We start from the raw sequence: 56,296 nt of genomic DNA on the forward strand, positions 1-56,296 counted from the left end.
AGGCCGCGCTGTTCATCTCGCAGTCCGGCGAAACGGCCGATACGCTTGCATCCCTGCGCTACTGCAAGGAACAGGGCCTGAAGATCGGCGCCATCGTCAACGTCCGCGAATCCACGATCGCGCGCGAATCGGATGCGGTCTTTCCAATTCTGGCGGGACCTGAAATTGGTGTCGCCTCGACCAAGGCGTTTACCTGCCAGCTCGCAGTTCTGGCCGCCCTTTCGATCGGTGCCGGTCGAGTCCGCGGCACGGTGACGGAGAGCGACGAGAAGGCGATGGTCAAGCATCTCGCCGAGATGCCGCGGATCATGAGCCGGGTATTGAACGACATCCAGCCGCAGATCGAAGCGCTGTCGCGCGAGCTTTCGCGCTTCAAGGATGTGCTCTATCTCGGGCGTGGCACGAGCTATCCGCTTGCATTGGAAGGTGCCCTGAAACTGAAGGAAATCTCCTACATCCATGCGGAAGGCTACGCAGCCGGCGAACTGAAGCACGGACCGATTGCTCTGATCGACGAGCACATGCCTGTCATCGTCATCGCGCCGCATGACCGGTTCTTCGAAAAGACCGTATCGAACATGCAGGAAGTGGCGGCCCGCGGCGGCAAGATCATCTTCATCACCGACGAGAAGGGGGCTGCTGCCTCGAAGCTTCCGACGATGGCGACGATCGTGCTGCCGAACGTGGACGAAATCATTTCACCGATGATCTTTTCGCTGCCGATCCAGCTGCTTGCCTACCATGCGGCTGCAATCCTTGGTGCAGATGTCGATCAGCCACGCAACCTTGCGAAATCCGTCACCGTGGAGTGATCGCGGGAGTGGAGAGACTAAATTTCCGAACGAGCTTCAGGAAGTCGGTCACGAACTGGCCTGGGAAGCGTGATGGCTGCTGACTGCTATCCAGTAAGGCTACAAGTTATTCGAGGGCAGCTCCATCGCCTATATGGAGATGCCTTCATTCGAAGCTAACCAGTTGTCTCCTCAATCCTGGTCGCGGCATGACGGACTTGTCAACAGCCTATCTGAAGCAGGTTCTTCCAACGTGAACGGCATCGCGCTGATCGACAAAATTGGACGTGTGCAACGGAGAAACCAGCGATTCATTCACGGGCGTGTCGGCAAAGTCGAAGTCTTCAGTGTCCCTATACGGCGACAGCTTGGCCATGCTTAGGCGCCAGAACATTGACCGGGCCTGTTCCTCGGTGATGTCCGAATGCTTTCGATGCCCGGAGGATCGCGGCATCCATCGCATGGGACCGGCGATCCGCTGAACTTTCCAACCGGAGAGACTTAACGTCACAGCACCTCAGGGTGGAGCCGCCAACAAGCTGCATGGATAAACAGTGTCGTGCGGCCCATGACCGAGCGCGTCAGCTTGTCAGCCGAACACGTGACACAATCTTGCGAAACAACACATCCATTGCCTCGCTGATGCCGTCCGTCGGGCTGACTTCGAAATAGTATCCTTCACTGGCGCAGGATTTCATCTGCGTCGGGATTTCATTCTGAAACGGGGCAATCCAACTCTTGTAGAAACCGTCTTTGGGCAGGGGCAGGTAGGTCGTGTACAGGACTGCGATCTTGATGCCGCGCGCCTTCAGCGTATTGCAATAGCTGGGATTCAACGGTTCCATGCAGCGGTCCTCGCTGGATGTCGAGAGCTTCTTTGTGCAGTCCGAACGGTATGCATCGCCAACGCCGTCTGCGACAAGAAAAACGATCGGTTGCCTATCTGCAGAACTGCTCCCGTCACCAACGGTTTTGATCTTCTTGCCGATCTTGGTCAGGATGTCATTATAATCGGTCTGCCCATTGGGGGACGAATGGCTTGGAACGCTCATCAGCTCAATCATCTTCGTTGCCTTTGCCACTGACGAGAAATTGCTCGTCGGCTCGGAAACCGTGTACAATTGAGCATCGGCGGAGGTTTTTCCGAACGTGTAGGCACCAATTCTGAACTGGCCCGTTACGGTCTGGGTCTCATTTGCGGTCGTCATGAGAGCAGAGATCGCGTCCGCGACAACGTCGATGCGGATGGTCGCGCCGATTTCCTTTGCAATATAATAGTAGCTGCTTTTGTCGACGACACCGCTCGTCGAAACGATGTGGCAGGCAAACGCGCAATTGGCATCCTTGCCTTTTCCATCCGTGCCGTTTTTCGTGGCAGCTTCAAGTTTCGCCACGTCATCTGCGGTCGCGCCCACGCCCATTGATGGCGTATTGTGGAGCAGCATGTAGAAATCCAGAAAACTCGGGATCCGGTAAGCTGCGGTCGATTGGCCCGACACCGACATCGCGTCACGCCCGAGGATTCGCGTGAATGTCGTCGGAAAAGTGGCGGAGTATTTCAGTCTCGATGTGACGACGCCGTCGGACTTCACCAATTCCAGCTTGACGTCGATCGACAGGCTCAGCAAATCCTCCATGTTGTCGCCATATCTGGCCGACAACTGAGATTTGAATATTTTTTGGGCTTCGACGTCCGCAATAGGAACGATACCGTCCTCGGCCAATTTCATGGCTTTCGAGACCGCTGCAGAGGTTTCCGAGACTGCAGCAAGGACCGCAGAATCAGCGGCTGCATCGAGATAGGATTTCGCCTCCAGAGCGCGGCCGAAATCGATTGCCAATCCGACACTTCCGATCAGCGGAACCAAGATCAGCCCGGTCATCATCCCGAAATTGCCACGGGTGCAGGAAAACAGTGCCCTCAAATTCGCAAGCATAAACCGCCATCTACCATTTAGATGTTATAGCGGCATCATGCAGCACTCCGATCACAGCATTCGATCAGCGCCTACCCTTTCAAATGTTTGTTACTAAAGTAGCTAGTAGGAATTGTTAATAAAGCATTTTTTGTGGGCGGAGGTCGCTGATACTGTCTGTCGCTCTTATGCTCGCCTCGCCGCCTACGGACGGTGCTCAGTATGACTTTCACGGCCTTTGTTTGCCGTGTGACGATCTCAGGAGAACTGAAGATCGTGCGGCGGCAGGCGGACGGCACCACGAACGTCAATATGCTGCGTTTCTCATCTAAGGGCAGGTCAGGCAAACGCTCTGGCTAAAAATACGCATCCGATGAGGAAAAAGAGGATCGAACCACCAACCGTCACTAGGCCGGCGACATTGTACTGTTTGCTTTGTATGCCCATTCCCGGGCCGACTAACAAAACTCGTACTTTTCGCGGGCATAATATTGATAGCGCTCACGCCGAGCGCGGCCGCTGCGATCAACTAGGCCGTGAACTCATCAGCCCGCTTTGCTATCGGTTTCTAGGAGCCGTTTTACCGTTGAATTGAAGTGTTGTGCGGTTGTGCCGTCGGTCACGTCGTAGATGTAGAGGGTTACGGGGCACCGGGCTTCCTTCACCCAGTGGATGGCCTCTTGAACAGACACATTGTCTCGCCGGTCAGAATCGATCACGGCAAGCGGGGATATCTCCTCCGCCTGATTGCAGGCTTCTCAGCACTCGCGGAGTTGCAACTCGTTTCTTCACAAATGTCGTCAAAAGCGCTGTTGGGAAAGTTGAGAAAAATCAACTCGAAAAACTCGCGCATACGCCCACGGAAATTGACATATCAATTCTTAAGTGAAGCAATCAGGCAAGGGTAATAGTGACATGTATAGTAATTAGTCACGAATCAAATTAGCAACGAAATGCCAATTAGGCCGGGATTATATTAGATGAATTCTCGTATATTTCAAATCGACATAAAGGGGATTAGTGCGACTAACTTCATCTCAATGGCGTTGCCTACCCTATCTCTTATTTTCGGAATAGAGGATAGCAGTAAGATATATGTTATCCCGTTCGGTATCTGCGTTGCCGCACTGTTCGTAGCACTAGCGTTTATCCCGCGTTTATCGGAGGGATATATGCAGGCATTATCAGCGTTAATATCCAGTATCGTCTGCGAAGCATTGATAATTTCCGTCGTAGTTTATTATAGCGGACTAAGGGTAGGGATGCTCAACAGCGAGGAAGGCTCTGCGCTGAAGACCGTTACGGTATCGACTATAATCTACGCTGGGTTACTTGTCTTCGTTTACGCAGTTGATCAACTTGGACCAAGAAAAAAACCGTGAAGTGCGCGTCCGCTCATACTTCGCCGCAGCCGATGCATCTCCGTGGTAGCCGGCAAGAGTTTCGGCCATCCGGGCAGCTTGAACCTAGCTGTTCGCAAGTCGCATTTCATCAGTTAAAGCGATTGTCCTCTGCCCCTGCGAAAAGGCTCGACGATGTATTTTTCGCGGATCGGCACCTGAGAACTCCCCTAACCCGGTTTTAGATGTTCTTATTTGTTCACTCCGCTTTATCGAGTTGACTGGGCAGGGATAGGATTCCTAGAATCGATCAGATCGGCCTCCACGTCCAGATGACACGGCCAAAGACCCGAATCGTGCGAAGCTCTTCGGCAACAACCGGAATGGCGGCATAGATTGGATCTGGATTGTCCGAGTTCCAGTGAAGTCGTCCTGCATCTACCCACTCAGCGCGCTTCACCTAAGTGTCGCCATCCGTCGAGAAAGCATAGATGCCGTTATCGTCAGGGAAGGTGTAGCGGCTGTCGATCACGACCAGCGCGATCTGATCTTCGAGTGATGGCTCTTCTTCAGCGCGGTTGATCACGCTGCCGATCTTGTCGAACGCGTTACTCGCAAAGTTACCGACGTTCTGCCAAGCCCGGCCGAGCTTCGTGGTGGCTTCCTCGGCGTTGGCAAGCTGATCCGGCAGCGCTTTGAGGAGGAGCGCCTGGGCTTCTGACTCACGGTTCTGCTTCGCCAGGATCGTGGCCTGGCGTGCGGTCGCCGCATCGATCAGTCCATACTGCTGAAAAAGGGTCTGCGCCGCCTTTGCGGGATCGGCGAACATCTCGGCCAGAGCCGCACCAGCGGCGTCCGCGTCGAGGCCGACCGTAGCGCCGAAGTCTTTCGAGATTGAAATCAACTGCTCGAAGTTCTCCGAGCCTATCAGACCGGTGCGTAGGAACTGTGCTTCCATCGAGCGGGCAGAAGTGACCGACATCCCAGCCGCTGCAGCGCCGGCCTGGGCAGCAGCTTCCATCTCGGCCGTGGAGCCGGCAACCGCTCGGCCGAGGCCAGACGCTGCCGTCTCAACTTCCTTCGTCGAAATCAGATAACCGCTGTAGGCGATCGCACCGAGTGCGACGCCGGCGGTTAGACCCGCGATGCCAGCGGTGTGCGGCGTGATGGCCTGGAGTGCTCCGGCCGCCGTAGTCTGCAGATCCTTCATGAACCCGGCTGTACCGCCGCCCTGGCCGACATAGTTCTGCGGCAGCTGCTGGGCTGCGATCATCCCGATCGGCCCCGTCCGGGGGGAGCGACGTTGAGAGCGCTATTGCACTTTCCTACGTCGCCCATCGATGCAGCATTCCATTGAACAGGGACACTGAGTCGTGGACAAAAGGCCTCGTCCAGGCGGCCGATAGGAAAGTGAACGCGGCTGCGGTCGTTAAAAGGCGAACGAACCTATCAAGAGCAACTTCGTATCTTGGGTAGGCAGAAGGCTTGTCAGAAGGCGCGTGGTGTTGTGCGTGACGCCGGCTGGCTATGATTTGGTGCCTGACGCGGGTTTCGGACATCCGCGATAATTATATCGAGCCGTCCCTTTGCTGCCGACGTAGAAATCGAGTCCACATAACTATCAATTTCTTTAGACAGCTCGCTGAACCCGTTATCAGCGGTCTCCATTAGTCCTGCTAATAGAAAAAGCTTACGTTCGATAGGTTTGGGGAGCTGGCCAGTAAACTTATAATTGCGGTCATGAGCCAGCTCCGCCCAGGCGTGCTGCAGGACCGTTCTGACCTGGAATTCAAACTTCAAACCTCTAAGAAGCTCGTTTTCCTTTAGCCTTACACGATCTTCTCCAAGATCGCACACGAAGTGCATCGACCGGTATCCCACCTCGTTTACGAGGAGGAGATCGTCTCGATTGGAGCTATTGTTTTCATCAACGGCAAAGTTCTGCTCAATTATGTCGCTCACGCGATCAACATCGTAGTCGAAGTAAACGACTATCCTCACACCTGATATGTCCGTCATCTGCTGTGTAGGGTTTTTGTAGCTTTTCCGACGTGATTTGTTGAGGCAGTCCGCGACGCTCTTGGTGCGCCCCGCGATAGTAAGAAAAGGAATTCCCTCATCCTTCAAAAGCCGCGTGATGATCAAGATCACCGCCTCTGTCAGGCTAGAAAATTGGGGGTGCTTCTCTTCTATCCAATCCTGGAAATTCAACTTACTCATAACGCCCCATTTGCCTGGCTACCTCACCGTAAGCCAACCATTAAAGGCAGCTCTGAAACCCGCCTCATGTTGCATCCATGTCGCGCGGACTAGCCGAGTGTGCCGGGAAACGTCGAGAAATCAAGGGAAATGACACGCAACAGATCGCAACATGCAATCATCTAAATGCGAGAGCCCATTTCTTCTAAGGACTTGTAATAACTAGGAAAAAAATGGTGCCCGGAGGCGGATTTGAACCACCGACACGCGGATTTTCAATCCGCTGCTCTACCAACTGAGCTATCCGGGCATCCGGGCTTTATGCAAGCCGTTCCGGTCCTTGGTTGACCGGCCGGGGTTTGTATCCCCGGGAAGCGAGCGGGGTTATAACATCTTGTTCGGCCATGTCCAGCACCCCGGACGACTTTTTTGAAAGGTTTGTGAAAAACCTGATTTCATGAGCGAAATCAAAGGCCGAACCGGACGAGGATCTAGTCCTCGTAGTTGTCGGCTTTGCTTTCATCGTCGGCCACGGGGATGGCGTAGCTGCCCTGCAGCCAGCGGGAGAGATCCAGATTGCGGCAGCGGTCCGAGCAGAAGGGATAGTGTTCGCGCGCGGAAGGGCGGCTGCATTCGGGACAGGGCCTTGCCTTGCGCAAAGGCTCCACCTTGCCGCCTGTCGTGATGTCCTTGTTTGAAGTTTCAGCCATATCAGGCCTCCTTCTTAAGTCTTCAGCCTTGCGGCCATGCGCCGGCGACGTCAAAACCTTCGCCAGCCAGCAGACCCGTCACTTCATGAAGCGGCAGGCCGACGACGTTGGAATAGGAACCGACGAGTTTCTGCACGAAGGCGCCGGCGATGCCCTGGATCGCGTAAGCCCCGGCTTTTCCCCGCCACTGGCCCGATGCGATATAGTTCTCGATCTCGCGGGTCGACAGTCGCTTGAAGCGCACCTTGGTCTCAACCACCTTCTGGCGGAACTGGCCGCCCGGCGTGACAAGACAGATGCCGGTATAGACCCAGTGGCCGCGGCCCGACAGAAGATGCAGGGCGGCACTGGCGTCCTGCGTATACTCCGTCTTTTCCAGGATGCGGCGTCCAACCGCCACGACCGTATCGGCAGACAAGATATAGCTGTGGCGCCAGGCGGGATCGTTGTTGACGGCGGCGAAGGCGGCTTCCGCCTTTTCCGTCGAAAGACGACGCGCAAGCGAACGCGGATGTTCCACCCGCTTGGGTGTCTCGTCAATATCCATCGGCATCAGCCGGGCCGGTTCGATGCCGACCTGATTGAGAAGATCGAGACGACGCGGCGAGCCTGAGGCCAGGATGAGCTTTTGTTCGATCGCCATGGGGACCCGTCTTTGCCGCGAGAAATTCTTACTTGAAGCGGTAGGTGATGCGACCCTTGGTCAGGTCGTAAGGGGTCATTTCGACAAGAACCTTGTCGCCTGCCAGAACGCGGATACGGTTCTTGCGCATGCGGCCCGCGGTGTGGGCGATGATTTCGTGTTCGTTCTCGAGCTTCACGCGAAAGGTCGCGTTCGGCAACAGTTCGACGACAATGCCCGGGAATTCAAGAACTTCTTCTTTAGCCATGTATTGGTTTTCTTTCTGTGTTGAAGGTCGGGCAGGCCGAAATCTGATCAGCCGCCTCGAAATTTGCGCGGAAACTACACAATCGCGTCCGGTTTGTGAACCTCGCTTGACAGCGATTCTTGAAGACCGTCAATCGCCTGCCGGAGGTGGCCTGCGAATGGGCCTCATCCGTCGGTCAATCAGCTTCCACAGATGCTCTCGCACCTCGCGATAAGCGTCGAGAACCTGCTCGCGCGTGCCGGTCGCAGCCGTCGGATCCATGGTCGGCCAATAGACCACATCGACGGCGTTCGAACGGGTGAGTTCCAGCGCCGCGTGATGGGCCTCCGGCGTCAGCGTCACGATCAAATCGAAGAAATCATCCTCAAGGTCATCCATCGTCCGCGGCTTGTGCTGCCGGTTGCGGTTGAGCGAAAGGCCCACCTCTTCCAGAACGACATCGACGAAGGGATCGTGCTCGCCGGAACGGACACCCGCCGACTGGATGTAGATATCGGGCTGCAGCAGGCTTTTTGCAATGGCCTCCGCCATCGGCGAACGGATGGAGTTGAAACCGCACATGAAGAGGATCGCGGTCGGAATACCGATCGTCTGCTTTCTGGTCGGTTCGTCTTCCGCCGCCATGGTCGTCAGCCGCGCCAGTAGAGGACGCAGACCAGCGTGAACAGCCGTCTCGCGGTATCGAAGTCGAGGCGGATCTTGCCGTCCAGCCGGTCCATCAGGGTTTGCGAGCCCTCGTTGTGAATGCCGCGGCGGCCCATGTCGATCGCCTCGATGCGCGATGGCGTGGAGGTCTTGATCGCCTCGTAATAGCTTTCGCAGATCATGAAGTAATCCTTGATGATCCGCCGGAACGGCGTCAGCGACAGGATGTGGACCGCAACCCCCTCGCCCGCTTCGCCCGTGATGGTGAGCATCAGCTTTGCCTCAACCAGCGAAAGCTTCAACGTGTAGGGGCCGCCTGCATGGCCGACCGGCTCGAAGGCGTTTTCCTCGACAAGGTCGAAGATGGCAACTGCCCGCTCATGTTCGACATCGGGCGTCGAGCGCCCGATCGAGTCGTCGAGGACGACATCCGAGAGCCGGAAGTGCCCTTGTTCCATCCCTAGCCCTCGTCTTGCGGAGGATGGGCGTTCATGCGGATGGCGACCGAACGGGCGTGTGCATCGAGCCCTTCCGAATGGGCGAGCGTGATGGCGGCCGGCGCCAGTTGCCGCAGTTGATCGGGTCCGAGCCTGAGGATCGACGTGCGCTTGACGAAATCGAGCACACCGAGGCCGGACGAAAAGCGTGCCGAGCGTGCCGTCGGCAGAACGTGGTTGGAGCCGCCGACATAATCGCCGATGACTTCAGGCGTGTGGCGACCGATGAAGATGGCGCCGGCATTGCGGATGCCGGCCATGAGCGCATCCGGATCGGCGACTGCGAGTTCCAGGTGCTCGGCGGCAATGCGGTTGGCAAGCGGGAGCGCGGCTTCGAAATTCTCGACCAGGATCACAGCGCCGAAATCGCGCCAGCTCGCGGCGGCCGTTTCTGCGCGCGACAGTGTCTTCAATTGTCGCTCGACGGCTGCCTCGACCGATTTTCCGAATTCGGCATCGTCGGTGATCAGGATCGACTGGGCACCGGCATCGTGTTCGGCCTGCGCCAGAAGGTCGGCGGCGATCCAGTCGGGGTCGTTGTCCTTGTCGGCCAGGATCAGCACTTCGGATGGGCCGGCGATCATGTCGATGCCGACGATGCCGAAGACCTGGCGCTTGGCGGCCGCCACATAGGCGTTGCCGGGACCGACGATCTTGGCGACCGGCGCAATCGTATCGGTACCATAGGCAAGCGCTGCCACGGCCTGCGCACCGCCGACGCGGTAGATTTCCGTAACGCCCGAGATGCGCGCCGCGGCAAGGACGGCCGGGTTGATGCTGCCGCCACCGGCCGGCACGACCATGACGACGCGCGGCACGCCGGCAACCTTTGCCGGCACCGCATTCATCAGCACGGAGCTTGGATAGGATGCCGTGCCGCCCGGTACGTAGAGACCGACGGCTTCGATCGCTGTCCAGCGGGAGCCGAGGCCGACGCCGATCGCGTCTTCGTAGATATCGTCCTTCGGCATCTGGCGGGCATGATGCTTTTCGATCCGCTCGGCTGCGAACTTCAGCGCGTCGATCACCTTGCGGTCCGTTTCGGCGAAGGCCTTGTCGACCTCCTCATCGGTCACGCGGATGCCGGTCGCTGCAAGATCGATGCCGTCGAAGCGTTTTGAATAGTCGACAAGTGCCGCGTCGCCGCGGGCGCGCACGTCATCGATGATGGCGTGCACGACGGCGTTCACATCCTCGGAGACTTCCCGCTTGGTCGAAAGAAAAGCGGAAAAGCGTGTCTCGAAGTCCGGTGCTGTCTGCTCAAGCCAGAGTGCCAAGCGGATATTCCTTCCCGTTCCATGCCATGATCACAAGGCCGGTCAAGGATGGCGCGGCCTCGTTGCGGTTTCCCATGCGCCGCCGATATCTGCAAGAGCAACTTCGATGCATTCGACATCGAGAGCAATGGTGCCGCCGCCGGAAAGCAGCAGTTCCACGGTGCCATCAGGCCCCTCGCCCTTGGGCATGAAGCGCACGGCGAGAAGCGACAGGACATCGTCCTTGCGGTTGCGGTCGATACCGGTCGAACGGACTGCTTCCACGCGCTTGAGGACGAGCGCTGCACGGTGCCGCTCGAACCCCTTTTTCTTCTCGCCGGCCTTTTCCCAATCAAACCTGTTGGCAGCCAGCGAGAATATCTTTTCCGACGCCGACCACTGCACGTCGGACAGCTTGAACACCGCATCCTGCATATGGGCAGACACGATCCCCAGATCGTCGGTATCGAGAGCCAGAAGCTTGAGCTCGGTCATGCGCGTCCATTCCGTTCCTGGGCCGCGATGTGGGCCCCGTTGTTTGATGGTCTGGAGATAGGATGGCGCATGGCAAGAAGCAACTATTTCGGGAAGTCGGCAGAGAGCGTCGTGTCCTTCCAGGCAACGATCTCGTCGCGGCGTTCCGAAAGCTTGGCGGTGATGCCGGTATAGGCAATTTCGCCGAGCACGAGATGCCGCGGAGGGTTGGACGCCTCGACGACCTTGATCATGGCTTCGCCGGCACGGACAGGATCGCCCGGCTGCTGGCCGCTATAGCCTGCCGTCTGCGACAGACGGGCGCCTGCGGTATCCTGATACTCGTCGATCTTGACAGGCGTCTGTTTCAGCGAACGGCCGGCCCAATCCGTCCGGAACGGACCCGGTGCGACGCAAGTGACCTTGATGCCAAGCGCTGCAACTTCGGCGGACAGCGCATCGGAAAAGCCTTCAACGGCGTGCTTGCTTGCCGCATAATAACCGGAGCCCGGGAAGCCGATAAAGCCGGCCTGGGAGGTGACGTTGAGGATGTGGCCCTTGCGGCGGGCGCGCATGCCGGGCAGCACCGCCCGCGTCATGGCGAAAAGGCCGAAGACATTGGCATCGAACATGCCCCGGATCTCGTCTTCCTCGCCTTCCTCGATCGAGGCCTGGTAGCCGTAACCGGCATTGTTGACGAGGACGTCGATGCGCCCGAACTTTTCCTCGGCAGCGCTGACAGCAGCTGCGATCTGGCCTTCGTCGGTCACGTCGAGATCAACGGCGAGCGCATTGTCGTGGCCTGCAACGAGATCAGCAAGCCTCGCCTTGTCGCGGGCCGTGACGACGGTCGGAAAGCCCTTTGCAATTGTCAGCTTGGCGAGTTCCAAGCCGAAGCCGGAGGAGCAGCCGGTGATGAACCAGACATTGGAAGATGCATCAGTCATAAAAATATCTCCGATGGAAAAGCCGGATCATGAAAATGAGGCAGGGCGTGTTGGATGACAATACCTGACATAGGCATGAAAAAAGGGACGGCAAGGTATCCCCTTAGCCGCCCCTCATCCCTCGAAACATGCGGCCTCTTCAGGCCATACTGCTCAGTCGCTGACGCGTTCGACGATGGCGCCGCAGCGTGTCAGCTTTTCTTCAAGACGCTCGAAACCACGATCGAGATGGTAGACGCGGCTGACGATCGTTTCGCCTTCGGCCGCAAGGCCGGCAATGACGAGCGACACCGATGCGCGAAGGTCTGTTGCCATCACTGGCGCACCCTTCAGCTGCGAAACGCCTTCGATACGCGCCATCTGCCCCGACAGCGAAATGCGCGCACCGAGACGGGCGAGTTCCTGCACGTGCATGAAGCGGTTTTCGAAGATGGTTTCGGTGACGTGTGAAACGCCCGACGACATGGTCATCAGCGCCATGAACTGTGCCTGCAGGTCCGTCGGGAAGCCCGGGAAGGGTTCGGTGACGATATCGACCGGCTGGATCCTGTTGCCGTTCCTGACGACACGCAGACCGCTTTCGGTTTCGGTGATTTCGGCACCGGCCAGCCGCAGCGTATCGAGCGCATTTTCAAGCAGCGAGGCCTGCGTGCCTTCGAGCAGCACATCGCCGCCGGTCATGGCAACCGCCATGGCATAGGTGCCGGTCTCGATCCGGTCCGGCAGGACGCGGTGACGGGCGCCCGACAGCGAGGCAACGCCTTCGATGGTGATGGTGCGCGTGCCGGCGCCGCTGATCTTCGCGCCCATGGCCGTCAGGCATTTTGCCAGATCGACGACTTCGGGTTCGCGGGCGGCGTTGTCAATCACGGTGGTGCCGCGAGCAAGGGTTGCCGCCATCAGCATGACATGCGTGGCGCCGACCGAAACCTTGGGGAATGTGTAATGCGCGCCGACAAGGCCACCCTTGGGCGCCGACGCGTTGATATAGCCGGCATCGACCTCGAGGATGGCGCCAAGCGCCTGCAAGCCTTCCAGGAACAGATCGACCGGACGCGTGCCGATGGCGCAACCGCCCGGCAGCGAGACGCGGGCCTTGCCTTCACGCGCAAGCAGCGGGCCGATGACCCAGAAGGAGGCGCGCATCTTGGAGACCAGCTCGTAAGGGGCGGTCGTATCGACGATGGTGCGGCAGGTGAAATTGATCGTGCGGGAATAGCTTTCGGCCTGGCTTTCGCGACGGCCGTTGACGGAGACATCGACGCCATGATTGCCGAGGATGCGCAACAGCTGCTCGACATCGGCCAGATGCGGCACGTTTTCGAGCGTCAGCGTATCGCTGGTCAGAAGCGACGCAATCATCAGCGGCAGCGCGGCGTTCTTGGCGCCCGAGATCGGGATCGTGCCGTGAAGCTCGTTGCCGCCGGAAATTCTGATGCGATCCATGGTGTGGTTACTCTTTCTCTCAAGCGGCCGGGTTTGCGTCTCTAGACCAAACCTTGCCCCGCTTCAATCCGTGATGAAAACTGCGGATGAGAGCAAATCGTGCCACAACCCGTTTATGCACTGCAAACGCTATGATGATTCGTCCGTTTTTGCGGCAGAGGGCGAAGACGCCGGCAAACCTTGCGTCTCGTCCGCCTCGCCGGCGCGCCGCGCGCGCGACTGACCTTTCCGCCGCATCAGGTTTTCCCGCAATTTCGCAGCCGCCCGCTGCTTGCGATCCAGCTCACGCCGCTCGGCTTCGCTTGAACGTGCGGCCGGCGCCTGGCTATCCAAGGTTTCTGGTTTTTTCGACATGGCTTCTCCTTAAAGAAAAAGCCCGACACACGAAAGCACCCCGGGCGTTTTCCCGGATGGTTCTCCAAGAAGTTAGATTTTGCTGCTTGCACTTGCCCCGAACCTATGGCAATAGCCCCCTCGCTGACGACACGAACCCGAACGTCCGCAGATGCTGCTATAGCTCAGGGGTAGAGCACTCCCTTGGTAAGGGAGAGGCCGAGAGTTCAAATCTCTCTAGCAGCACCATTCCATCCCGCGGAAATCACTCAATCTTTGAGCTTTAGGGCTTTTGTAACTGCTCCTTTGGTACACCAGAGTGGTACACTTGCTATGGTTCTAAGAATGGCCAGCCCCTTTCTCAACGGCTCAATTTACTGGCTCCGGAAAAAAATTCCGGAGGATCTTCGCCCTGTCTTGAAAAAGAGGGAGGAGAAATTCAGCCTGAAGACCAGGGATCCGGCGGAAGCGAAAATTCGCTTTGCAAGAGCACTGGCGGAAATCGAGGAACGGTGGGGCCGGCTACGCCAGGGCGTGAAGTCTCTGTCCCACAAAGAGTCCTTGGCGATGGCAGGGGAAATCTACCGACGGATGATAGCGGAAGAAGAAGAGAACCCTTGCGGGCTTCTTTTACCGATGCTTTTCGAAGGATATTTTCATGGTCGATCGAAGGTCTTCATTGCGGGAACTGACCCGGAAGCGTCCCAAAGGATGTTCCAGGAAATGGTCGACCGCCGGAATACTGAAATCACGAAAAGGATTGAGAGCTTCCTCGTTGATGGAGGCTATCAAATCGACGATGTCAGTAGGTCGACTCTCCAAAAACACACTGAAGATGCCGTCCTCAAGGCACGTAGAAAGATCTACCAAATGGCTAAGGGGGACTACAGCCCTGATCCGGCTGCTGCTTCCTTCCCACCATACGTGCCGCCACAAAAAATACTGACTGCTTCTTCGACATCTCGTGCGCCGACCCTATCCACCGCGATCGCCGGCTGGGTGAAAGAGAAAACCCGGAACGAAGGCGACTGGCGCAAAACAACCGCCGCCGCCAATGAGCTTTGGGCTCAGCGCTTCATGGAACTGGTGGGCGACAAGCCGCTCAGGGCCTACACCAAAACCGATGCCCGCACGTTCAAGCAGGCCGTCATGTCGCTCCCGCCCATGTATGGTAACAAGAAGGGCTTCGAAGGACTGAGCTTCTCGAAAGCAGTCGAACGGGCGAAGACCGCCGAAGTCGAACCCATGTCCGACAGGAATGTGAACAAGATTCTCGGCTTCGTCCGTGCGTTCTGGAATTGGGCCGAAGCCCAGTATGACGAGGTACCCGGCAACCCTTTCAACGGAATGAACCTTCGTGTGAAGTCCAAAGCCCGAGACGAGCGTCTACCGTTCTCGATGCCGCAGTTGCAGAAAATTCTCAATGCGCCATTGTTCACTGGATGCAAATCGGAAAAGTCATGGCTGACGCCCGGTGGGCATGTTCCTGTTGACCAGGGAATCTATTGGGTGCCGCTGATCGGCTTGTTCACGGGAGCGCGCGCCGGCGAGATCATTCAACTACGTGTCGACGACATCAAGGATGAGGGTGGTATTCTTCACCTCAACATTACCGATGACGGCGAGGAGCAGGAGGTCAAGACGGATACCTCTATCCGTACGATCCCGGTTCATCCGATTCTCAAGAAGCTGGGCTTCGAAAAGTTCGTTGCCGCACAAAGGAAGAGGGGCACCCGCCTGTTTCCGGATTTCCCCAAAGCGGCGGACGGGTATTATTCGACGGCCTATTCCCCACGATACAAGCGCTTCCTGGAGAGCATCGACGTGAAGATGCCCAAGATCACGTTTCACAGTTTCCGGCATTCCTTTGAAGATGCCTGCTTGAACAGCAGGATCCCGGTAGAGTTCACCAATGCGCTTCAAGGACACGCTGGCAGTGGTATGGCTGCGCGCTATGGTACGGGTATCGTCAGGCTTCGTCTCCTCAACGAGGAGATGGAGAAGCTTCATTACGAAGGGCTGGACTTCGATAGACTCATGCAAGCGAATATTAGCATTTACTCGGACTCACATCAGGTGTGGTAATGACCAAATCGGCAGGTAAATCCAAAAAAAGCACAATCTGGATCTCTTACGATCTTGGCATTCGTGGAGACTACGAAGGTCTTTACCGATGGCTAGACAACCATTCTGCGAAGGAATGCGGAGATGCCTTAGCAGTCCTGCAATTTCAGTGGACAAATGATCTTTTGGAAGATCTCAAGAAAGATCTGGTCGTCGATGTGAAGTTAGATAAACGCGCGAGGATTTACGTCATCTACCGTGATAGGGACGCGGTCAAAAACCGAGGGAAGTTCATCTTTGGAGGACGTAGGGCGGCGGCTTGGAAAGGATACTCAGAAGCATCGGGTGGCGAGTTCGATGAAGAGATTGGCTGATGGCAAATTTTTTAGTTGATACCGGAGTATGGATCTGCTTGTGCGACGAGAGGGACAGAGCCGCTACACGGGAAGAGATCAGCCTGATTTTCGAGCTTATCCGACCGCATACAATTGTCATGCCTTGGCCCGTAGCCTTCGAAACGCTACGTACACGAATGGTTTCCAACAAAATCGCATCTGGAATCTTGGAGCGCGAACTCAAATCTGCACCCATTGAGTTCTTGGACGACAGCCGTTATCGCGAAGATGCTTTTCAACTGGCTCTTGAATCTTCAAGGCGCGGACGCCCTCTCTCCATGGTCGACTGCCTTCTACGCCTGCTAATGGAGGATCGGAACGTAAAAGTCGACTTCTTTGCCACGTTCAATGATGGTGACTTCCACGACGTATGTGCGGCCAAGGGCATAGAGATGTTCCCTGGATCCCTCGATTTTTGATTATCTCACTCTTCAGTTCTTAAAACCCGTATTGCAGTATGGGTGACAGACTTGGCCGTTCTCATCGTCTCCAGTCCCGCCGTCCTGCTTGCGTTCGATATGGTCGTAAGACGCGGACAGGGTAGGTTCCATGCGTCCTTCACAAATGGGGCATTTCAGCGCAGCAGCCAGTGACTGTCGAATGTAAATCGACGACTTCCCTTCCTCCGAAAAGTTTTTGCCAGCTACCTTTTCTCTCAGATCGATGATGCTGCCTTTCATTCGTGCAGCGGTAACCAGCCCCTCTATGGTGATCCCTTCAGTCGCACCTGCCGCGGTCACCATGTATTCTAACATGTCCGAAACTCGATCAATTCTCGCTCTACTAGATATCTGGACAAGTATCTGCGAGATTACAGGCTTATTTCTTATAAGAAATTCTTCAACGGCCTTCCTTTTGTGCGTAAATCTTTTGAAGAAAACATCATCGTTGTTTATCATCTTGATTTTTATCAGATAAACGATACCAAGAAAGAGATCAGGCAGATACTTACCTCTGTCCGAATAAAAATAAACGGCGGGATGTAAACCTAAGCTACCAGCGCTGTTTCCCGATACTCGATCAAGGACCTTCTTACAGTTCTGCAAAGTAGCTACGGTACCTGAACCATTCACGTCGGGTTCGTATTCGGCTAACGTAGGCCGCTTCTTCTGTTGTGACGAATCGGTGATGGAGAGCAATCTGAGAAGCATCGACAGCGCGTCTAGCGTGGAGGCGGAGCCTCCCAAGGGGAGCAACAACGTCTTAATTGGCGTAGATATCTCTGGCTGGAATAGAAGTAGGTTAATGTCCTCAGACAATTTCTCGATCTGCTTCCGATGAACTTCGTCAAATTTTGACCAATATTTATGCCCGGTTGCCGCCCGAACGATCGACCGAGCGGCAATTGCAGGTGATCTATATCTGTTCCGAAGGAGTTCCTCCTCCGTTTTGTCCAACGGCGTGCCTTGGGTGTTGATTTTAAAGAAAGAGCTCTCTGCAACATCTGCATCACCTGTAACCCACTGAAGTTCAAGCTGGCGGGAACCTATGTGCTTAAGTCGCTTGTTGATGAGCAGGTCATATTCGATGTCCGGATTTGCATGGCGTGCCGCCAGTTTGTCGCGGAGCGTCTGGTAACTTCCGACCACCTTCTCGATCTTCGCACGCATCATCTTGGCAACGCGCTTCTGTTCTTCTGGAATTTCGCCTCCGAAGAATGCTAACGACAGATTGCGATCTCCGTAATCGTCCTCCATCCATGCCCGGATAGCGCTCAGGCGATGAGCTCCGTCGATGGCAAAAATAAACCCGTCACTGGATTGCCAGAGGATGACTGAAGGCACCAGTTCACCGTCGACGAAACTTTGGATAAAGTTCACCGCCTGGTTGACTGTCCATTGATTTGTTTCGCGTTGAAAGTCTGGCTTGCGAAGAGCTAGAACGAAATTCGAGTCGTTCCGTAGGTTCTCAAGAGTGATCGAAGCAGCAGGTTTCGCGCTCGCCGACAGATCATCCATCTGTCGATTGTTCTTATGCCAGAAGTCGGCGCGTTTTATCATTGCATCAAGAATAAGCCTGTTAGCCACTTTCACCCCCGAATCACGTATTGACTGCACGAACATCAGACACAATCAGAAGTCTTTGCAAGCAGTGGTTTAAACCGACGTTGCGAGCTGCTCGGATCTTTTTGGCTGGCCAAGAAAATGGGTTATTTTTTGCGTTATCATTGGGAGGTCTTTGATCTCACACTCCCATATAACCTCAACCCTATACCCCAGTTCTTCCAACTCGGCGATATTTGTCACGTCCCGCTCCACATTGCGACGAAGTTTAGCTTCCCAGAACTCTGTTCGGGATTTGGGAAGGACCGCATTCCTGCATTGCGGGTCGCCATGCTGATGCCAGAAACACCCGTGTACGAATATCACTGCTTTTCGGGACTCGAATACGAGGTCCGGTTTTCCAGGAAGATCTCTGCGATGGAGCCTGTATCGATAACCTAGGGCGTGCACCAGGCGACGAACTACCATTTCAGGCTTGGTATTCTTACCCTTGATTCGGGCCATGTTAGCGCTTCGGCGCTCAGGTGTTATCCTATCCATCTGGCGATCCAATCCTTAGAGAATAAGCCGGGTCTCCTCTATCTGGTGATAGAGCCTGTTCAGGTCGCTGTGCCTTATACGAAACTGACTTCTCCGCTTTGCACGCGGCCGAGTAGAATTAATGTTCTCCAGCTTGAGCCCCGGATCATAATAGATCGCGCCGGCTGCCAGCGCCTTGAGGAACATGTCAAAGTCGGTCCCGACACAAAGCTGCACCAGATCGCTGTAGGCGTACTCCATGGGCGGCCCCCTTTTGATGGAGGGAATGTATACGGTCTTGGCATGCTTTCTGTTCCAGTGCTCCAGGATGCCTGTGAAGTTCCATATCGCGGCTGGTGTGCCGTCGTTGCTGAGGAGCGCAATCCCTTGTGTCATGTCGGTGATGACTTTCTTCTCGTAATCGAAACCGAGTAAATGTAGCCGGACGCCCGTGTTGGCGTTGGCCGGCGCTCCGACCTTATAAATCCCTCCGAAGTTGAGCCTGTCTGCTCTTCCACGCTGATCCGGATAGCCGAAGCGGCGAATGAAGACTTCGACTCCCTCGTCCCTGTAGATCCCTGCGGTCGGCTCTGGCGTCAACAGAGTCACAGGATTCTGTGCGATGTTTGAGATGAAGTCTTTCACCGCGTACTGCTTGACCTCCCATCCGAGGAAGTCAGGTTCCGCATAACCATTGGGTGAGATGCCGAGCTCGGCCTCCAACGTATAGCCGCCGCCATTGGCGGCAACGTATGGCACTGCCAATCCGCCTGGTCCCAAGCGTTGCGAAGCAATCCATGACTTCGCGTGGATAGCCCCGAGTGTTGCAAGAAGCTGCCCTCTGGTATCTCCCACGGCACGGGCATCGACACTCAGCTCAATAAAAACCCCTTCCTGTGGCGGCGAGCCTAAAGCATCTAGTTGGCTGCGTAGCGCGCTTCCTGGCATGACCACATGAGCAAGAACCCGCCCGTTGGGAGTGGTTCCCAGGAATAAGGTACGTCCGTCACAGCGCTGTCTCATAATATCCGAGGGCGCCATCTCTGAGCGCTTTAGAAACCCCGAGAGGCGAACCTCGGGATACTTCGGGTACAAAATCAGCTTCGCTTCAGGAGCTTCGTGTATGCCGTTCTCATCGAGCCAATAGAACGACAGCCATGCTTTCGCGCGATCCCGCTTCGAGCCTGCCTTGCTGTCGCTATCTGTATCCACCTTGCCGAAGGGAAGGATGTTGAGCGCTGAATAGTCTCCGCCCAAGTAAACCTGATTCTTGGAATTATCGTTCGATGCAAGCTTTTTGGCATAGAATTTGGTTGCACCATGAGCTGCCATCGTGCGGAGAAGCTTCTCGAGTGTGTCAATCATAGCTGCCCCGAATCGTTAGTTCGGGACAGTCTAGGTAGTTCAGCCGGCGAGGTCCATTTCAGGCTTCCGGCCGATCAGATCGAGCACGTGCGGCTTCATTATCCGGGCTACCTCGGTAAAGACGGGCACAGCCACAGAGTTGCCAAATTGCTTGTAAGCCTGAGTATCCGAGACCGGAATCCTGAAGTCATTACCGAACCCCATAAGTCTGGCGCATTCACGTGGCGTCAGACGACGAGGGTTTCGACCCGCTCCGCGACGAATAAGGATCTCGGACCCATCTTTATAGTATCTGGCTGACAATGTTCTGCATGTGTCTTCCGGGCCCACGAGGCCGAAGCCGAACCCATTGCCTTGGGCCTGATGCTTCAGGGCGTAGTTCTGGAGATAAGCCCACAGTTTGTCGGTAAGCGTATATTTCTCACTGACCTGAGCGAGTTCACCTGCAGTAAAATGGCCTTCTGCAACCTCTGTACCGTCCTCAGGATGCAGGATGTCTTTCATCACCTTCGCACCTTTCGGCGGTAGCTTCAGATCATTCCACGCGAACGGAACTTCTTCACGGAAGCCGACGATAACAATTCGCTGGCGATGTTGCGGAAGAAAATGGCGTGCGTCGATGACCATTTCATGGACGTGGTAGCCCAATTCATTCCGCAGCACGTCCATGATGATCGTGAATGTTTTTCCTTTATCGTGGCTCTTCAAATTTTTGACGTTCTCAATCAGGAACGCATCCGGGCGATGATGTTTAAGGATGCGGGCAACATCAAAGAAGAGCGTGCCTTGGGTTTCGTCCGCGAAGCCATGGGCTCTCCCTAGCGAGTTCTTCTTGGAGACGCCCGCGATCGAAAAGGGCTGGCAGGGTATACCTGCCACCAGGACGTTATGCTGAGGAATTTCATCGACGGGTACTTTGGTTATGTCGCCCGCGATAGGTCGATTATCGCGGTTGTTGGCCATGTAAGTCTGCTGAGCATATTTGTCCCACTCAGACGTAAACACACAACGTCCGCCGGCGGCATCGAATGCCTTGCGAAGCCCCCCTATCCCGGCGAACAGATCGATGAATGTAAAAGCATTCCCTTCGGATACGGCTTCTACTTCAGGAACAAGGCGTTGCATGGCAAGCATAACTGACAGTCGCGGCTCTTGATTCCCGGAATCCCACCTCCGAATTTGCCGTGAATTGTAGCCTAGGCGTTCTGCCAGCTCCTCTTCCGATAGTCCGGACTGAAGCTTGAGCATGGAAAACTTGTTCTGCATCGGGAAACCTGCACTGGGAATGTTATTGCCATAATGTCCTGATTTGTCCCAGCGGAGCAAGTTCAAATTGCTGATATGGAAGCGAGCCCACAGCTTCTTCGCGTACGAGTGGGATTGACCGACGAAAGCCGGCGGATGACCATGATGGACGGCGCTGTCACTGGGCTGGAACCCTAGGCGCTGTTTAAGGAATGTTCATATGATTGCCTACGGCGACTTTGATCCAAAGACCCCTCGCATGGGTCGTTGACCGCCCGGCTGGGATATATCCCAGCCGGGCTGACGCCACCGCATACCCAAAATCGTTGTCAACAATTAGGTTTTGACTACAGCGAGTTCGGACCCCGTCAACATCTTGAGAATCTCCATCCCTACAACGGTCGCCCTGACGGCATGCGGAACGGGGTCGTCAGCTTTGCGCAGCGTGTGCGTGGCAGTGACGGTAAGCCCTGGCGGGAATGGACTGTCCGCGCGGGCTCGTGCGCTGTCGATGAAGCCGAACGATTACTGCGACAGGACAACAGAGCCGACATTTACCTGTCACAGGCTGTCTTCGGGAAATGGCGGTCGATCTCCGATCTGACTGCGATCGGTGCATGTTATGCCGATCTTGATTATCACAATGTATCGCGGTGGCGCGGGAAGGCTCCTGCTGATGTAGTCGTAGCGCTCCTAGGTCATCTGGAAGAGGCGATGTTACCGCATCCTTCCTACATCCTTTCTACGGGCCGGGGGCTCGTCTGCGTATGGCTGACGGAACTTCTTCCACGTGCGGCCCTGCCGCGCTGGAATGCCGTCCAGAAACACTTGGGGTCGGCCTTGGAGACGTTCGGGGCGGACAAGCGGGCCCAAGATGCGGCGCGTGTCTTCCGCCTCGTCGGCTCCGATAACAGCCGCGCCGATTATGACCGGCGAACCGTTGGCATGGTCTGGTATCATGGATCGCCAGCGGCCCCCACGCGGCACGTCTTCGGCACGCTCGCCGACGAAGTGTTGCCTGTAACCCATGCCGACCTCATTTCCCTCCGTACCGAGCGCGCCAAGCGTAAGGCAGAGGGCAAGGACAAGACGGCTCCGGTGAAGTTCCTGTCGGCGGCGACCTATTGGGAGACGGTCCTGACCGACCTCCAGCGTCTTCGGGCATATCGTTGTCCAGAGGGGGCGTTGCCCGATGGCCATCGTGATGCCTGGCTTTTTGTGGCAGCTACCGCGATCTCGTGGATTTCTCCTTCGGAGGTTCTTGGACGCGAAATACTTGCCCTCGGGCGCGAGGCGGCCGGGTGGCGTGACAGCGAAACGAAATCGCGCATGTCCGCCGTGATCAAACGTGCGCGTCAGGCTGCTGCGGGGCAGACCGTCCTATTTCGAGGGTTTGAAGTGGATTGCCGCTATCGGATGAAGGTCAGCACGATTCTCGAATGGTTGCGGATTGATCCGACGGAACAGCGTGTGGCCGGGCTCCGGGTCCTGGTCGATGAGGATCGGAAGCGGGAACTGAATACCGAACGAACGAAGGCTTCCCGTCATCGTCGCGGTGGAAAGGATCGCACCGTACAACAGGCCGATCGGCGAAAGATGGGAGAGAAAGCCTTGTATCTCCGGGCGTCGCAGGGGATGACGGTTGCGGAACTGGCCACCCACCTCGGGGTGTCGGTCGGGCAGGTTCACAAGGCTATGCGGCAAGCAGAGCAGCAGTGAACTTGGATGCCTACCGTGCTGAGGGGCAAAGCCCCAGACCCCGTGATAGGTAAACACCATACACCGCGACGAATCGTGAATAGCGCCCAGATGAAACGATTCTACTTCGGACGAATGGTGAATGGGGGACCGGTTTCGGCTTCTCGGGACAACGGGGAGGACTGTGACGCTATCGTTCCTGTCGGCATCCCCCGCCGTTCGCCGAACCTGATCTTCCGGCGGACAGTCTGGACGAAACGACGAACCTCCTCGGCCAGTTCTCGAAGCCTACCCCAGCCCGGTCGGGCGAGGTATGGTCGCAGATGTCCGGGCACTGGAGGCCGGGGTCCGTCGAGCTTGCGATTGAAAGTATCGCACATCTCCCTCTGCATCTTCGAAGTGATCGAAAAGCCCTTCAGGCCGGCAGTCAGCCGCGCCGCTTCGACGCGATGGCATCGACTTTCTGATGCAGTTCCAGCATCGACTGGTGTAGTAGGCGCTGCCCCGTCAGAATTGTCTCCAGAACTTCCTGGAGCTGTTCTATCGGAGACGGTCCCTCCTGCGGAACCTCCAGAAGCTGTAGCAAAGGCTCCAGCCTCTCGGCGGCTATCGTCGCGTTGCGGGCCTCCCGGTATACGATCTTCAGGCCTTCGGTCGGGCTGGTGATCTTCTGGATGCTCATATTCGAATCCTTCCATACGGGCCGCGACCTCGCGGCGCTTGAGTTTCACAATGCGATCAAGGGCACCGACTTCGACATCGCCGTGGCGCACGATGAAGACGCCAGTCTTCTCTCCCGAAACAACATCGAGTCCTTCGGCGCGGAGTACTGCGGCGAAAGACCGACCGCCATCGGAGGCGGACCAAGCCGAACGCACCACCTCGGCAACATCGGCCAGCTCCATGCCCTTGCGGGCGAGCGCCTGTCGCTTGGATGGCGAAGCGGCCGATTTCGGCTTGTCTGGATCGGCACCGTGGGCAGATTCGAGCCAGTCTGCGACATCGGCTCGGCCGTTTGCCTGCAGCCATCGGATGCCAGACGCATGATGGCGTCCGAGCGCCGCGGGCTCACCCATCTCGAATTCAACGATGCGCATGGCGGTCTCCATGCGGATGATTTCGAAGCCGGCTGGCAGGACATCGCCATCAAAATGGATGCGACCGACGACCAGGTGCAAATGGCTGCCACCCTCACCGCCCCGGCGAGGCTTGTCGTGATAGACGAACGCAGCCTGGTGCTCCTCTGCGCCGAAATGCCGTAGGACGAGCTCCCCGGCCCTTCGGAGTTCGTCGCGAGACATGTTGCGGGAAGGTGAGATGAAGATGTGCAGGAAGGCCGCATCGGCCGCCGATCCGTCTCGTGCGAGCTCCATGTCGGCCATAACGGCGCGAAGGTCGGGGGCGGCGCTGTTGACGATCTCGACAGCGACGCCCTGCTCCTTCAGGAGGTGGGCCGCGAGGTTTCGAGTGTCCCGCCTTGTGCGTCCGTGCCGAGCGATACCGCCGATCATTTTCCGACAAGCTCCTCTCGGACACGGGTGAGCTCGTCGACGATTGCCCGCGATGCCGTGACGGATGCAGCCGCCTTGGTGGCATTCGCGACCTTGGCGAGCTGATTGGCGGACGAGGCTATGCGACCGAGCTGGCCGAGGACCTTCGCTAGGTCAGCGGCATTCGGGTTGGGCGCACGCTCCGTCCGTGGAGCTGGCAGTCCAGCCGCCGCGAACGTTGCGCGCCTAGCGAAGGTCGTTGACCCGAGCCCACGGGTCGATGCAGCCAGTCTGATCGTCTCATACTCGTCGGGCATGAGACGGAACGACAAAACTGAAGTCGCCTTGCGGGATTTCGATCGCGACATGGTGTCCGTCTCCGATAAGCGAATGGCCCCGCATGAGCCGGGTGGGTTCCACAGGGAAGGGCTCGCCCTCCCTTGGCCAGTTCGGGCGGTGCAACCGCCCGCTGCTGGCTTCTTTCGTCTTCTTTCGGAAATGATGGCATCGAGATGACCGACGGGACAATAGCCGGTGGAATTAAGCCCAGATGCCTCCCTTGTGTCGTGCCACCGACGCGTCCACGCTGAACCATCCAGCACCACGGTCAGCACCCCAACGACGTTCATGCGGCCCTATCGAAGCAGGCCCTCGACGCTACGTCCGACACGAAGTAGCGAAAGGGAGGTGCCGTCAACGATCTACGTTTGCGATTTCGTAAGGTCCAGCCGTCCATGATGGTAACGTGAAATCACGTTACCATCATGGACGGGAATCAGTGCGGGTTGTGGAGCTATTTTGTGGAGCCGGGGGAATGTCCCTAGGCCTCAAGCAAGCGGGATTTGAGATCGTAAATGCGTACGATGCTTGGCCCGTCGCTGTCGAGAACTACAACAGGAATATTAGCAGCCATGCCAAGGTCACGGACCTCGGCGATATCCTGTCTGTCGTTCCCGAGCTCCTACGGCTGGCCCCCGACATGATAGCGGGAGGTCCACCTTGCCAAGACTATTCCAGCGCCGGCCGACGAGAGGAAGCCGACAACGCGAAATTGACGCTTGCCTTCGCGATTTTGGTCGCGACGGTTCGCCCTGCCTGGTTCGTGATGGAGAACGTGACGAACGCGGCGAAGTCCTCGACATGGCAGGAGGCGAGGAAAATTCTGAAAGCGGCAGGGTACGGCATCACGGAATCGAAGCTCGATGCTTCTCGCTATGGTGTGCCTCAGTCGAGGCGACGCCTATTCGTCATCGGAAGGCAAGGCGAGCGCGATGGATTCCTAGCCTCGTCGATCGCGGCAGCGGCAGCACCCCAGCCGATGAGCTTGCGCGACCTCTTCGGCGAGGCCACGCCGGCCGCCATATACTTTCCTGCCACCTCGGAAGCGCGGCGCTCAATCTGGTCCCCCGATGAACCAGCGCCGACGATTCGGGAGCGGTCGATAAGGCCGCTTCCTGTATCGTATCGTCCGCACCCCGACGATGCCGCGCTTGTAGAAAATGGATTCGTGTATGCGCGCCCTGTAAGGGCGGGACGCGGCGTGAGATCGATCGATGAACCGTATCCCACAGTTACCCGGACTGCCTCGGAGAGACCAGGGCCGAAGTATCTCTCTTCACCGCACCCCGCGGACCCGGTTGCCGCGTCTTCGACCGTGGTCTTGAGCATTGACCAGATTTCGAGGGTTCAGGGCTTCCCGGCATCGTGGCAATGGCGGGCATCCGCGAAAAGAGACGTGCTGCAGATGATAGCTAATGCGGTTCCTGCCCCCGTCGCCTTCGCGATCGGCCGCGCTATCCTCGACCGCGAGGAGGGGAAGAGCGCTCCTGCGATCGAGGGGCGCTTTTTGGACTGGCTTGTCCGTCGCGGACGGTCGCGCCAGAGCGCAAGGAATGTGAAATCGCTCGCCGGCCGCGCTCGGCGTCTCCTCGATGGTAAGACGTTCTCGGTCCAGGCTCTTGAACTGGCCGCGCTTGAATCCGTCGAGGAGTTCAAGGCGATAAAGAGGAATCCGCAATCGGACTTGCGGCAAGCGTTACGCCTACTGGCTGAGTACCAGACCGAAGGTCAGCAGCGCCAGAAGCGTTCCCAAATTGCCGCGCAGCCGATCGATGAGGAACTACGCAAGGCCGCATGAAGACCGCTTTGCGCCTTCATGCGGCCTTGCGGCCATCATGGGCCTCTCCCGGAAGCGGACATAGCTCCAGAGTAGAGTTACGTTGCCAATGCGCCAGAACCGGACATGCGAGTTGGTAGGCCATGTAAGTACTTACCTACGGCGCTTCGGCCTGTCTCGGCTGGTGTCTTGCATGGTGGTCGTGCTCTTGACGGTTCGCTCCGCCACGAAACTCTTCGGACCCCAGAAGTTCTCAATGCCGCCCGGAACGTCCTTGTAGAAGTCTTCAACATCGAACGGGATGCGGTCTATGAGCTTGAACAACTCCGGTGCCTTCATCAGCTCGTCGTCAATCTCCTTGGCGCGGTCAACTTCCTTGTCCTTGACGTAGGGAATGGCGGATTTAAGCAGGTCTTCGAGGATGTCGAACACCATGCTATCACTGTTGACCCGATGGTGTACCGCGGTGATGGCATCGCCGTGGTCTTGCTCCAGATACAACACGCGCTCGTCATGCCAGCCACCACCCGGCCCGAAATGAGCGAGCACCTTGTCCCGAAGCGTGACGATGATCTTGTGCGCCTCGCGCTGCTCCGGTGAATATGCACCGATGACGCCGACATCATATCGCTCGATGGCCTTGGTGTGGCTGGCACGGCAGTAGACCACGACGGCATGGGTAAGGAGGGCTCTGGCGATGTGACCAATACCACCCACGTCCTCTCGCATTTTCTGCAACTCCTCGACTGACTTCTTTACCTCAGCAAGGTCGGTGCTGACGGATATGGCGGACTGGAACTTTCGGATGGCCCTGATGAACGGTTCAGCATTAGGATTGGCGGAAAGGACTACGGCGGCGGCAGTAAGGTCGAAGACGCGTTGCATGGTCATGCCTCGGGCAATTGAAATCTGGCATCACTTCATCCGCTCAGGTTCACTTCTTCAAACTCTTGAGTGGCGTCTTGGCCAACGACCTGAACCACCCCGCCGGCTGCCATTCGGAGAGAGTGCCGATCTCGTTCAAAATCGTCCAGCGTTCAATCGCCGTCCGGCCCCTCGTATCGTCGATCTTCGCGGCGAACTCCGTCATCCGCGCAGCCAGCGCAGTTGTTTCCACGAGGAAGATGTCGTCCGAGGGGCTCGCCTCGGTTTTGCATATGCCTGGTGGGCCGACGATCATGACACCCTCCCAAGCCTTGTCGCCTTCATTGTCCTTGAGCCACTGTACGTGGTTCATGGATTGTCCGACTTCGTGCTTGTTGTATTCGGCGGGATTATTCTTCTCGGTCTTCAATTCGAAACCTACGCAGCCGACGGTGTCGGCCTCTGTCCAGATAACGTCGGGACCCTTGCCGTATTCATTGTCCGGCCGGGAGGCATCGAACCCGAGCAACTCACCATATTGTCTGACTGCCTCTTCCTTCGCCGTGGAAGAGGTGGTTTTGTCAAGCAACGTCTTGGCCTTGCTTTTGAGCTTCCACACCAAGTCTCCAATGGCCTGAGGTCCGTGGTGATTAGTGGCAAGCAACACTTTCTGAAGGGCAGTCTTGGCACCGTCTGCTTCGGCTTTCACATCGGCATCATTGCGGAATGGCACGTTCAGCCAAGCCGACAGGCGCGAGCGGGCCTTTTTGTAGTGGGCGTTCGCGGTTTCGTGATCTGCAGCGTTCTCATACGTCGCACCAAGCCATACCGAGTACCACCCCGCCAACTTGGGGTCGGCCGTTGCCGTGTCGTCAAGGACGTCGAGCAGGGCTTTGCGCGCGCCTTCGATATCTCCTTGCCACATCTTCGTCATGAACTGGCATTCGGCGACGGCCGACGCCGCGAGTTGAGCTTCACGCTCCTTGACCTTCCTCAGAGCGTCCTCGGGGACCTCAAGTCCGTCCACCGTATCGCGATAGAACGCGAGCCACCCAGTGTCGCGAGAAATTACTTGGGAGATGAGCGAGGCGATGTCCTGGGGCTTGCTGTTCTCCAAGCCGTCCTGGACGGTCTGCCCCAAGATGACCTGTTTTCGGATCAACGGCGGGAGAAGCGCGACGTTGCGCTCGGTCTTGAGCCACACATTGAGATCGCCGCCATTTATCAGGAACGCTCCGTAGTCGCTTCGGCCTCGGTTGATGCGCCCGAGCAACTGCGTGATCCGCCCCGCCATTTTGGTTGAGAACAGATTGCTAAGCGACAGGTGCTGGAAGAGGTATTGGTCTATAAGGCTGGTGCCGGAGGGAGCGCCGTCAATGAGCATCACCCGGCAGGTGTCCTGCGGAAGGTCGATGCCGTCGATGCGCGACACTAGGATGAAGGCTCCCGACGTTGCCTGCCTGAAGGTCTGCAGTTCCGCGGAGAAATTGGCCTTGGCAGGCGGCGTACCAACATGTTTCCACGCCTGGGCCTTGGGATAGGACGGAACCGATATCAGAAGTTTGTTCTTCTTGAGGACCTCGGCCGCGACTTCCTTCTTGTCGGGCTTGTCCTTGAACAAGCTGCTCAGCAGGATCAACCGTTCGCCGTTGCCAGCATCGTTGTCGGGGGCGATCTTGTTCGTGATCCTGCGGCCGAAGCCCCGCACGAAGTCCGTCTCGAACTCGAGAGTCGCAGAGAGGTAGACGCGACGAATGCCCTGACCGAGGAAGCCGTAAACGCCAGTGGGAATGAACGGCGGCGTGATTTCGATGCCCGTCGACGAAACCAAGATGGCGCAGTTGCCGAAGTTGTCCGACAGCCTCAAGGTCGGGTAAAGGAGGTCGGTCCGATTCCAATCTTTGACCCGTTTGATTGCCTCAACGATCTGATCACGACACCTGAATGCCGTGGCGGGCGGGCACATGGTGACGGCCTGAGAGCCGTGCTGCTCCAGAACGGTCGTGAGGTGGGGGCCTTTGTTGAGCCTGTCAAACTCGGGTCTTACCATCGCGATGATGTCGGCATAGAGTTGCGGGAACGCTTCCTTCGAAATCGACAGAGTAAAGGCGTCCCTGATCATGCGCTCTGCGACATGAGCGTCGTCGAATATTACGCCCGCAGGCGATTTTCCCTTGCTGAATGTCGAGTTCGCGGTGAACAGCGCCTGATAGGTGGTGATGCAAAACGCCCGGCCCGTCTCAAAGCGGTCGTCTGAGAAACTCCCATGAGCCCTCGTAGTGTAGGGGATACCCAGGCGGTCGCACTCACGGGCTGTTTGCTCCACGAGGTCAATGGTGCTGCATGCAAAGACGATCGGGCCGATCTGTTCGTTGACCAGACTTTGGGCGATGAGGACACCGACGATCGACTTCCCCGCTCCGGTGTTGAGGAGGACGGCGTTGTCTTCCTTGGCTCGATCCTGATGCCACCGCTGCAACGCTTGCGCCTGACCCTTCCAGAGGTCGTTAGGGGCATTGCTCAGGTTCGGGGTCTTGGCGAAAATCTCGAGAGGGTCAGTCGGCGCGGCATTGGTATTGGGTCGAGACAACTTGTTGAAGTCAATCATATCGAATCCTCCGTTGTCCGCACTATTTCAATCCGCCGATACGTCTGGAAGAGGCTATGACTGCTCTGCACAACTTTTAAATGTGACGCGCGATGCCGCGCGGTGATTAGCCTCCGCGTCCGTCGGTGTTAGTTGCGACGCTCAATCTAGCCGTTACTCTTGGCAGCCAGAATTCCGCCTCGCTTCACTAAGCGATCAAGATCGGCCTTCGTCTCGCATCGAAGGAAATCCAGAACCCTAACATCTGCCATTATACCCACCCCAGATTCCGATAGGATGCCATCATAGATGCCAGACCCATGGCGGTGTAGGGGGCGCGGATGAATCGCCAAGGTCTACCCAAAACAACTAGAAAAGCGGGATCGTCGGAAAATCGAGCCTCATAGAGAGCCGTACAGTGCGTTCGCGGGATCAGGATGGGTAAAGATACCCCCTGATCCAGCGGCAAGTTGCCCGTTCGCTTTGGGGCCTAAGGCTACCGCCAGCGTGGCGAGGGATAACAGGAAGAGCAAGCGAACGGAACGCGCTCCCCCATAGCGCCGTAGTGACCGAAGCGAGCGGACGGCATTCTCTGGCGGTCATGGCTTCCCTTTGCTGATGCTTGCCCTGTTTGGCCCCTCGCCGTCGTCGAAACCACTGCCGACCTTTGTGAGTCCCTTCGTCGGGATGGCTCCAGGCGTCCCGCGAGATGCGAGGGCGACAGCACCCGCCGCCATCCCGCCGACGTGGCCAGCTTCGCCGTAGTGCGCATTCGACGAAACGTCGAGCCAAGTTCCGACGCGATCGGGGAGGTTGGCAATCAGCCCGAAAAGCTTGATGCACACCGTCCACAAGATGAAGGTTTGCAACGCCAGCGACACGACCAGGCCAGAGAGGCCCGCAATATGTCCTCCTGTCTGCCCATAAAATGCTGTCGGCCATAGGGCGTTCAGCGTCGAGACTGTCACGGCGAAGAGCAAGTAAGCACCGCAGAGAGCCAGGACGGCCAGCACGGGCCGAAGGGCGACATTGAACAAAAGCATGAGCCCCTGCCGTTGGCCTTGCGCGATGAAATCACCGTTGTCCATCCTCAAGAATGCGAGGCCCCAGAGTAGGGAAGCGATCATTGCCTCTAGGATCGCGGCAGCCCAGGTGATGGCAGCGATCATCACGAAGAGGAACGGGATCATTGGCAAAACATACGCCCGCATCGCGCCGATGAGCCACAAGGCACCGATAGCGAGCTTGGACCAGTCCAATAGCCACGATGCCGCGCCCCCCGCCCCCATCGCGTCAGCAAACCAGTTTGAAGATGCGACCATGACAGCTCCCCCGGCAACGATAGCACTTCCAGCGGCCGCGATCATGACATGACCACCGCTGATTATGTCACCCATCGGATCTGTCTTCGATGCGTCGGGCGAGCTCGATAGCCAGTCACCAAGATTGCGGGTCATGGGGCCGAGAATTTTGGTGAGGAAATCGGCTGAGGCATCGCCGGCCGCCGCCAGGTCGTCGGAGGTCAGGGACGCTTGAAGCTGCTCGCCTGAAATCTGATAACGCAAGGTGTCTAGTGCATTCCGAACGGGCGTCGCGAAGCTTGCGAGTTGATCGAGGCGGGGAGCCGTCCGTTCTGGTTTTTCCGTCGCGAGCGCTACGGTTAGTTCTGAAATCTGAGAGAGGCTACGCCAGTAGCTTCCTGCGTTCATCCAGCCCTGTTCACGCGCTGCCTCTACGAGTTTTGAACGACTGTCGGATTCCACTTTGGAAGCCTCGGCGGCGGCGGCTATCGAAATCGCCTTGTCATATGCCGCGCCGGCCGTGCGTATATCAGCGGCGAGACCAGCCGGGAGTATGGATTGCGTGACCGCATTCATGGCGGCTTCGGGCGTCGGTATCGACTTGCCGTCCTGAAAGGTGCTGCCATAGGTCGCCGCCTTCACCCGGAGTGTCATCACCAGTCCGGCGATGGCTGCGCGTCGGGTCTCCGCGAACTTGGGCTGATCCTTCGGAAGGGTGTACGACATGGATCCGCAATCGCGGCCATATGACCAGGTGACAGTAGGATTCGAGAACAAGCCGCCACTGTGAAGCTCCCCGGATGTCGCAGGGGACGGGATGTTATAGCCCCATGGTTCCCCCGCCGCTTTAGCAACGGCCAAGCAGATTTCATGCTCGACGAGATCGAAGACAAGACCAGAGCCCCCGGCGCTGGCGGCGACAATCGGGGTTCCGTCTTTTGCGACGGTCTCGACAAAAGCAAGCCATGTGGCATCCGCGATGTTCACCGCCGGCCGCAACACAATCTGCTTTATGGCTTCATGGATCGGAGAGAAGCCGCCCGCAATCGGCATGATCAGGCCAAGGCCAAAGACAACGCGCAGCGGAGCCCAGATTTGATGAAATCGTTCGCCCAGGACCTTGCCCGTATAGGCCGACTGGACAATGCCTTGAATAGTAGTCCATGCGATGATGTTCACGGCGATCAGGGTCAGAGTTGAAGCGAAGACAGAGAGCGCTCGACCCCATGGGGAAGTCATGTCGCTCGGGAGGATCACGTTGACCCATTGCCAAGCGAGGTTCGTTGCGGACGGTTCCGCGAACAAGTCATAGATCATCATAGCATCGCCCCCATCTTCACGCCCGCGTCGTCATCGTCGGCAGCGGCGTCGAGGATCGCGGCAAGCTCATCTTCAGTCAGATGGATGATGACCCCCGCTTCGCTCGGAGAGGGCGTAGGAACGCCATTCGAGGTTCTGGCCTGACCACCGCCGCCACCGCTACCTCCCTCGCCTCCTGACCCATCCTTGTCGACGTCTGGAGTAGGATCGGGATCGGGAATGAATTCGTTGTTAGGGTTGCCTTGAAGATAGCTACCGATCGCTGAGATTTCGCGTAGTACGGCACCGATGAACACGAGGCGCTCGCGAGCGAGGTTCCGCATCTCGTCAGGAACGGTGTAATGCGATCGCCTAGCGATGGCATGAATCTTATCCTTCAGGTCTTTCCAATCGCCTGTTGTTTCCATGTTTCGCAAATAGAACAGGACTCCGGGTTCGCAGAGGGCGAGCCAGCGCCGAAGGAATGGACGCTCATGGATCATCGTGAGATTGCGGCGTCGAAGACATGTGTCGAGGACGATGATGCAAAGGCACTCATTCGACATGAATACGCCTGCCATGCGACGGGACAGGCCTTCGCCGCGTCCACGCCAAATGCGAGCCTGCCCCATGGTCTGGATTCTCGAAAAGCGAGGGCGCATTTCACACCCCCAACATGTCGAGAACTTCGTGGATGAGGGCTTGCATCTGGCCCTTGTCCAGGTCGGCAGCACCCAGCAGAACGGCAAGCTCGGCATCGATCGCGGCTAGGCGGGCGATTTGGTCATGGTCCAATCCGTCAACAAAATGTGCCGCTGAAAATGCAAAGGGCCCCGAAGGGCCCTTGTCGTCGTCGTATCCAGTGAAGATTTGTAGCTCAATCGGCTCTGGCATCGTGTGCTCCTTCCTGTGTTTCCTCCTATGCTCGCTTGTCGGCGTGCAAGGATCAATCCCGCTTCCGAACTCTGGCGGCTGCGCCGACAGCGATTGTCGCCAACATGGAATCTGCTTCCGCCCGGATCAGGGCCAGTGGGTCCGTGTGCTTCGGCGGTTCGGCATCAGGAAGGCCGGCGATGAAAATTACCGCCTCGTCCCGCGTTCCTCGAAAGACGGTCGTGCGCGGCGTCGTCACGATCCGGGCGAGGACAATGCGGGTGTTATCTTCATAGGCGACCATCAGACCCTTTCGCTCGATCTCGGCCCCCGAAAAGGTAGCAGGAGGTGGGGTGGGCCAGCTCGCCCTGATGATGTCATCAAGGCGGCGGGTGGGTCCGCTGTCTTCGCTGTCGTCTGTAATCATGTCCATTTCTGAATGGACCCCAGCGCGATCATTGCAACATTTATCCCAACGAGGACGACAGCCGCGCGCCATGTCGTCCGCCCCGCGGCGGTTCGTGCATCAAGCGATTTCAGCCAGAGGAAGTAGCAGAGGACTATGAGCAGACCCGTCAGTGTGCCTGTCTTGATCGGATTGCTCCAATCGGCAAACCTAACGACGAGCATGTAGTTGTTGGCGATGTATACAGTCGCCTGAGCGAGCCAAGTGGGTTCGTTCACTTTGGTAATCTCCTGTTCGACATTTTTAGATGTGCGTCATGGCGGTCAGAGCCGCGAAAATAGTAGCAAGACCAGCGTAGCCGATCCCGGCCAGCGGGAGAGCGACCAGACCGCGACCAGAGCGCCAGCGGCTCTGTCCCTTCACCAAATGAGCAATGAGGAGCCCGCCAGCCGCGTAAGGGGCCAGTGCGACGACGGATGCCGCGCTTGGAAGCTTTGTGGCGAGCGTGTGCGCCGCAATGAAATAGAGCAACGGAAGGTGGAGGACGGCCACCAGAACAATCCATTTCAAAAGCCTCTTCATCCGAGAGTCTCCTAAAGCGTTGAAAGTATGAATATTCTACCAAAAATCTGGAAACGGGCCCAGGCTTCCGAGAACCATTTCCGAATGTTTCCAGCGGGATGGCGTCTCGGAAGTTAATGCCCCTTTTAGCGGCTCGGGTGGTGTCCTAACCTGTCCTCGTGCAGCGTTGCTATCACGGCTCCCAACAGTGCAACGTCGTATACTGGCGGTACTCGCGCACTTCCGTGTCTCGCCATATTGATCGCGAGGATCAGCCCCTGCTCGATGCCTGTGAGCCTCGCAAGCTCGGCGTACCGCTTGCTTTCAAGGGCTATTTCCTGATCAGCTTTCAGTCTGCCACTCAGCTCATAGAGCTGATCAATGAACTGCGGATCGTCGAATTTCAGCATTGCCTTCCCTTTCAATCAATGGACCGGATCGCCGCGCGGCGGGCCATAACCTTGGCTCTCGCACATGCTCTCCCAAAATCGTCTTCGATACTGTCGAATTTGACAACCTGCTTCCCGTCACGGATCGCCAGAACTTCGCAGGTGGCGGGGCCGTTGTGGTCGGGCTCGCCGACGACAAGCATCTCGTAGATATCCTCGTCACTCTCGCCCGGCGACAAGCGCGTTCGTTCATGTGCTGTCGTGGTCGATGGCGATGCCGGGGGCTCTCTGCCAATCGTTAAAATGTGCGGCGGCTGCTGCTTGCATGTCGGTGTCTCCTGTTGTGATGACGGGCACACTGAGCTCACACTTTCCGGCACCCGTCAACCGGTACATCTACATGATTTCATTGAAGGATTCGCCTTTGAATCCTTGCCGGAAGGCGCGTGCAAGGCCTAACCGCCGCGTGAAAAAGGACTCAGCATGATCGAGTCCTTGGAAGGGCTGCCAACGCAAGGATTAGGTTGGCAGGAGATGCCGTTAACCACACGCGCAAATCACGGGGCGAGGTGATCCAGTGCGCGGACACCGATGCGCTGAACGGCACGGGCAAGCTCCTGGCCATAACCGGGGATACGTGTCCGTCTCACAAGTTTCTCGGTGCCCGTTCTACGTTCCCGGACAAAGATCGTGGCAACGTAGAAAAGTGTGCTGACGGCATCCGTGTGCATCGTCTCAACCACGATAACATCGATTGCGAGGGCACGAACTACGGTTGTTTTTGTCTTCATCGATGCTCACCTAAACCGTGGACGACCTGATATGTATTGCAGGGTCCAGAGGTAGAGCCCAGGCATCTGGAAATTACCTTCAAGGTTCCCAGAACGAAGGCGTCCAAGTCGTTAACGCGAGTTTCACTGACACGACGGCAGGGCGGGTTGACCGGCGGTGCGGCGGCATAGGCTCTTGTCCCGCCCAAGCCCACAGGGGCGTGGCGGTGCCCGGAGGGCAGAAGAGCCGCCGGGCTGGCCGTCACCGAGTGAGAAGGTTTCATGCTTATGCGGAAGCGTCGGTTCGCGTAGCGGATCGACCAGAGACAAGTGGATCTGGTCGAAGACTTCGGAGCATCGACATGGAAGAGAGTGAGGCTACCCTGCCGGGATATGAATAAAAGCACGGACGATGGACGTGCCAAGAGGAAGAGAGAGCATATCGGAGCTCTGAGCATAGCGACGGCACCGCCGTCAGAGTGGGAATTCGCGCGTGTTGAGACCGGTAGGAAAGGCAGCAGCAGGAAGTTCAGCGAAGTGGCCGCCCCGGCGGGAACTGGGACCTACTGCCTCCGGCGAGACACTCAAATTGTTGACAATGGCCGGAAACCTGGATTTAAAGATGGGACACAACATTGGTACACCCGACACCATCCGGGATGCTCCAAAAGCCTTGTTTTCCGGGCTTTGATGAGTGCTGTCGAGAAGCTTCAAATCTCTCTAGCAGCACCATTTTTTCATAGGATTTTAAGCAAAGCGTCGAACTGGTATCACGGTTAATAGTGAGGCAGTTTACTCCTGCCTCAACCGCATTGAAGTCGCGTAAGACGATTTTATTCCTTTTGCCCGCTTTGACCTTACTGCCCTTCCGCCACCGGTCATCAGCCGCGGGCGTGGTGGTTAACCCGGATAGTCAGCACATAGTGCGAAGCGTGGGCATAGTGTTCTACGGTGGTGGCTAGAGTCATGGCGGACGACGACGCGTCGCTGATGATCATGGTCGAAATTGCCGCTATTTGGCCTTGATGCTAGATCAGAGGGCGAGCTATGCAGGTACCGTTCGCCGGAGGATAACCGTGTATTACTTCAAATCGCACATCAGGATTGTGTCCGCTTTCGTAATTCGCGAGATAGCTTCGCGATACGGGCGGAGCCCCGGCGGCTACCTTTGGGCGTTCCTTGAGCCTATCGCACTGATCACGGTGATGTCCCAGCTGATGGGGGTAGCGTTCGGCAGAATGCCACCTGTAGGTGAAAGCTTTGCGCTTTTTTATGCGACTGGTTTTCTCGCTTTCAGCTCTTACAAAGCGATGGAGGGTTACCTCACGTCGTCGTTGAGCGCGAACCAAGGGCTACTCAAATATCCGAACGTGGCGGCCATCGACACCGTTGTGGCTCGGTTCGTCCTCCAAGGCGGAACATCCATCGTTGTAGCCCTCGTGATCCTCGGATGCATAGTTGCGAATCTGGCACGCCCCGTTCAGGTGGATTGGCTTAAAGTCATCGAGGCGGTAACGATAGCATGGACCATCGCGATGGGAATCGCTCTTGCGAACATCACGCTCTTCTTCAAATTTCCGCTCTACCAAAAGGCATATGCGATGGTAACTCGCCCACTGTTCCTACTTTCAGGCGTGTTCCTCGTCCCGTCGTCACTACCGCATCCCCTGCGCGAATGGATGCTACTCAATCCGATCACACACATCGTCATTCTTTATCGCGAAGGCTTCTACGGCGGAGCCGGTAATGATGGACTTGACATGTCATTTCTGCTCATGACCGCAGGCAGCCTAATTTTCGTCGGTTTGTTTATTTTCACTTTCTGGCCTGTCTCCAGGCTCAGAGATTAACCAGATGCCCGACCCGGAGAGCAGAATGCCAACAGTAAAAGAAGTCTACGTCGCCCTACGCACAGCTAGCGAGGGGACACGTGATCTCGACATCATGATTGCAGAGCTGATTGGCTGGCAGAGAAGAACCCTTAAGATCACCGATACTGCTACCGGTAGGGTGAAAGAGAGACCTCAGTGGATGCCCCCAGAGAGCGATTCCCCCTCGAAGGTGCCGCAGTATACAACTGATATGGACGATTCGTATTTCTTAGCTCGGGAGAGCGCAAACGGCTCCCGAATTGCCTTTAGTTGGGAAAAAGGTTCAGCGTCTGCGGTGGTCGGGTCGACAAGCCATATATCAGAAGCGCCAACTCTCAGCCTGGCTCTTTGCGTTGCTTCTGTTCTTAAAATTGCGACGGACCAAGCTTCCTCGGAAAAAACCATGGACCTATCTGCTTAGCGCCCTGCTACTACCCGTTCCAGTCCATACTCCTACTTTAAACGATTGGCTTCCGTGCAAAGCTCCGTCGCCAGTCATGAGTTAAACGAACCGAGCGTCCCTTAGCCGAAGGATGCTCTGCTCGATTAGGGTATTGAGGTCAGGGCAGCGGACGCTCTTTAGCTCAGCGACAAACTCATCTCGTGTTTGAGTGATGGTTGCGCTGAGGTCGTTGTCAGCGGCGGCATCCTTGGTCAGTTTATCTGCCAGAGCCACTATCTTGTCGTGGCTCATCAGATCCGTCACGAACGGAATTACTGAACCATGGAATGAAACATCTATAGGTCTAAGAAGCACATTTGGAAGAGAATAAAGCCTGCGAGCTTCCATCGCATCCATCGTAGACCTAGATCCAAACACTACGATCGCTTGGCAAGGCGACGCGCCAATCATTCCCACCAAGTCGCCGTAGGTCTGGAAGTTTACTCTGTGTGCTTCATTCCTATCAACCAACTTCATGTTGTTGACGTAGCTCGGGAGGGGGGTCAGGTTCTCGTTAAATGGGTAAAGCTGGACCTGCGGGCTGAAAGCGATCGCAACAATCTTGCTAGTCGGGTTCAAGCGAGACGTGAGCGATGCCCATAGCAGAGCCCCGGTCCCCCCCTTACTTGAGCCAACGAATACTACCTCCGCGTACCCTGATTGCTGGATGAAGGACCACAGAAATTTGCACTGTCGGCCGGGGTTGTGCGTGTAGTAGTGGAGCTTCCTGTCTGCGACGTAGAGGACATCGTTCGCAAAGCCATATTTTCGCAACATGAACTTGGCATTGGGAGAAAAGACGATCGTAAGCGACTTACTGCCCTCGTGGACGAAATCGGTGTCATAGATGGCGTGCATCGACGACCTGAGGAGTTCGTACGCTTCTCGGCGAACGTTTTTCAGATCATCGGTCGCGGTAGACAATTGCTGCTCGGCGGCCATCGAATTTCTCTTTCATAAGGGTAGCACCCATGACGGACGTAGAGCTACAGGATCGCGAAACGTGACAATTCTCAATTTCTGAACGACACGGCGACAGATTTCAATAGCGCATCATGTTGAACCCAATCCAGAAGTCATCTAGTACACACTCTCCCCAGAAAGGATGATGAATGATCGATGAATTGATCAACACCTTGCTCAATGCAACTGAGGGGTCGAGGACGCTTGATGGCCAAGTAGCCGCTGCTCTGGGGTGGCGCCGCAAACTGGAGCCATCAGTCGATCCGAAGACCGGCGAAACAAAGAATAGAAACTACTGGGTCGTACCTGACGAGGAGACGCCAATCATCTGCCCCGCGCTGACTTCCAGCATGAGCGCCGCGCATGGATTGGCCACCAAGGTATTGCCGACCGATGCGTTCGCCTGCATAATTGAGGACGGAGTAGCGAGGGTAGCGATCAACAACGACAACCATGCCGTCTACGCATCTACTCCCGCACTAGCCATATGTGCGGCTATACTTCGAGCCAACAAGTGAGGCGTGTTCGCCCACATTATTTACTACTTTGGAGACTTCATGGATTCCCTAAGCTCACCGCTCGCGAGAGCCGAAACCCCTGCGCCAGTGGGATCCTCGCCCCGTGTTGAGCAAAAAGCTGTCTTCGTTGTAACTCAGATTAACCACATCGACCGGGTCCACCAGCTTGCCGATCAGCTTGGGCTGACGGATGTCGAAGTTGTGATCGTCTTCACAAAGAAGAACATGTCGATGCCCCTGCGCACGCAGGCCGCCGTAGATCCGCGGCGAGGTTGGCGGGTGCGCCTACACGAGATCCACGTTGATGCTAACAAGCTTTCTCTCGCGGCAGCTGAGCGATCTTATACCAATTACCAACGCCTTCTTGATGAAGTAAAGCCAGATAAACTCCTCGTATGCTCCTACGAGCGGCACTATGCCCTTCTTCTTCAGGCGGCGACTGAGCGTGGGATTGAGACGGTCTACTTCGAAGAAGGTACGAGCGTCTATAAAAGCCGGATCAAAGGATATGAAACGTTCCGTGATCCGGACTGGAAGCACTCGATATTCGACATCTACAACTCAGTTTGGGCTGACCAGCCCATTTTTAGATTTGTGTTCTATCCGATCTACGTTGCACTCAAGCAGCTCTACGACACCCCTCGGCTGGTTTATCGCTCGGTAGAAAAACTATATCGATCCTCTGCGTGGCAGCGAAGGCTGCTGAAACGTCGGTTCCCGGCTTTCCTAAACAGCTGGACTTCCTTTGACGAGTTCTACGGCGCAGAGCCGAGCTTGGTCGAAGACCACTTTTCGTGGAAACACTCTGGCAAATTCCTTCCGCAATACGTTAATGAGGAAGAAATAGACCGAGCTAAGGCTGCTATTGAGGCTTATGACATAGACTCTAACACTGCAATTTTTTGCTCACAGCCAATGAGCATCCTACCCGCCACGATCGCTCCGATTATGCTGCAGCTGCTGAATGGACTAACTATCCGTTTCGGCTACAGAATCGCGATCAAGCTCCATCCGCGCGAGGGATCGGGTGCGGCTGCCGTATATTCTAAGCTTCTTGTGAGCTACGGGCTTGATAACATTTTCATTCTACCGCCAAACTTACCTGCTGCAGAGTATCTCGCCATCTACAGTGAGAGCCCCGCGGTAGTATCGATGTCGTCTAGCGTGCTGGTGTACGCCCCGATACACAAGCCCAGCCTCAAGGCGATCTCTGTAGGAGATGCCCTTCTCCATGAATTAGCTAAATCAAAAATCAAAAACCAACAGACCGCACAGCTGAAGAATTACATTCGTATTTTGGATGTAATCCCGCACATCGAGCAATATGACCCGGGCGAAGCCCACCCATCTCGGTGAGCTTCTAGTGGCTTCAAACGCTGCATGGAACGAGATAACCCCGTCAATACGACACTATGTCCGGTTGACGGGAACATCCCGCAACAGTCGGCCTTTACTCTCCAGATGATCTCTCGTCAGTTGTTCCACGAATTCAATTATCAGCCGATCCAATCTTCCTACCACCGCCACTTGTCCCCGTTTGAGAAGTGCGACTTGTCGGTGCCTGTCGGATTACATATGACGTAGGCCGTTGTGACAGGATCCAAAGTGCCTATGACGGCGAACTCTATGGGACCGGATTCGCACCGAACACTTCTTCGAGCTCAAGCAGTTTCGACACGGTGCAACTCGATACGACAAGCTCCTCCCAGACGTGATGGGTTTCATCAAACTCGCCTAAATTGTTATCCGCCTGCCGCACAGTCCAAAGCTATCAGACTTTCGACCTCCGTACGCGTTGGCGTCGGAAAATACCGCGATGGCATCGACAACACGGTTCGCAAGTCGGTTTCGATGATCCAGGAACTGCGAGAGCATGGGGTGATCGAACCGGCGAAGCAGCCGGATTCCTTCGCTGATCGCCACGATTCTGTCGCAGCGCTGGTGCAGCCGGCGTGGCTGAGTGCTTGTACACAATCCCCTCGCCCCGCCTATATCCGACACCCAACATACGGCAGCAACAGCTTCAACTGCTCGCTCATGATATCCGGACTGTCGCGTGGGGGATCAACGGTTTGCTGGTTGGTGTTGCCCCAGACGCCGCCGCCGGCCCAGTAGGTGGCGCCGAGGAAGATGTCGGGGTGGGCCATCATGACGTCGAGCAGGTCGCGCAGTTCCCGCAGTGAAGCTTCGGTTCGGCCGGTGGCGAACTCGCCGATGAAGATGCGTTTTCGATGTTGGGTCGCCCAGTCTGTGGCGCTCTTCAGGATCCGTTTTCCGATGCCTTCGGTGGCGATCGGGTTGGAGCCGCCAAATCCCTTGTCGAGATATTGGTGCATGTCGAATCCATAATTGTCGGCGGGATCGAATGCCTGCAACATCACGGTGCCGTTCGAGGTCTTCGTCCAGGAATGGGCGCCCGTCCAGGCGATGCCGGAAAAGAGCACGGTTCCCGTTGCGCCACGCCGCCTGATTTCGGCGCATGCGGCGTTCTGGGTGTTGAGGTTGAGAATGGGATCCTGGTCATGCGGTTCGTTCATCAACCCATACCAGACAAGGCTGTTTCTGCCGTAACGCTGTGCGAGCTCGCCCCAGAACGCCGCATAGCTTTCGAGCGTTGCAGCTGACGTGCCGTCGCCGATGACGATCTTATCGCGGCGGCCATAGTCATGCATATCCAGCAGAACCACGGCACCCTCGCCGGTCGCCCTCTCGACGATACGGTCGAGGCCCTCAAGTGCTGCCGGCTCAGGTGGTTTGGCGATGTCGGGCTGCAGGCGGTTCCACTTAAAGGGGACCCGAAACACTTTCACGCCCAGCGAGAGGTAATATTCCATATTCTTTTGGTGGGGCCATTTCCAGCGGCCGCCGATCATCCCGAATTCGGCACCGGCGAGGTTAACCCCGATCAACGGGCACGCCGCCGTTGCGGCACGCACCGATGAACGTGCCAGCATAACCGATGCTACCAAGCCACCGGCGCCCAGCAACAAGGACCTTCTTGAGCACTCATTCATGTAAGACACCCATAATAAAGCTCACAATACAATATTCACGGACTAAAATAGACTGCACTCATAGATTATTCGTGCAACACAAATGCAAATTCAGGCGGAAATATTGAGTGTGACCTCCATTCTGCAATTAACCTAGCGATTAGTTTTAATTATTGAGCCATAAACAAAAGCATATCCGTGCTGTAAACACGAATCGACATGACACAGCGCGACACTGCTTTGGCTAAATCAGTGCTGGCGGAAGGCATGCGCGGATGTCCGGCGACCGCGGGCGGCAGGAGTGGGAATGCGAGTTATATTCGATCTGACGCTTGCCACACGCAAGCCGGAGATTACCGGCATAGAGCGGTACGGAATCAATCTGTTCGAGGCATTCCGGAAAATCTGCCCGGCCAGCACGGCCTATGTGATATCGACATCGTTTTTCTCGAGCGACGACAACCTGGTCCTGTGCCGCAATCCTCTGATGTCCTGGCTCACGCTTCCGTTGAAGATTGCCACCGGCGGATACGATGCGGCCGTCTTTCCGAGCATGCCGGCAAGTCCGCTGTTCACGCTTTCCAGACTGCCGCTCTACCGCATCATTCATGACGACTTCCCCTGGACGCGGGGACAGGAGATGCCGATCATGGGGCGGCTTCTGTTCAAGGATGTGGAGCGCGCGATTTCATCGCGCTACCGCGCCATCCTTGCGCCAACCGGCTACTCGGCGGGCAAGCTTCGTCCGATCTTTCCGAGCCATGATGTCAGCGAGATCGGAAACGCGCCGGCGCTGCCGTTCGACGGCGAGATGACCGAGATTGCCGAACTGCGCGATAGAGCCTTCGTCCTCAGCGTCGGGACGGTGGAGCCGCGTAAGAACTACGAAAAGATCATTACCGTCGCTGCAGCACTTCGACCGCACAATGTCGTTTCTGTCGTCGTCGGGCGCAGCGGCTGGGGCGATATCGCCAACGATCTCGACCGCGCCAGCAACGACCCATCGAGCAATATCCGATGGATGAAGGACATATCCGACAGCCAGCTGCGGTGGCTTTACACACATTGCAGGTCGTTCCTGTCTTTGTCGCATGACGAGGGGTTCAATATGCCGCTGGTCGAGGCAGGGTCGCTCGGGTGCAGCATCGTCGCGTCTGACATTGCCATCCACCGCACCGTGTCTCCGCCCTGGGGCCAGCTGGTATCGCCGGGCGCAAGTGCTGATGAGATCGCGGCCGAGATCATGACGGCGTCGAGAGCGACCGAGAGCGCGTATCTGCCCTACAGGGCGCGGTATTCCTGGGATTTTATCGCGGCCAACCTGCTTTCGAAAATTCAGGCCCACAGAAAACCCGGAGCACGGTCAAATGTCTAAGCGCCAGTTGACCATGCTCTGGCATGAGGCCGGAAACGCGCACTACCATGACCGGTTTGTGGAGCTATCAAAGATCTGCAAGCTCTCGGTGATCGGGCCGGAGGTCTTTCAGGGCAAAACCTTCAAACCGGAGACATTCCGGTTTCCGGTAAAGCTGTTCGGTTCTGTCCTGTCATCCCACTGGCTGACCTACATTCCGAGCACCCTCGCCTTTTACGGGCAAGCGCGGCGGGCAGACATTCTCTACGTCCATGAAGAGCCGCATTCGCTTGTGGCGCTCCTGAGCGCCGTCCTGCGTTTCGGGCGGCCGATGTATATCGAAAGCTCGGCCATCAACCTCAAGGGAAACCTGTCCGGTTGGAATGTCTTCGAGCGGTTCGTCTACAGAGCAGCGACGAAGATTATTCCCAAGAACCATGAGGTCGCTGGCGTACTTCACAGGCGGGGGGCTCCCCTCGACAAGATCGCAAGCCCGATCGGCAACGGCGTTTCGAAGTCGTCGTTTTCGATCATCGAGAAATCGGCGGCACGGGCAGCACTTACTCAGAAGTATCCGCAGGTCGCCGGTGCCTTCCAGAAGGATGGCATCGTTCTCGGTTATGCCGGGCGGATCTGGCAGCCTAAGGGGATTGAGATCCTGGCGCAGCTCGCAAAGGAGCTGCCCGTCACGATCCTCGCCTGCGGGCCGGTGGAAGACGATTATCTGGTCGATGCGCTTAATTCTGCAGGGGTAACGGTTCTGCCCAGCCTGCAGAAGGATGATCTCAGAACATTCTACAGCGCGCTGGATCTCTTCATTCTTCCGAGCCTCTCCACCAAGAACTGGCGCGAACAGTTCGGCCGCGTCTGCATCGAGGCGATCTATTGCGGAACACCGGCCGTGGGCTCGCATGTGGGCGGCATTCCGATGGTGATCGGCGCCAGCCAGACATTCGAAGCCGGCAATATCGAGCAGGCGAAAGCACTGCTGGCCAAACTTTCAGACGAGACGGAGCGTGCGAAGATCCTGCAGTGGCAGACTGCGCATGTCGATCAGAATTTTTCCTGGAAAGCGATTGCAGAGCAAGTTTTAGCCGTCACACACTTAAAGAGATAAAAGCGATGACCGAAGATCGACTTGGGTCCAGAGACAAGATTTTCGGTTTATCCTTTTACAGATATTCCGACGACGCTCTCGTAGAACAGGCTGTTTCTCCCCTTTCCGAGACGGACGGGGTGAAACTGGTCGTGACTGCGAATACGGACCACGTTTCCAACCTCTACAAGAACCCGGAATTCAGGCGTGCCTATGACAGCGCATGGTCTGTGACGATCGATGGAATGCCGGTCTATCTCTATGCGAAAATGTGCGGCGCGGCCGTCAAGCAGCGCATACCCGGCGCCGATCTGTTTCCCAAGCTGCTCGATGCCCTGACAGACACGAAGCACCGGCCGTTCTTCGTCTGCTCCAGCCAGGCGACGGCGGATGGGCTGGTGGTGCAGATGGCGGCGCGGGGCTTTACGGAGGCCGGTTTCGGCTATGCGATACCGCCGTTCGGTTTTGAAAAACAACCCGCCCATACGCGCGACCTGCTCAACGCGATCCGCGACAACCGGACAACGCACCTGTTCATGGGGATCGGCGCACCGAAATCCGAGATCTGGGTCAACCAGAACAGACCGTCGCTCGGGCATCTCTACGCCTTCTGCTTCGGCGCGGCGCTGGAATTTACCGCCGGCACCAAGACAAGAGCGCCCAAGGTTTTCCGCCTGGTGGGAATGGAGTGGTTCTGGCGGGTGGCCACCGAGCCCCGCCGCCTGTTCAAACGCTATTTCATCAGCTCCTGGGGCTTTTTCTCGGCCGTTGTGGCCGACCTGAACAATTCAAGAGCAAGCTCGTAGGTGGCCCGATGTACGATGTATCCGTGATCATACCCGTCGTCTCGAAGAGCAGTCGTCTCGCGCGCACCCGCGAAGTCGTGCGGCGGCTGCAGGAGCAGAGCGCGATTTCACTCGAAATCATTGTCGTGATGCAGGGGTTCGATGAGCGCGAAACGATCGGCGTCGACGGTGTGAAAACCGTATTTTCGCGCGTGTTCAGCTCGTCGCATTCCAGGAATATCGGCGCATATCACGCGACGGCCGACCTCATATCGTTTCTGGATGACGACACATTCCCGGCCGCGAACGATTTCTACCGCCAGGTGAAAACTCTCCTGGATGGCGGCGCGATCGATTTCGTGACCTGCAACATCGTTGCGAACGGCACGCGGCTGGCGGCAAGCCGGATTGAAAGCGATGTTTCGATCAGCAGGCAAACCATCATCGGCAACATGTGGGAGCCGGGGCTGACCCTTCGCCGCAAGACGTTTCTGGAGTTCCAGTTCGATGCCACACTGGGTATCGGCGCCATTCATGGATCCGGAGAGGGCTTTGATCTCGGCGCACGCCTGGTCGATGCGGGATTGAAAGGCAAGCGGTTGGCGGGGCTGGAAGTGGACCATCCGCCTTTGCCGTTGAACTACGAGTTCGATGTTCAGCGCACGTTCTACTACTCGCTTGGAAACGGCAGTTCGCTGATCGCCAGAGGCTTCCGCAAGGCCTATGCGAAGCAACTCTTAAAGCAGGTCGCAAAGACGGTGCTTTATCCATGCCTCAACAGATGGGGCGAAGCGAAGCTTGCCCTGCTGCGGCTCGCCTGCCTCCTGATCGGCCCGGCGATCCCGCGCGGCGTTCCGAAGATCATTCCAAACCAATTGGCGAAGGACCTGATCGACGGCGAAATCCACCCGTTCCCTGTGGTGGAGCCCCGGATCGACCGAGCCACAGCCTAGACCATTCGCATGACGCGACCGAAATCTCACCGATCGGGTTCACATGTCTTACTTGAAACTGGCAATCAAAGGTACGAGCTGGTCGCTTGCGCAGGTGCTCGTCGAGCGGCTGACGCAGACCGTCGTGTTTCTGATCGCAGCAGCCCTGCTCGGTCCGCACGAGTTCGGTGTTGCGGCCCTCTCGACTGCGCCCGCCGTGATCATGGCGTCGACCCTGCAGTCCGGAAGCCAGATCATCATCCAGCGGCGACTGCTCGAGGATGAATTCATCAATTCGGTCTTCGGTCTCTTCCTGCTGCTCGGCCTTTGCGGCTCGGCTTTGCTGCTGATAGCGAGCGCGCTTCTTGGCCACTGGGAAACCTTCTCCGGCCTCAGCGCCATGGTTGCCGTGACCTCGATCGCTCCCCTCGTCGCAGCGTTCGCGGTCGTGCCGGAAGGCCTGCTGGCGCGCGATTTCGCCTACAAGGTGCTGGCGGTCCGAAAGTCGGCTGGATTGCTCGTTGGCGGGATTGTCTGCTGTTCGCTTGCCTTTTCGGGGTTTGGCGCCTGGAGCATCGTTGCACAAGTGGTGATCGCGCCTGTGATTGCAGCGATCATCAGCATTGCGGTGGCGGGCTGGAAGCCAACGGCTCTGCCGGCCTTGAATGCCATGCGGTCGGCGATGCGGTTTTCATTCTCCATCATCGGAATGTCCGCGGTTACGCAGATCAACATACGGTCTGCGGATCTGGTGGTCGGCCTTGTCGCGACGCCGACGGCAACAGGTGTTTTCAGGCTATCGCGCACGGTCCTGGATCTTGCGACAAGTCTTTTCCTCAATCCCATCAACAACGTCCTGCTTCCGATCTTTTCCAGAATGGCTGGAGACCGGAAGCGGATGACATCGACCATGTGGCGGTCTTGCGGCGTGACGAGCCTGATCGCTTCGATCCCGTTCGTCGCGTCCGCGTTCTCGGCGCCCATCATTGCCTTGACGATCTTTGGCGAGAAGTGGCCGCAACTGCCGGAAACCATCACCTTGATGCTGTTGTCGCTGCCGTTCATCGCAGTGATCGTGCCGTTGCAAACCTTTCTTGTCGCGACAGGTCATCCCGGGTTTGCCTTCCGCAACAATCTCTACCAGGCGATTGCCAACATTTCGATGATCGCGGTCGGGGCTTACTTCGGAATATTCTGGGCCGCCGCCATGTTCAGTCTCAGATGTTGCCTGGGAACGGTCGCGCTTCTCTTCACCGTGGAGAAGACCTTCGGGGACATCGCGGCCTCCGACGGCATGAAAACCATGCTGCCTGCGGTCCTTGCTGTCGGTGTCATCGGGATGCTGGCGGTCGTGCTCTCGACGTTTCAGCTCGATCTGCAAGATAGACGCGTTGCCGTCGCGTTTACGCTCACCGCTTGCGGGATGTACGCGGTCTTGTCGGCATTCGCATTTCACGACCGTATCAAAGCAATCATCGAGATCTGGAAATCACGCCGCGGCTGACGGGGCGAACACATCCGATACTTCGACCGGTTCTCTGCCGGGCAACAGTTTGTTAATTTATAAGGGGGTCTCACTTGTCGAACATAGCGGTTGTCTGCGCTTTTCTCCCAAGCAGAAACACGGGAATGTATACCGTCGATCTGTCTGCAAAATCATTTTTCACCAAGCATTTCCCCGGGCACAACATCCAGTATTACTGCCTGGGCGATATCGACAAGATTGGATACCGTGAAGACGAGCGGCACGTGTCCTATCTGCCGCTGCATCTCCACCTGAACGAGGTGCGTGAGGCGGATCTCATCGTTTACTGGGGCGATTTTCTCCATTCGAAACCCTATTGGGAAACGGATCTCGCCGGCTGGCTTGTCCGGGACGGTATCAGCGGCAGTCGCGCTGAGGCTATGGAGCTGATCTATCGTGCCTTGATGCTGGAAGACGCAGGTCCGGAGATCTTGCGCAAGGTCGTCGTCTACGGCGGTACCATCATCACGGTCGGGGCGTCCGAACTGATCGATCAACGGTACGCGGCAGCGCTCCGGCGGCTGGTGCGTGAAGCGTCCGGCATATTCTTCCGGGATGCTCTTTCGGCCGCAAAGGTTGCGCCGTTTCGTAGCGGTGGATATCCGCTCGGCACCGATTGCGCGCTGTTGCTGACTGCTGAGGATTTCGAGACTTATGGGCTGCTGACGGCGCCAGAGCAATCCGGAACTCACCTTGGTGTCTTCTTCGGACGGTCGAAATGGATCCTTCAGCCGCTGATCCTGGCGCGCGCGCTCGGCCAGCAGATGGAGACAAAAACCGTATGGTTGCCCTGGCTCCGTTCGGCTCCGCGTCAGTTGCCGCTTGCCCGGCTTGCGGGATTCCCGGCAACGCGCGAACCGCCGCTGCCGCAAGAAATCCTGAGACAGCTGATGGAGTGCAAGGCTGTCATCACCGATACCTACCATCTCTGCGTCAATGCCTGGAACCTCGGAATACCCGCGATCTGCATCGGTTACGGCGGCCAGAATATCGGCCATACGCTGGGAGACAAGAAAAAGGAAATTCTCTACAGCCAGTACGGCGCCAGCGATTTCTACGTTTACCGAGAGACGATATCGGGTTTTGCCTCGATCCCCGCAGTCGCCAGGCGATCCGCTGAAATTCTTGCCTCGGTCGAGATGACCGCGTGTGTTTCTACCGAGATCAGCAGGCACGCAACGGTCTCTCGAGACAGACTTATCGCGTCCTGCAGCTCGGTTCTCGCTTCCGCATAGCGGCGAGAACCAACTCTACCATTGATTGGAAACGAGGGTCGGGCGGTCGTTGGATGGCCCGATCTTGACCCAGATCCTGGGGCTCCTCTGCGACTGCATCATGATCCAGGTGAGGTCGGTCTTCTTCCACGGCTTGATTTCGGAAAACCGGTTGTCGAGCACCAGATCGCCGGCGGAAGTCTTTGCGACAAGCACGGCGTGTCCCTCTCCGGACCGCGTTCTTGCGACGGCCACCCGCAGCGAACCGGATGGCCAGCCGAGGGAGATCAGGTGTTTGCGCTTGGTCAGCGCGTAATCTTCGCAATCGCCTGAAGCGACATCGATGCTCCACTCGTCGGAGCCGCCTGCGTCGTTGACTGGACGCACGGTGCGATTGATGCCCGCGTTTACCGACAGCAGCTGCGCCCTGCGATCCTCGGTCAGCTCGACGATGCCGTCGCCGCCCGTATCGGCGCACTGTTCCTGGTTGCTGCGGCAGAATTTGGCAAAGGCGTAAGGCGCCAGCGCAAAACCGCTTTCCTGGATGCGCTGAACCGCGCCTCTGACATCGCGCATAATGCCGACCGGGCCAGCTGCCATCGTTACCGACGGCACCGCGATTAGCGTCAGGGTCATGAGTATCGAATGCAGCTTCATGGCTCGTCTCCAAGTGGAATGGAGAGAGATTTACCTGTATTCGCTGCATATCCCGTTTTGAGAATAGGTAAGATTTTAAACGTCGTGCATTTTTTCAGGCTGGCCGCGTCTTACAGTGTCGATGTGGCGTGGCTTACTGCACGGACAACGAAAAATCGCAGGGAGTCTTGCTCATCCATGCGCCGCGGGTCTGGAAGACCGAGAGCACGAAGGTCTCGTTGTTTTTCGCCGGTTCGGATCTCGTCGTCGGAAAGCGGCCGAAGTCCGCCATGAAACCGCGCTGCGCGCTGGTTTGCAGCTCCGCATTGCAATTGTTGTTATCGGCTTCGAGCTTGAACGTGACGATCCGGTCGCCGACAGACTTCAATGTGAAGGATGACCTCGATCCGCCAGTGGCAGTGCCGGACAGTACCTGCGCGTTTCCATCTTCGGACAGGATGACTTCGCGTGGCGGCTCTTTCGCGGACAAGGGCGCTGCCGACAACAGGAGAACGAGAAGCAACGGTGAGCGCATTGATGGTCTCCTGAAAAACCATCCTGCTCACAGGCAGGCTCAAATAGCTATGGAATTCGCAGCCTGTGTTCAACCTGTGGGCGCAATATCACGAATTCTGGCCATCGGACCTGATCATCTAGCCCACGGCTGCGATCCGGCCTTGATCCGCGCATTAAAAAAGGCCGGAGCGTATAGACGCACCGACCTCCCTGCATTGCTCTCAGCCCTTGCGCCAGTACATCCGTGGTCGCCGACGAAAGCAATGTTGTAGCCATGATATGGTGGCCCTGTCGGGATATTCAACAGATGACCTGCACCAAAATACGAGGGCAGCGGCAAAAGGCGCTGCCCTCGTTTAGTTCTAAAAGCTATGAGCCCTTAGTTGTAAGGCGAATTGCACTGAGCGCGCATACCTGCACTCGGCACGTAGCTATTGTCCGACGCGCGGTAGCTGCGGTAGCGATCAGCACACCACTGGACGTGCGCGCGTGTACCTGCCCTGGCCGGGCGACTTGTCACGGCACCGCCGATGATTGCACCTGCGCCGAATGCTGCGAGCGGATACCAGAAACCATCCGAGTGACGGCGATAGCCGGGGCGGCGGTCGCGGAAGCCACGATGACCCTGATGCCATCCGCGACGATCACGCATTTCGCGGCGTTCACGCATGTCGCGACGGTACTGGACGTGTTCGACATCAGATACCTGTGGCGACTTCACCATCGGCAGAGGTGCTGCAGTGGCCGGCACAAGAGATGTGAGGCCGAGGGCAACGGCAAGCGAAGACGCGGTCAGAAATTTCGTAACAAGATGCATAGTATTTCTCCGTGTTATGAAGAGACAACTCATTGATGCATCAGCCAGTTCCCCGATCACGCGAGCGTGACGCGGCAGTTGGTGTGTCGTATGGTCCTGGCGAACCGTGAGATCGAGCAAGCAAACGAGGCGACCCAGCCACCGTTTAAATCTAAAATAATCATTCTCGCATAGTTCTGATAGCTGCAAGCGTGCGGAGAATACCATGGGCTTTTACGGCAACCCATTCAACTATCAGTACCAGTTTCCGAACCGGAATACGCCGTCCCAGGATAGCAGTATCATCAGTGTGGTCGATACCACTGCGGTCGCCGGTATCACCGTCGGTACCAAATCACTGTTTCAGCTGAAGTTGCAGGACAATTCGATCCGCTTCGAGTTTACCTCGTATGCCCTGTGGACCTCTGGCTACAAGGCAAACGCGGGTGACACCGCCAGCGCCGTGCAGTTCAACGGGCCGGTGTTTACCGATAGCAACAACAGCCTTTCCCCGATCGTCGGTGTCTCGATCAAGAGCAATATCGCTGGCCTCGACAGCAGGGATGTCTCTTTCGACGCCAACAAGATCGCGCTCGATTTTACCGGCATCCGGGCGGGACCGACATCCTACATCACGGTGACCGTGACCTTCAACGACCCCAAGCTCGGGGGCGACGGCAATGACCTGCTGAACGGCTCGCGTTACGCAGACATCATGTCCGGCGGCAAGGGCAACGACACGCTGATGGGCAGTGCCGGCATCGACAAGATGGACGGTGGCGCGGGGACCGATACCGTCTCCTACGCCAATTCCACAACTTCAGTGGTTGCCAGCCTCGCCTCGCCGCAGGGCAATACGAACAATGCCAAGGGCGATACCTATACGTCGATCGAAAACCTCATCGGTTCGCAATATGCCGACGTACTGTCGGGCGACAAGGGCGCAAACGTCCTGTACGGCGGTCTTTCGAACGATCGCCTGACAGGCGGCGAAGGTGCGGACAGTTTCGTGTTCGACACGCGGCTGAACAAGAAGGGCAATGTCGATACGATCACCGATTTCTCCGTCGCGGACGATACGATCTGGCTCGACTCCGGGATATTCACCAAGGCAGGCGACGTCGGAGATCTTGCATCGGATGCGTTCCACGCAGGCACCGCGGCCAGCGACGCATCCGACCGGATCATCTACGACAAGGCGACCGGTCGTCTCTACTACGACGCCGATGGAACCGGCAAATACGGGCAGATGCTGTTTGCCACCGTCGACAAGGGCCTCAACATCACCGCAGCAGACTTCGACATCATTGCCTGAACGTGTCCGGCACGCGGGTGCTTACGCCGCCTGCTGGACGAAATGACCCGGCGAGACCTCGAGATAGGTGCGCTTCGGCGCCACGTAATCGAGCGGCCTAACGGGGCTTTTTATCTCTTCGGACAATGGTGGCGGCGTCTCACCGCGGCGTGACGGGTCGGGAACCGGCACGGCGGAAATCAGCCGGCGGGTATAGGCATGCTGCGGATTGTCGAAAATCGCCGACCGCGGCCCGATCTCCACGATTTCTCCAAGGAACATGACAGCGACCCGATGGCTCATGCGCTCCACGACGGCCATGTCGTGGGAGATGAACAGGTAGGCCAGACCGTGTTTTTCCTGAAGCTCGAGCAGCAGGTTGGAGACCTGCGCCTTGACTGTGACGTCGAGAGCCGAGACCGCTTCGTCGGCAACGATGAATTTCGGCTCCAGCGCGAGCGCGCGCGCGATCGAGATGCGCTGGCGCTGCCCGCCCGAGAATTCATGGGGATGGCGATCGGCCATCGCGGCTGAAAGCCCCACCTGTTCCAGCAGTTCTGAAACCCGCGCCTTGGCCTCGCGCTTGCCCATCATTTTATGCGCAAGGATCGGCTCGGCAATGGCCGAACCGACGGTGATGCGCGGATTGAGCGAGGCAAACGGATCCTGGAAGATCATCTGCGAATTGCGACGCATGGTTCGCAGATCGCGCGTGCCCGCCTTGGTCACATCCTGGCCGTCGATCACGATCGAGCCGGCGGAGGGATTGAGCAGACGGATGATCGCGCGTCCGGTCGTCGACTTGCCGCAACCGGATTCACCGACCAGCGACAGTGTTTCACCGGGGCGCAGATCGAAGGATACGTCTTCCACCGCATGGACTCGACCATTCGGCAGGTCGAAGCGGACGGCGAGATTTTCCACCCTGAGGATCGGTGCGACGGTCTGGGAAACCGGTTTCATTTCGCGGCCGTCGGTCGCCACGCCCGTCGCAGGATCGACTTCGGGGAAGCGCTTGGGCGCCACGCACGCGCCCATCGCGCCGAGGCGCGGGATCGAGGCGAGCAGCGACTTCGTGTAGATCGCCTTCGGACTTGCGAAGATCTCGGTGGTGGGGCCGGTCTCGATCATGTCGCCGCGGAACATCACGACCGTGCGGTCGGCAATCTCGGCCACCACGCCCATGTCGTGGGTGATGAACAGCACGCCCATGTTTTCCTCGCGCTGCAATTCGCGCAGCAGGTGGAGGATCTCGGCCTGGATCGTTACATCGAGTGCCGTCGTCGGTTCGTCGGCGATCAGCAGTTTCGGACGGCAGGCAAGTGCCATGGCAATCATCACGCGCTGGCGCATGCCGCCGGAGAACTTGTGCGGATATTCGTGCAGCCGCGCCTTGGCGGCCGGGATGCGCACCCGCTCCATCAGCCGCACTGTTTCGGCCTCGGCTTGGCTCCACGACAGGCCGCGATGCAGGACCAGCGCTTCGGCAATCTGGTTGCCGATGGTGAAGACAGGATTGAGCGAGGTCATCGGCTCCTGGAAGATCATGCCGATCGACCCGCCGCGGACCTTCCGCATTTCGGATTCGCTTGCGGCCAGCAGGTCCTTACCGTCGAGCAGGATTCGGCCCTCGGTGCGCGAGCGTCCCGGCGGCAGGAGCCGCATGGTGGAGAGCGCCGTGACGCTTTTGCCGGAGCCGCTTTCACCCACGATCGCCACCGTCTCACCGGCATCGACGGACAGGCTGATGTTGCGGATGACGGCCTTCCATCCTTCCGGCGTCTTGAAGGAGGTCGTCAGGTTTTCGACCGACAGAACAGGCGGGGTCGTTTTTACTGTGTCGGTCATGATCAGCTTTCCTTCGCCAGCCGTGGATCGACGAGATCGCGCAGGCCATCGCCCAGCAACTGCAGGGAGAGAACCGAAAACACGATGGCAAGGCCTGGAAACACCATGAGCCACGGAGCGTTGTTCATGTATTCGCGCCCTGACGCGAGCATCGTGCCCCAGGTCGGCATGTCAGTGGAAACACCGACGCCGAGGAAAGAGAGGCTCGCTTCCGCCAGCATCGCCGAGGCGAACACGAAAGTTGCCTGCACGAGGATGGGCGATGCGAGGTTGAGGAGAACGTGGCGGAGCAGGATCTGCCATGTGGGCAGACCCATGGCCACAGCTGCCTCGATATAGGGCAGTTCGCGCAACACCAGCGTCGAGCCGCGGATGATGCGGGCAAGACGCGGCGCGTAGGTGATGCCGAGCGCCAGGATGACGGTCGTGAGCGACGGACCGAGTGCCGCGACGAGCGCGATCGCGAGCAGGATATCGGGAAACGACATCATCGCATCGAGGAGGCGCGAAATCGGCGCGTCGAGCTTGCGGAAGAAGCCGGCAGCGACACCCAGAATGACCCCGAGAACCGTGGAAATGGCGACCACGCCGAGGCTGACCATCAGCGAGATGCGGCCTGCGAAGATGGCGCGCGAAAAGATGTCGCGGCCGAATTCGTCCGTGCCGAAGAAATTCGCCATCGACGGCGGCTTCAGCTTGTTGACGATCGACAGCTTGTTTGGCGCGTAAGGGGCGACCCAGGGCGCAAGCAGTGCAGCTGCAACGACGACCACGAGAATGATGGCGCCTGCCAGCATCGCGCGGTTTCCGAACAGGCGGCGAAGGCTTGACGCGAAGGGCATGGAGACGGAGGCCATGGTGTTCATAGGCGCACCCGCGGATCAACGATGATGTAGAGCATGTCGACGATGAAGTTGATGAGAACGTAGATGGCGGCAACGACGAGCAACGCGCCCTGGATGACCGGATAATCACGCCGCAACACGGCCGAGACGACGAGGTTGCCGACGCCGGGAAGGCCGAACACGGTTTCCGTCACGACGGCACCGGCGACCAGCATGGCAACCGACAGGCCGATGACGGTGATGATGGGGATCAGCGCGTTCTTCAAGGCGTGCTTGAGGATAACGCGGCCTTCGCCCGCTCCCTTGGCTCGTGCCGTGCGGACGTAATCGTCGCCGAGTACATCGAGCATGGCGGCGCGGGTGAAGCGAGTGATCAGCGCCGAGTTGACGACGCCGAGTGCCACGGCCGGCAGGACGAGGTGATGCAGGCGTTCGAAGAACGGCGTGCCCGGACCGCCGTAGCCGGAGGCCGGGAACCAGCCCTGCCCGACCGCGAAGATCTGGATCAGCATCAGGCCTAGCCAGAAGCTCGGCACGCTTGCCGCAACCATGGTCAGCGTCACCACGATCTGGTCGAAGATCGTGCCGCGCTTGACGGCGGAGAGAATGCCGACGGGAAGCGCGATGGCGACCGCGATCAGGATCGAGAACAGGGTGAGGAAGAAGGTCGGCTCCGCCCGCGCGGCAAGGGCAGTCGTGACCGGCTGGTTCAAGAAGATGGACTGACCGAGATCGCCTTTCAGAATGCCCAGTACGAACTGGCCGTACTGAACGAGCATGGGCGCATCGAGGCCCATGCGGGTGCGCAGCTGCGCGATGTCTTCCGGGGTCGCATCCGACCCCAGCATGACAGCGGCAGGATCGCCAGGCGTCACGCGAACGATGATGAAGACCACCGTCACGACGAGGGCGAGCACGATGGCCATGCCCCCCAGCCGTTTCAAAAGTGCCTGTGCGATCCTTGCCATAGCCAGTCCCTAGTTATCCAGCTTACTTCTTCGGGCTCACGTTCCAGAAATGCGGCCAGTAGGTCGGCTCATAACCGGAAACGCCGTTGGCGAGACCCGAAACACCATTGAAGTTGCCGACCTTGTAGAGCGGCGCATCGTCGTAGATGACCGTCTGGATGGCGTCCCATGCGGTCTTCTTGGCGTCGTCGGTCGTGGCGTCCATGTAGGTCGCAACGGCCTTGGTCTTCTGCTCGGAGACGTACCAGCCCGGATAGGTGTCGGTGATCGTGTTGATCGTGGTCGGATCGCCCGGGAAGTTGGAGTGGGTG

57 protein-coding genes, 2 tRNA genes and 1 pseudogene (1 of these 60 cut by a window edge) are annotated in these 56,296 nt (G+C 57.4%); 20 read left to right on the forward strand and 40 right to left on the reverse strand.

The features are described from left to right. The coding region (locus BLW69_RS16330; RefSeq protein ID WP_139283886.1) for an SIS domain-containing protein at window positions 1-812 on the forward strand (812 nt) is incomplete at its 5' end. Window positions 813-1,372: 560 nt separating this feature from the next. Here BLW69_RS16330 and BLW69_RS16340 read toward each other — a convergent pair. The 14 genes from BLW69_RS16340 to BLW69_RS16410 form a co-directional block, all read right to left on the reverse strand. Beyond that, the gene (locus BLW69_RS16340; protein WP_092663512.1) at window positions 1,373-2,728 is read right to left on the reverse strand and encodes a TadE/TadG family type IV pilus assembly protein; all 1,356 of its coding nucleotides are present in this window, start codon (window positions 2,726-2,728) and stop codon (window positions 1,373-1,375) included. A gap of 1,779 nt (window positions 2,729-4,507) precedes the next feature. After that, on the reverse strand, window positions 4,508-5,320 hold the full coding sequence (locus BLW69_RS16350; protein WP_092663516.1) for a phage tail length tape measure family protein: 813 nt from the start codon (window positions 5,318-5,320) through the stop codon (window positions 4,508-4,510). Window positions 5,321-5,535: 215 nt separating this feature from the next. Then, window positions 5,536-6,267: a GTP pyrophosphokinase gene (locus BLW69_RS16355; protein ID WP_092663518.1), complete on the reverse strand. Its 732-nt coding sequence runs from the start codon at window positions 6,265-6,267 to the stop codon at window positions 5,536-5,538. Window positions 6,268-6,480: 213 nt separating this feature from the next. Continuing rightward, a tRNA-Phe gene (locus BLW69_RS16360) sits at window positions 6,481-6,556 on the reverse strand. Window positions 6,557-6,737: 181 nt separating this feature from the next. Further along, window positions 6,738-6,956, reverse strand: coding sequence for a DNA gyrase inhibitor YacG (gene yacG, locus BLW69_RS16365; protein WP_062579059.1), 219 nt, complete (start codon window positions 6,954-6,956; stop codon window positions 6,738-6,740). Between the two features lie 22 nt (window positions 6,957-6,978). Beyond that, window positions 6,979-7,599: a Maf-like protein gene (locus BLW69_RS16370; RefSeq protein WP_062453855.1), complete on the reverse strand. Its 621-nt coding sequence runs from the start codon at window positions 7,597-7,599 to the stop codon at window positions 6,979-6,981. Between the two features lie 28 nt (window positions 7,600-7,627). Beyond that, the gene (infA, locus tag BLW69_RS16375) at window positions 7,628-7,846 is read right to left on the reverse strand and encodes a translation initiation factor IF-1 (protein WP_062453856.1); all 219 of its coding nucleotides are present in this window, start codon (window positions 7,844-7,846) and stop codon (window positions 7,628-7,630) included. Window positions 7,847-7,975: 129 nt separating this feature from the next. Further along, the gene (locus BLW69_RS16380; protein ID WP_244508870.1) at window positions 7,976-8,470 is read right to left on the reverse strand and encodes an arsenate-mycothiol transferase ArsC; all 495 of its coding nucleotides are present in this window, start codon (window positions 8,468-8,470) and stop codon (window positions 7,976-7,978) included. Window positions 8,471-8,475: 5 nt separating this feature from the next. After that, window positions 8,476-8,949, reverse strand: a complete 474-nt coding sequence (locus tag BLW69_RS16385) for a UPF0262 family protein (RefSeq protein WP_092663520.1) — start codon at window positions 8,947-8,949, stop codon at window positions 8,476-8,478. A 2-nt stretch (window positions 8,950-8,951) separates the two neighbouring features. After that, complete coding sequence (gene hisD / locus BLW69_RS16390) at window positions 8,952-10,265, reverse strand: histidinol dehydrogenase (protein ID WP_062453858.1); 1,314 nt, start codon at window positions 10,263-10,265, stop codon at window positions 8,952-8,954. A 42-nt stretch (window positions 10,266-10,307) separates the two neighbouring features. Then, entirely contained in the window at window positions 10,308-10,739 is a 432-nt protein-coding gene (locus BLW69_RS16395) for a DUF2948 family protein (RefSeq protein WP_092663522.1), read from the reverse strand. 83 nt (window positions 10,740-10,822) lie between these two features. Next, window positions 10,823-11,665 (reverse strand): oxidoreductase, encoded by an 843-nt coding sequence (locus tag BLW69_RS16400; RefSeq protein WP_092663524.1) that lies wholly within the window; start codon window positions 11,663-11,665, stop codon window positions 10,823-10,825. 153 nt (window positions 11,666-11,818) lie between these two features. After that, window positions 11,819-13,111: a UDP-N-acetylglucosamine 1-carboxyvinyltransferase gene (gene murA / locus BLW69_RS16405; protein WP_092663526.1), complete on the reverse strand. Its 1,293-nt coding sequence runs from the start codon at window positions 13,109-13,111 to the stop codon at window positions 11,819-11,821. A gap of 129 nt (window positions 13,112-13,240) precedes the next feature. Continuing rightward, window positions 13,241-13,465 carry a hypothetical protein gene (locus tag BLW69_RS16410; RefSeq protein ID WP_092663528.1) on the reverse strand — a complete coding sequence of 75 codons (225 nt, stop codon included), beginning with the start codon at window positions 13,463-13,465 and terminating at the stop codon, window positions 13,241-13,243. Between the two features lie 153 nt (window positions 13,466-13,618). Between BLW69_RS16410 and BLW69_RS16415 the strand changes: the two genes are divergently transcribed. The 4 genes from BLW69_RS16415 (at window position 13,619) to BLW69_RS16430 (ending at window position 16,322) form a co-directional block, all read left to right on the forward strand. Then, window positions 13,619-13,693 (forward strand) — tRNA-Thr (locus BLW69_RS16415). Window positions 13,694-13,789: 96 nt separating this feature from the next. Continuing rightward, window positions 13,790-15,529, forward strand: a complete 1,740-nt coding sequence (locus BLW69_RS16420) for a site-specific integrase (protein ID WP_175487286.1) — start codon at window positions 13,790-13,792, stop codon at window positions 15,527-15,529. Beyond that, window positions 15,529-15,882 (forward strand): hypothetical protein, encoded by a 354-nt coding sequence (locus tag BLW69_RS16425; protein WP_092663532.1) that lies wholly within the window; start codon window positions 15,529-15,531, stop codon window positions 15,880-15,882. Before BLW69_RS16420 ends, BLW69_RS16425 begins: the two co-directional genes overlap by 1 nt. Next, on the forward strand, window positions 15,882-16,322 hold the full coding sequence (locus tag BLW69_RS16430) for a PIN domain-containing protein (protein ID WP_092663534.1): 441 nt from the start codon (window positions 15,882-15,884) through the stop codon (window positions 16,320-16,322). Before BLW69_RS16425 ends, BLW69_RS16430 begins: the two co-directional genes overlap by 1 nt. A 12-nt stretch (window positions 16,323-16,334) precedes the next feature. Here the strand turns inward: BLW69_RS16430 and BLW69_RS16435 are convergent, their stop codons facing one another. The 4 genes from BLW69_RS16435 to dcm form a co-directional block, all read right to left on the reverse strand. Next, a complete protein-coding gene (locus BLW69_RS16435; protein WP_210184928.1) occupies window positions 16,335-17,930 on the reverse strand; it encodes an HNH endonuclease family protein in 1,596 nt (531 codons plus the stop codon). A 69-nt stretch (window positions 17,931-17,999) separates the two neighbouring features. Next, window positions 18,000-18,446: a very short patch repair endonuclease gene (locus BLW69_RS16440; protein ID WP_092663536.1), complete on the reverse strand. Its 447-nt coding sequence runs from the start codon at window positions 18,444-18,446 to the stop codon at window positions 18,000-18,002. A gap of 15 nt (window positions 18,447-18,461) precedes the next feature. After that, a complete protein-coding gene (locus BLW69_RS16445; protein ID WP_092663538.1) occupies window positions 18,462-19,790 on the reverse strand; it encodes an MvaI/BcnI family restriction endonuclease in 1,329 nt (442 codons plus the stop codon). A gap of 39 nt (window positions 19,791-19,829) precedes the next feature. Further along, window positions 19,830-21,056, reverse strand: coding sequence for a DNA (cytosine-5-)-methyltransferase (gene dcm, locus BLW69_RS16450; protein ID WP_092663540.1), 1,227 nt, complete (start codon window positions 21,054-21,056; stop codon window positions 19,830-19,832). A gap of 246 nt (window positions 21,057-21,302) precedes the next feature. Here dcm and BLW69_RS16455 point away from each other — a divergent pair, with 246 nt between their 5' ends. After that, window positions 21,303-22,754 carry a hypothetical protein gene (locus BLW69_RS16455; protein WP_139283888.1) on the forward strand — a complete coding sequence of 484 codons (1,452 nt, stop codon included), beginning with the start codon at window positions 21,303-21,305 and terminating at the stop codon, window positions 22,752-22,754. Window positions 22,755-23,160: 406 nt separating this feature from the next. On the opposite strand, the gene BLW69_RS16460 is transcribed toward BLW69_RS16455, so the two are convergent. After that, window positions 23,161-23,415, reverse strand: coding sequence for a hypothetical protein (locus BLW69_RS16460; RefSeq protein ID WP_092663544.1), 255 nt, complete (start codon window positions 23,413-23,415; stop codon window positions 23,161-23,163). On the opposite strand from BLW69_RS16460, the gene BLW69_RS16465 reads away from it, so the two are divergent. Beyond that, window positions 23,408-23,995, forward strand: coding sequence for a hypothetical protein (locus tag BLW69_RS16465; RefSeq protein ID WP_092663546.1), 588 nt, complete (start codon window positions 23,408-23,410; stop codon window positions 23,993-23,995). The genes BLW69_RS16460 and BLW69_RS16465 overlap by 8 nt on opposite strands. Window positions 23,996-24,240: 245 nt before the next feature. Here BLW69_RS16465 and BLW69_RS22600 read toward each other — a convergent pair whose 3' ends face one another. Then, entirely contained in the window at window positions 24,241-24,591 is a 351-nt protein-coding gene (locus BLW69_RS22600) for a plasmid mobilization protein (protein ID WP_139283890.1), read from the reverse strand. A 419-nt stretch (window positions 24,592-25,010) separates the two neighbouring features. On the opposite strand from BLW69_RS22600, the gene BLW69_RS16480 reads away from it, so the two are divergent. Next, window positions 25,011-26,360 (forward strand): DNA cytosine methyltransferase, encoded by a 1,350-nt coding sequence (locus BLW69_RS16480; RefSeq protein ID WP_280141294.1) that lies wholly within the window; start codon window positions 25,011-25,013, stop codon window positions 26,358-26,360. A 132-nt stretch (window positions 26,361-26,492) separates the two neighbouring features. On the opposite strand, the gene BLW69_RS23015 is transcribed toward BLW69_RS16480, so the two are convergent. The 11 genes from BLW69_RS23015 to BLW69_RS16535 form a co-directional block, all read right to left on the reverse strand. Further along, window positions 26,493-27,224: a hypothetical protein gene (locus tag BLW69_RS23015; protein WP_244508871.1), complete on the reverse strand. Its 732-nt coding sequence runs from the start codon at window positions 27,222-27,224 to the stop codon at window positions 26,493-26,495. A gap of 49 nt (window positions 27,225-27,273) precedes the next feature. After that, window positions 27,274-29,811, reverse strand: coding sequence for a DEAD/DEAH box helicase family protein (locus BLW69_RS16490; protein WP_092663556.1), 2,538 nt, complete (start codon window positions 29,809-29,811; stop codon window positions 27,274-27,276). A 578-nt stretch (window positions 29,812-30,389) separates the two neighbouring features. After that, window positions 30,390-32,411, reverse strand: coding sequence for a DotA/TraY family protein (locus tag BLW69_RS16495; protein WP_092663558.1), 2,022 nt, complete (start codon window positions 32,409-32,411; stop codon window positions 30,390-30,392). Beyond that, window positions 32,408-32,971 (reverse strand): hypothetical protein, encoded by a 564-nt coding sequence (locus tag BLW69_RS16500; RefSeq protein ID WP_139283893.1) that lies wholly within the window; start codon window positions 32,969-32,971, stop codon window positions 32,408-32,410. Before BLW69_RS16500 ends, BLW69_RS16495 begins: the two co-directional genes overlap by 4 nt. An 82-nt stretch (window positions 32,972-33,053) precedes the next feature. After that, entirely contained in the window at window positions 33,054-33,284 is a 231-nt protein-coding gene (locus BLW69_RS16505) for a hypothetical protein (protein WP_092663562.1), read from the reverse strand. A gap of 52 nt (window positions 33,285-33,336) precedes the next feature. Continuing rightward, window positions 33,337-33,696, reverse strand: coding sequence for a hypothetical protein (locus tag BLW69_RS16510; protein WP_092663564.1), 360 nt, complete (start codon window positions 33,694-33,696; stop codon window positions 33,337-33,339). Further along, window positions 33,687-33,947: a hypothetical protein gene (locus tag BLW69_RS16515; protein WP_092663566.1), complete on the reverse strand. Its 261-nt coding sequence runs from the start codon at window positions 33,945-33,947 to the stop codon at window positions 33,687-33,689. Before BLW69_RS16515 ends, BLW69_RS16510 begins: the two co-directional genes overlap by 10 nt. Before the next feature lie 25 nt (window positions 33,948-33,972). Next, on the reverse strand, window positions 33,973-34,251 hold the full coding sequence (locus BLW69_RS16520) for a hypothetical protein (protein WP_092663568.1): 279 nt from the start codon (window positions 34,249-34,251) through the stop codon (window positions 33,973-33,975). 125 nt (window positions 34,252-34,376) lie between these two features. Continuing rightward, the gene (locus tag BLW69_RS16525; protein ID WP_092663570.1) at window positions 34,377-34,640 is read right to left on the reverse strand and encodes a hypothetical protein; all 264 of its coding nucleotides are present in this window, start codon (window positions 34,638-34,640) and stop codon (window positions 34,377-34,379) included. 11 nt (window positions 34,641-34,651) lie between these two features. Then, window positions 34,652-34,822, reverse strand: coding sequence for a hypothetical protein (locus BLW69_RS22840; protein ID WP_175487288.1), 171 nt, complete (start codon window positions 34,820-34,822; stop codon window positions 34,652-34,654). 354 nt (window positions 34,823-35,176) lie between these two features. Continuing rightward, entirely contained in the window at window positions 35,177-35,410 is a 234-nt protein-coding gene (locus BLW69_RS16535; RefSeq protein WP_092663574.1) for a hypothetical protein, read from the reverse strand. A gap of 1,055 nt (window positions 35,411-36,465) precedes the next feature. On the opposite strand from BLW69_RS16535, the gene BLW69_RS16540 reads away from it, so the two are divergent. Both BLW69_RS16540 and BLW69_RS16545 read left to right on the forward strand, forming a co-directional pair. Continuing rightward, entirely contained in the window at window positions 36,466-37,239 is a 774-nt protein-coding gene (locus BLW69_RS16540; RefSeq protein WP_162759433.1) for an ABC transporter permease, read from the forward strand. Between the two features lie 25 nt (window positions 37,240-37,264). Beyond that, window positions 37,265-37,681: a hypothetical protein gene (locus BLW69_RS16545; RefSeq protein ID WP_092663578.1), complete on the forward strand. Its 417-nt coding sequence runs from the start codon at window positions 37,265-37,267 to the stop codon at window positions 37,679-37,681. A gap of 81 nt (window positions 37,682-37,762) precedes the next feature. Here the strand turns inward: BLW69_RS16545 and BLW69_RS16550 are convergent, their stop codons facing one another. After that, complete coding sequence (locus BLW69_RS16550) at window positions 37,763-38,644, reverse strand: hypothetical protein (RefSeq protein WP_092663580.1); 882 nt, start codon at window positions 38,642-38,644, stop codon at window positions 37,763-37,765. A 170-nt stretch (window positions 38,645-38,814) separates the two neighbouring features. Here BLW69_RS16550 and BLW69_RS16555 point away from each other — a divergent pair, with 170 nt between their 5' ends. From BLW69_RS16555 to BLW69_RS23020, 3 genes and pseudogenes are all read left to right on the forward strand, one after another. Then, a complete protein-coding gene (locus BLW69_RS16555; RefSeq protein ID WP_092663582.1) occupies window positions 38,815-39,183 on the forward strand; it encodes a hypothetical protein in 369 nt (122 codons plus the stop codon). Between the two features lie 39 nt (window positions 39,184-39,222). Next, a complete protein-coding gene (locus BLW69_RS16560; RefSeq protein WP_092663584.1) occupies window positions 39,223-40,539 on the forward strand; it encodes a polysialyltransferase family glycosyltransferase in 1,317 nt (438 codons plus the stop codon). A gap of 289 nt (window positions 40,540-40,828) precedes the next feature. Next, a pseudogene (locus BLW69_RS23020) lies at window positions 40,829-40,921 on the forward strand (IS5/IS1182 family transposase); the annotation flags it as partial. Window positions 40,922-41,171: 250 nt separating this feature from the next. Here the strand turns inward: BLW69_RS23020 and BLW69_RS16565 are convergent. Beyond that, window positions 41,172-42,137 carry a glycoside hydrolase family 5 protein gene (locus BLW69_RS16565; RefSeq protein ID WP_162759432.1) on the reverse strand — a complete coding sequence of 322 codons (966 nt, stop codon included), beginning with the start codon at window positions 42,135-42,137 and terminating at the stop codon, window positions 41,172-41,174. A 346-nt stretch (window positions 42,138-42,483) separates the two neighbouring features. Here BLW69_RS16565 and BLW69_RS16570 point away from each other — a divergent pair, with 346 nt between their 5' ends. The 6 genes from BLW69_RS16570 (at window position 42,484) to BLW69_RS16595 (ending at window position 49,103) form a co-directional block, all read left to right on the forward strand. Beyond that, window positions 42,484-43,551, forward strand: a complete 1,068-nt coding sequence (locus BLW69_RS16570) for a glycosyltransferase (protein WP_092663589.1) — start codon at window positions 42,484-42,486, stop codon at window positions 43,549-43,551. Next, on the forward strand, window positions 43,544-44,647 hold the full coding sequence (locus BLW69_RS16575; protein WP_092663591.1) for a glycosyltransferase family 4 protein: 1,104 nt from the start codon (window positions 43,544-43,546) through the stop codon (window positions 44,645-44,647). Before BLW69_RS16570 ends, BLW69_RS16575 begins: the two co-directional genes overlap by 8 nt. 5 nt (window positions 44,648-44,652) lie before the next feature. Next, window positions 44,653-45,432 carry a WecB/TagA/CpsF family glycosyltransferase gene (locus BLW69_RS16580; protein WP_092663593.1) on the forward strand — a complete coding sequence of 260 codons (780 nt, stop codon included), beginning with the start codon at window positions 44,653-44,655 and terminating at the stop codon, window positions 45,430-45,432. Between the two features lie 8 nt (window positions 45,433-45,440). Further along, window positions 45,441-46,364, forward strand: coding sequence for a glycosyltransferase family A protein (locus tag BLW69_RS16585; protein WP_092663595.1), 924 nt, complete (start codon window positions 45,441-45,443; stop codon window positions 46,362-46,364). 43 nt (window positions 46,365-46,407) lie between these two features. After that, window positions 46,408-47,847: an oligosaccharide flippase family protein gene (locus BLW69_RS16590; protein ID WP_092663597.1), complete on the forward strand. Its 1,440-nt coding sequence runs from the start codon at window positions 46,408-46,410 to the stop codon at window positions 47,845-47,847. Between the two features lie 125 nt (window positions 47,848-47,972). Then, window positions 47,973-49,103: a polysaccharide pyruvyl transferase family protein gene (locus BLW69_RS16595; protein ID WP_092663599.1), complete on the forward strand. Its 1,131-nt coding sequence runs from the start codon at window positions 47,973-47,975 to the stop codon at window positions 49,101-49,103. A 15-nt stretch (window positions 49,104-49,118) separates the two neighbouring features. Here BLW69_RS16595 and BLW69_RS16600 read toward each other — a convergent pair whose 3' ends face one another. The 3 genes from BLW69_RS16600 to BLW69_RS16610 form a co-directional block, all read right to left on the reverse strand. Then, complete coding sequence (locus BLW69_RS16600) at window positions 49,119-49,739, reverse strand: transglutaminase-like cysteine peptidase (RefSeq protein WP_244508872.1); 621 nt, start codon at window positions 49,737-49,739, stop codon at window positions 49,119-49,121. Between the two features lie 133 nt (window positions 49,740-49,872). After that, the gene (locus tag BLW69_RS16605) at window positions 49,873-50,253 is read right to left on the reverse strand and encodes a hypothetical protein (protein WP_092663601.1); all 381 of its coding nucleotides are present in this window, start codon (window positions 50,251-50,253) and stop codon (window positions 49,873-49,875) included. 360 nt (window positions 50,254-50,613) lie between these two features. Continuing rightward, window positions 50,614-51,051, reverse strand: a complete 438-nt coding sequence (locus BLW69_RS16610; RefSeq protein WP_092663603.1) for a BA14K family protein — start codon at window positions 51,049-51,051, stop codon at window positions 50,614-50,616. Window positions 51,052-51,256: 205 nt separating this feature from the next. Between BLW69_RS16610 and BLW69_RS16615 the strand changes: the two genes are divergently transcribed. Then, window positions 51,257-52,345 (forward strand): calcium-binding protein, encoded by a 1,089-nt coding sequence (locus BLW69_RS16615; RefSeq protein WP_092663605.1) that lies wholly within the window; start codon window positions 51,257-51,259, stop codon window positions 52,343-52,345. A gap of 21 nt (window positions 52,346-52,366) precedes the next feature. On the opposite strand, the gene BLW69_RS16620 is transcribed toward BLW69_RS16615, so the two are convergent. The 4 genes in view from BLW69_RS16620 to BLW69_RS16635 are tightly spaced (at most 31 nt apart) and all read right to left on the reverse strand, a layout consistent with a single transcriptional unit that may run on beyond the window. Further along, entirely contained in the window at window positions 52,367-54,172 is a 1,806-nt protein-coding gene (locus BLW69_RS16620) for an ABC transporter ATP-binding protein (protein ID WP_092663607.1), read from the reverse strand. Between the two features lie 2 nt (window positions 54,173-54,174). After that, window positions 54,175-55,038 carry an ABC transporter permease gene (locus BLW69_RS16625; RefSeq protein WP_062579007.1) on the reverse strand — a complete coding sequence of 288 codons (864 nt, stop codon included), beginning with the start codon at window positions 55,036-55,038 and terminating at the stop codon, window positions 54,175-54,177. After that, the gene (locus BLW69_RS16630; protein WP_162759435.1) at window positions 55,035-55,976 is read right to left on the reverse strand and encodes an ABC transporter permease; all 942 of its coding nucleotides are present in this window, start codon (window positions 55,974-55,976) and stop codon (window positions 55,035-55,037) included. Before BLW69_RS16630 ends, BLW69_RS16625 begins: the two co-directional genes overlap by 4 nt. 31 nt (window positions 55,977-56,007) lie before the next feature. Then, a protein-coding gene (locus BLW69_RS16635; protein WP_175487289.1) for an ABC transporter substrate-binding protein crosses the window boundary here: on the reverse strand, window positions 56,008-56,296 show its end. 1,241 nt of this gene lie beyond the right edge of the window; the window shows 289 of its 1,530 coding nt (coding positions 1,242-1,530); its start codon lies off the right edge, out of view; its stop codon occupies window positions 56,008-56,010.

Origin of the sequence: Rhizobium sp. NFR12, from assembly GCF_900108545.1 — a bacterium.
GTDB lineage: Bacteria > Pseudomonadota > Alphaproteobacteria > Rhizobiales > Rhizobiaceae > Neorhizobium > Neorhizobium soli.

Bases quoted from the DNA above. Each gene is read 5' to 3' on its own strand.
- BLW69_RS16460 (WP_092663544.1), bottom strand. From the start codon at position 23,415: ATGAGCATCCAGAAGATCACCAGCCCGACCGAAGGCCTGAAGATCGTA.
- BLW69_RS16465 (WP_092663546.1), top strand. From the start codon at position 23,408: ATGCTCATATTCGAATCCTTCCATACGGGCCGCGACCTCGCGGCGCTT.
- BLW69_RS16535 (WP_092663574.1), bottom strand. From the start codon at position 35,410: ATGAAGACAAAAACAACCGTAGTTCGTGCCCTCGCAATCGATGTTATC.
- BLW69_RS16510 (WP_092663564.1), bottom strand. From the start codon at position 33,696: ATGGACATGATTACAGACGACAGCGAAGACAGCGGACCCACCCGCCGC.
- BLW69_RS16550 (WP_092663580.1), bottom strand. From the start codon at position 38,644: ATGGCCGCCGAGCAGCAATTGTCTACCGCGACCGATGATCTGAAAAAC.
- BLW69_RS23015 (WP_244508871.1), bottom strand. From the start codon at position 27,224: ATGCAACGCGTCTTCGACCTTACTGCCGCCGCCGTAGTCCTTTCCGCC.
- BLW69_RS16610 (WP_092663603.1), bottom strand. From the start codon at position 51,051: ATGCATCTTGTTACGAAATTTCTGACCGCGTCTTCGCTTGCCGTTGCC.
- BLW69_RS16560 (WP_092663584.1), top strand. From the start codon at position 39,223: ATGGATTCCCTAAGCTCACCGCTCGCGAGAGCCGAAACCCCTGCGCCA.
- BLW69_RS16385 (WP_092663520.1), bottom strand. From the start codon at position 8,949: ATGGAACAAGGGCACTTCCGGCTCTCGGATGTCGTCCTCGACGACTCG.
- BLW69_RS16340 (WP_092663512.1), bottom strand. From the start codon at position 2,728: ATGCTTGCGAATTTGAGGGCACTGTTTTCCTGCACCCGTGGCAATTTC.
- BLW69_RS16495 (WP_092663558.1), bottom strand. From the start codon at position 32,411: ATGATGATCTATGACTTGTTCGCGGAACCGTCCGCAACGAACCTCGCT.
- BLW69_RS16570 (WP_092663589.1), top strand. From the start codon at position 42,484: ATGCGAGTTATATTCGATCTGACGCTTGCCACACGCAAGCCGGAGATT.
- BLW69_RS16555 (WP_092663582.1), top strand. From the start codon at position 38,815: ATGATCGATGAATTGATCAACACCTTGCTCAATGCAACTGAGGGGTCG.
- BLW69_RS16355 (WP_092663518.1), bottom strand. From the start codon at position 6,267: ATGAGTAAGTTGAATTTCCAGGATTGGATAGAAGAGAAGCACCCCCAA.
- BLW69_RS16580 (WP_092663593.1), top strand. From the start codon at position 44,653: ATGACCGAAGATCGACTTGGGTCCAGAGACAAGATTTTCGGTTTATCC.
- BLW69_RS16430 (WP_092663534.1), top strand. From the start codon at position 15,882: ATGGCAAATTTTTTAGTTGATACCGGAGTATGGATCTGCTTGTGCGAC.
- BLW69_RS16545 (WP_092663578.1), top strand. From the start codon at position 37,265: ATGCCAACAGTAAAAGAAGTCTACGTCGCCCTACGCACAGCTAGCGAG.
- BLW69_RS22600 (WP_139283890.1), bottom strand. From the start codon at position 24,591: ATGTCGCGATCGAAATCCCGCAAGGCGACTTCAGTTTTGTCGTTCCGT.
- BLW69_RS16370 (WP_062453855.1), bottom strand. From the start codon at position 7,599: ATGGCGATCGAACAAAAGCTCATCCTGGCCTCAGGCTCGCCGCGTCGT.
- BLW69_RS16605 (WP_092663601.1), bottom strand. From the start codon at position 50,253: ATGCGCTCACCGTTGCTTCTCGTTCTCCTGTTGTCGGCAGCGCCCTTG.
- BLW69_RS16615 (WP_092663605.1), top strand. From the start codon at position 51,257: ATGGGCTTTTACGGCAACCCATTCAACTATCAGTACCAGTTTCCGAAC.
- BLW69_RS16410 (WP_092663528.1), bottom strand. From the start codon at position 13,465: ATGTCGAAAAAACCAGAAACCTTGGATAGCCAGGCGCCGGCCGCACGT.
- BLW69_RS16595 (WP_092663599.1), top strand. From the start codon at position 47,973: ATGTATACCGTCGATCTGTCTGCAAAATCATTTTTCACCAAGCATTTC.
- infA (WP_062453856.1), bottom strand. From the start codon at position 7,846: ATGGCTAAAGAAGAAGTTCTTGAATTCCCGGGCATTGTCGTCGAACTG.
- BLW69_RS16565 (WP_162759432.1), bottom strand. From the start codon at position 42,137: ATGCTGGCACGTTCATCGGTGCGTGCCGCAACGGCGGCGTGCCCGTTG.
- BLW69_RS16500 (WP_139283893.1), bottom strand. From the start codon at position 32,971: ATGGCAGGCGTATTCATGTCGAATGAGTGCCTTTGCATCATCGTCCTC.
- murA (WP_092663526.1), bottom strand. From the start codon at position 13,111: ATGGATCGCATCAGAATTTCCGGCGGCAACGAGCTTCACGGCACGATC.
- BLW69_RS16600 (WP_244508872.1), bottom strand. From the start codon at position 49,739: ATGAAGCTGCATTCGATACTCATGACCCTGACGCTAATCGCGGTGCCG.
- BLW69_RS16445 (WP_092663538.1), bottom strand. From the start codon at position 19,790: ATGATTGACACACTCGAGAAGCTTCTCCGCACGATGGCAGCTCATGGT.
- BLW69_RS16585 (WP_092663595.1), top strand. From the start codon at position 45,441: ATGTACGATGTATCCGTGATCATACCCGTCGTCTCGAAGAGCAGTCGT.
- dcm (WP_092663540.1), bottom strand. From the start codon at position 21,056: ATGCAGAACAAGTTTTCCATGCTCAAGCTTCAGTCCGGACTATCGGAA.
- BLW69_RS16395 (WP_092663522.1), bottom strand. From the start codon at position 10,739: ATGACCGAGCTCAAGCTTCTGGCTCTCGATACCGACGATCTGGGGATC.
- BLW69_RS16575 (WP_092663591.1), top strand. From the start codon at position 43,544: ATGTCTAAGCGCCAGTTGACCATGCTCTGGCATGAGGCCGGAAACGCG.
- BLW69_RS16400 (WP_092663524.1), bottom strand. From the start codon at position 11,665: ATGACTGATGCATCTTCCAATGTCTGGTTCATCACCGGCTGCTCCTCC.
- BLW69_RS16590 (WP_092663597.1), top strand. From the start codon at position 46,408: ATGTCTTACTTGAAACTGGCAATCAAAGGTACGAGCTGGTCGCTTGCG.
- BLW69_RS16525 (WP_092663570.1), bottom strand. From the start codon at position 34,640: ATGCTGAAATTCGACGATCCGCAGTTCATTGATCAGCTCTATGAGCTG.
- BLW69_RS16420 (WP_175487286.1), top strand. From the start codon at position 13,790: ATGGCCAGCCCCTTTCTCAACGGCTCAATTTACTGGCTCCGGAAAAAA.
- BLW69_RS16505 (WP_092663562.1), bottom strand. From the start codon at position 33,284: ATGCCAGAGCCGATTGAGCTACAAATCTTCACTGGATACGACGACGAC.
- BLW69_RS16625 (WP_062579007.1), bottom strand. From the start codon at position 55,038: ATGAACACCATGGCCTCCGTCTCCATGCCCTTCGCGTCAAGCCTTCGC.
- BLW69_RS16490 (WP_092663556.1), bottom strand. From the start codon at position 29,811: ATGATTGACTTCAACAAGTTGTCTCGACCCAATACCAATGCCGCGCCG.
- BLW69_RS16380 (WP_244508870.1), bottom strand. From the start codon at position 8,470: ATGGCGGCGGAAGACGAACCGACCAGAAAGCAGACGATCGGTATTCCG.
- BLW69_RS22840 (WP_175487288.1), bottom strand. From the start codon at position 34,822: ATGCTTGTCGTCGGCGAGCCCGACCACAACGGCCCCGCCACCTGCGAA.
- BLW69_RS16350 (WP_092663516.1), bottom strand. From the start codon at position 5,320: ATGATCGCAGCCCAGCAGCTGCCGCAGAACTATGTCGGCCAGGGCGGC.
- BLW69_RS16520 (WP_092663568.1), bottom strand. From the start codon at position 34,251: ATGAAGAGGCTTTTGAAATGGATTGTTCTGGTGGCCGTCCTCCACCTT.
- yacG (WP_062579059.1), bottom strand. From the start codon at position 6,956: ATGGCTGAAACTTCAAACAAGGACATCACGACAGGCGGCAAGGTGGAG.
- BLW69_RS16425 (WP_092663532.1), top strand. From the start codon at position 15,529: ATGACCAAATCGGCAGGTAAATCCAAAAAAAGCACAATCTGGATCTCT.
- BLW69_RS16440 (WP_092663536.1), bottom strand. From the start codon at position 18,446: ATGGATAGGATAACACCTGAGCGCCGAAGCGCTAACATGGCCCGAATC.
- BLW69_RS16620 (WP_092663607.1), bottom strand. From the start codon at position 54,172: ATGACCGACACAGTAAAAACGACCCCGCCTGTTCTGTCGGTCGAAAAC.